The 54,252-nt window shown below is 64.9% G+C and carries 62 protein-coding genes (2 of these 62 running past the window's edge); 26 read left to right on the plus strand and 36 right to left on the minus strand.

Features of this window, described 5'->3' with window-relative positions:
- The 8 genes in view from ABFG95_RS11985 to ABFG95_RS12020 are tightly spaced (at most 14 nt apart) and all read right to left on the minus strand, a layout consistent with a single transcriptional unit that may run on beyond the window.
- Positions 1–525: the 5' portion of a hypothetical protein gene (locus ABFG95_RS11985; RefSeq protein ID WP_348995933.1), read on the minus strand. The gene continues 117 nt to the left of window position 1, outside the view; only the first 525 of its 642 coding nucleotides appear in the window; it begins with the start codon at positions 523–525; the stop codon falls past the left edge of the window.
- Positions 525–947 carry a hypothetical protein gene (locus tag ABFG95_RS11990; RefSeq protein WP_348995934.1) on the minus strand — a complete coding sequence of 141 codons (423 nt, stop codon included), beginning with the start codon at positions 945–947 and terminating at the stop codon, positions 525–527. The genes ABFG95_RS11985 and ABFG95_RS11990 overlap by 1 nt, the downstream gene beginning before the upstream one ends.
- Entirely contained in the window at positions 944–1,639 is a 696-nt protein-coding gene (locus ABFG95_RS11995) for a hypothetical protein (RefSeq protein ID WP_348995935.1), read from the minus strand. The genes ABFG95_RS11990 and ABFG95_RS11995 overlap by 4 nt, the downstream gene beginning before the upstream one ends.
- On the minus strand, positions 1,626–2,543 hold the full coding sequence (locus tag ABFG95_RS12000) for a helix-turn-helix domain-containing protein (protein WP_348995936.1): 918 nt from the start codon (positions 2,541–2,543) through the stop codon (positions 1,626–1,628). The genes ABFG95_RS11995 and ABFG95_RS12000 overlap by 14 nt, the downstream gene beginning before the upstream one ends.
- Positions 2,544–2,545: 2 nt before the next feature.
- Positions 2,546–3,013: a nuclease domain-containing protein gene (locus ABFG95_RS12005; protein WP_348995937.1), complete on the minus strand. Its 468-nt coding sequence runs from the start codon at positions 3,011–3,013 to the stop codon at positions 2,546–2,548.
- 14 nt (positions 3,014–3,027) lie between these two features.
- Positions 3,028–3,333 carry a hypothetical protein gene (locus ABFG95_RS12010; protein WP_348995938.1) on the minus strand — a complete coding sequence of 102 codons (306 nt, stop codon included), beginning with the start codon at positions 3,331–3,333 and terminating at the stop codon, positions 3,028–3,030.
- Positions 3,326–3,661 carry a hypothetical protein gene (locus ABFG95_RS12015; RefSeq protein ID WP_348995939.1) on the minus strand — a complete coding sequence of 112 codons (336 nt, stop codon included), beginning with the start codon at positions 3,659–3,661 and terminating at the stop codon, positions 3,326–3,328. The genes ABFG95_RS12010 and ABFG95_RS12015 overlap by 8 nt, the downstream gene beginning before the upstream one ends.
- Positions 3,662–3,672: 11 nt before the next feature.
- Positions 3,673–3,927, minus strand: coding sequence for a hypothetical protein (locus ABFG95_RS12020; RefSeq protein WP_348995940.1), 255 nt, complete (start codon positions 3,925–3,927; stop codon positions 3,673–3,675).
- A 314-nt stretch (positions 3,928–4,241) separates the two neighbouring features.
- Here ABFG95_RS12020 and ABFG95_RS12025 point away from each other — a divergent pair, with 314 nt between their 5' ends.
- Complete coding sequence (locus ABFG95_RS12025) at positions 4,242–4,934, plus strand: XRE family transcriptional regulator (RefSeq protein WP_348995941.1); 693 nt, start codon at positions 4,242–4,244, stop codon at positions 4,932–4,934.
- Between the two features lie 23 nt (positions 4,935–4,957).
- On the opposite strand, the gene ABFG95_RS12030 is transcribed toward ABFG95_RS12025, so the two are convergent.
- On the minus strand, positions 4,958–5,392 hold the full coding sequence (locus ABFG95_RS12030) for a hypothetical protein (RefSeq protein WP_348995942.1): 435 nt from the start codon (positions 5,390–5,392) through the stop codon (positions 4,958–4,960).
- Positions 5,393–6,687: 1,295 nt separating this feature from the next.
- Positions 6,688–7,044, minus strand: coding sequence for a hypothetical protein (locus ABFG95_RS12035; RefSeq protein ID WP_348995943.1), 357 nt, complete (start codon positions 7,042–7,044; stop codon positions 6,688–6,690).
- A 337-nt stretch (positions 7,045–7,381) separates the two neighbouring features.
- Here ABFG95_RS12035 and ABFG95_RS12040 point away from each other — a divergent pair, with 337 nt between their 5' ends.
- The 12 genes from ABFG95_RS12040 to ABFG95_RS12095 all read left to right on the plus strand — a co-directional run bounded on the left by ABFG95_RS12040 (position 7,382) and on the right by ABFG95_RS12095 (position 16,523).
- The gene (locus tag ABFG95_RS12040; RefSeq protein ID WP_348995944.1) at positions 7,382–7,513 is read left to right on the plus strand and encodes a hypothetical protein; all 132 of its coding nucleotides are present in this window, start codon (positions 7,382–7,384) and stop codon (positions 7,511–7,513) included.
- Entirely contained in the window at positions 7,510–7,746 is a 237-nt protein-coding gene (locus tag ABFG95_RS12045; RefSeq protein ID WP_348995945.1) for a hypothetical protein, read from the plus strand. The genes ABFG95_RS12040 and ABFG95_RS12045 overlap by 4 nt, the downstream gene beginning before the upstream one ends.
- Positions 7,743–8,027 (plus strand): hypothetical protein, encoded by a 285-nt coding sequence (locus ABFG95_RS12050; RefSeq protein WP_348995946.1) that lies wholly within the window; start codon positions 7,743–7,745, stop codon positions 8,025–8,027. Before ABFG95_RS12045 ends, ABFG95_RS12050 begins: the two co-directional genes overlap by 4 nt.
- A 35-nt stretch (positions 8,028–8,062) precedes the next feature.
- Positions 8,063–8,857, plus strand: coding sequence for a ParB/RepB/Spo0J family partition protein (locus tag ABFG95_RS12055; protein WP_348995947.1), 795 nt, complete (start codon positions 8,063–8,065; stop codon positions 8,855–8,857).
- Positions 8,854–9,162, plus strand: coding sequence for a hypothetical protein (locus ABFG95_RS12060; RefSeq protein WP_348995948.1), 309 nt, complete (start codon positions 8,854–8,856; stop codon positions 9,160–9,162). Before ABFG95_RS12055 ends, ABFG95_RS12060 begins: the two co-directional genes overlap by 4 nt.
- 118 nt (positions 9,163–9,280) lie before the next feature.
- On the plus strand, positions 9,281–10,699 hold the full coding sequence (locus ABFG95_RS12065) for a DNA cytosine methyltransferase (RefSeq protein ID WP_348995949.1): 1,419 nt from the start codon (positions 9,281–9,283) through the stop codon (positions 10,697–10,699).
- Positions 10,700–11,065: 366 nt separating this feature from the next.
- Entirely contained in the window at positions 11,066–11,782 is a 717-nt protein-coding gene (locus tag ABFG95_RS12070; RefSeq protein WP_348995950.1) for a BRO family protein, read from the plus strand.
- 72 nt (positions 11,783–11,854) lie between these two features.
- Positions 11,855–12,481, plus strand: coding sequence for a hypothetical protein (locus ABFG95_RS12075; protein ID WP_348995951.1), 627 nt, complete (start codon positions 11,855–11,857; stop codon positions 12,479–12,481).
- A gap of 219 nt (positions 12,482–12,700) precedes the next feature.
- Entirely contained in the window at positions 12,701–13,735 is a 1,035-nt protein-coding gene (locus ABFG95_RS12080; protein ID WP_348995952.1) for an integrase, read from the plus strand.
- 465 nt (positions 13,736–14,200) lie between these two features.
- Entirely contained in the window at positions 14,201–14,632 is a 432-nt protein-coding gene (locus tag ABFG95_RS12085) for a very short patch repair endonuclease (protein ID WP_269888850.1), read from the plus strand.
- On the plus strand, positions 14,632–15,852 hold the full coding sequence (locus tag ABFG95_RS12090; protein WP_238909474.1) for a DNA cytosine methyltransferase: 1,221 nt from the start codon (positions 14,632–14,634) through the stop codon (positions 15,850–15,852). Before ABFG95_RS12085 ends, ABFG95_RS12090 begins: the two co-directional genes overlap by 1 nt.
- Positions 15,849–16,523: an Eco29kI family restriction endonuclease gene (locus ABFG95_RS12095; RefSeq protein ID WP_238909429.1), complete on the plus strand. Its 675-nt coding sequence runs from the start codon at positions 15,849–15,851 to the stop codon at positions 16,521–16,523. Before ABFG95_RS12090 ends, ABFG95_RS12095 begins: the two co-directional genes overlap by 4 nt.
- A gap of 201 nt (positions 16,524–16,724) precedes the next feature.
- Here the strand turns inward: ABFG95_RS12095 and ABFG95_RS12100 are convergent, their stop codons facing one another.
- Positions 16,725–16,847, minus strand: coding sequence for a hypothetical protein (locus ABFG95_RS12100; RefSeq protein WP_348995953.1), 123 nt, complete (start codon positions 16,845–16,847; stop codon positions 16,725–16,727).
- A 59-nt stretch (positions 16,848–16,906) separates the two neighbouring features.
- A complete protein-coding gene (locus ABFG95_RS12105) occupies positions 16,907–17,230 on the minus strand; it encodes a YXWGXW repeat-containing protein (RefSeq protein ID WP_162876609.1) in 324 nt (107 codons plus the stop codon).
- 293 nt (positions 17,231–17,523) lie between these two features.
- Between ABFG95_RS12105 and ABFG95_RS12110 the strand changes: the two genes are divergently transcribed.
- From ABFG95_RS12110 to ABFG95_RS12130, 5 genes are all read left to right on the plus strand, one after another.
- Positions 17,524–18,540, plus strand: a complete 1,017-nt coding sequence (locus ABFG95_RS12110; RefSeq protein ID WP_064524989.1) for an amino acid ABC transporter substrate-binding protein — start codon at positions 17,524–17,526, stop codon at positions 18,538–18,540.
- A 193-nt stretch (positions 18,541–18,733) separates the two neighbouring features.
- Entirely contained in the window at positions 18,734–19,084 is a 351-nt protein-coding gene (locus tag ABFG95_RS12115; RefSeq protein ID WP_348996046.1) for a nucleotide pyrophosphohydrolase, read from the plus strand.
- A 3-nt stretch (positions 19,085–19,087) separates the two neighbouring features.
- Positions 19,088–20,083 (plus strand): HNH endonuclease signature motif containing protein, encoded by a 996-nt coding sequence (locus ABFG95_RS12120; RefSeq protein ID WP_348995954.1) that lies wholly within the window; start codon positions 19,088–19,090, stop codon positions 20,081–20,083.
- Positions 20,084–20,086: 3 nt separating this feature from the next.
- On the plus strand, positions 20,087–21,892 hold the full coding sequence (locus ABFG95_RS12125; RefSeq protein ID WP_348995955.1) for a DNA/RNA helicase domain-containing protein: 1,806 nt from the start codon (positions 20,087–20,089) through the stop codon (positions 21,890–21,892).
- A 148-nt stretch (positions 21,893–22,040) separates the two neighbouring features.
- Positions 22,041–22,322 (plus strand): peptidylprolyl isomerase, encoded by a 282-nt coding sequence (locus tag ABFG95_RS12130; protein WP_006385706.1) that lies wholly within the window; start codon positions 22,041–22,043, stop codon positions 22,320–22,322.
- A gap of 229 nt (positions 22,323–22,551) precedes the next feature.
- Here the strand turns inward: ABFG95_RS12130 and ABFG95_RS12135 are convergent, their stop codons facing one another.
- From ABFG95_RS12135 to ABFG95_RS12150, 4 genes are all read right to left on the minus strand, one after another.
- Positions 22,552–23,322: an ATP-binding cassette domain-containing protein gene (locus tag ABFG95_RS12135; RefSeq protein ID WP_348995956.1), complete on the minus strand. Its 771-nt coding sequence runs from the start codon at positions 23,320–23,322 to the stop codon at positions 22,552–22,554.
- Positions 23,323–23,367: 45 nt separating this feature from the next.
- Complete coding sequence (locus tag ABFG95_RS12140) at positions 23,368–24,327, minus strand: substrate-binding domain-containing protein (protein WP_348995957.1); 960 nt, start codon at positions 24,325–24,327, stop codon at positions 23,368–23,370.
- A gap of 14 nt (positions 24,328–24,341) precedes the next feature.
- The gene (locus tag ABFG95_RS12145) at positions 24,342–25,286 is read right to left on the minus strand and encodes an ABC transporter permease (protein WP_336728791.1); all 945 of its coding nucleotides are present in this window, start codon (positions 25,284–25,286) and stop codon (positions 24,342–24,344) included.
- Positions 25,287–25,433: 147 nt separating this feature from the next.
- Positions 25,434–27,005, minus strand: coding sequence for an FGGY-family carbohydrate kinase (locus ABFG95_RS12150; RefSeq protein WP_348995958.1), 1,572 nt, complete (start codon positions 27,003–27,005; stop codon positions 25,434–25,436).
- A gap of 338 nt (positions 27,006–27,343) precedes the next feature.
- Here ABFG95_RS12150 and ABFG95_RS12155 point away from each other — a divergent pair, with 338 nt between their 5' ends.
- Genes ABFG95_RS12155 through ABFG95_RS12165 form a run of 3 tightly spaced genes read left to right on the plus strand, consistent with a single transcriptional unit; the run spans position 27,344 to position 30,385 of the window.
- Entirely contained in the window at positions 27,344–28,279 is a 936-nt protein-coding gene (locus ABFG95_RS12155) for a 3-keto-5-aminohexanoate cleavage protein (RefSeq protein ID WP_068980726.1), read from the plus strand.
- A gap of 56 nt (positions 28,280–28,335) precedes the next feature.
- Positions 28,336–29,535, plus strand: a complete 1,200-nt coding sequence (locus ABFG95_RS12160) for an ABC transporter substrate-binding protein (RefSeq protein WP_348995959.1) — start codon at positions 28,336–28,338, stop codon at positions 29,533–29,535.
- Between the two features lie 31 nt (positions 29,536–29,566).
- Positions 29,567–30,385, plus strand: coding sequence for an SDR family oxidoreductase (locus ABFG95_RS12165; protein WP_348995960.1), 819 nt, complete (start codon positions 29,567–29,569; stop codon positions 30,383–30,385).
- Positions 30,386–30,440: 55 nt separating this feature from the next.
- Here the strand turns inward: ABFG95_RS12165 and ABFG95_RS12170 are convergent, their stop codons facing one another.
- The 14 genes from ABFG95_RS12170 to ABFG95_RS12235 form a co-directional block, all read right to left on the minus strand.
- Positions 30,441–31,370, minus strand: a complete 930-nt coding sequence (locus ABFG95_RS12170) for a LysR family transcriptional regulator (RefSeq protein WP_278990956.1) — start codon at positions 31,368–31,370, stop codon at positions 30,441–30,443.
- Between the two features lie 130 nt (positions 31,371–31,500).
- A complete protein-coding gene (locus ABFG95_RS12175; RefSeq protein WP_175144875.1) occupies positions 31,501–32,097 on the minus strand; it encodes a tail assembly protein in 597 nt (198 codons plus the stop codon).
- The gene (locus ABFG95_RS12180) at positions 32,094–32,327 is read right to left on the minus strand and encodes a hypothetical protein (protein WP_175144876.1); all 234 of its coding nucleotides are present in this window, start codon (positions 32,325–32,327) and stop codon (positions 32,094–32,096) included. The genes ABFG95_RS12175 and ABFG95_RS12180 overlap by 4 nt, the downstream gene beginning before the upstream one ends.
- Complete coding sequence (locus ABFG95_RS12185; RefSeq protein WP_269873549.1) at positions 32,308–32,673, minus strand: hypothetical protein; 366 nt, start codon at positions 32,671–32,673, stop codon at positions 32,308–32,310. The genes ABFG95_RS12180 and ABFG95_RS12185 overlap by 20 nt, the downstream gene beginning before the upstream one ends.
- 4 nt (positions 32,674–32,677) lie before the next feature.
- On the minus strand, positions 32,678–36,310 hold the full coding sequence (locus tag ABFG95_RS12190) for a host specificity protein J (RefSeq protein ID WP_348995961.1): 3,633 nt from the start codon (positions 36,308–36,310) through the stop codon (positions 32,678–32,680).
- Positions 36,307–36,912, minus strand: a complete 606-nt coding sequence (locus ABFG95_RS12195; RefSeq protein ID WP_238909439.1) for a tail assembly protein — start codon at positions 36,910–36,912, stop codon at positions 36,307–36,309. Before ABFG95_RS12195 ends, ABFG95_RS12190 begins: the two co-directional genes overlap by 4 nt.
- On the minus strand, positions 36,909–37,688 hold the full coding sequence (locus ABFG95_RS12200; protein WP_348995962.1) for a C40 family peptidase: 780 nt from the start codon (positions 37,686–37,688) through the stop codon (positions 36,909–36,911). The genes ABFG95_RS12195 and ABFG95_RS12200 overlap by 4 nt, the downstream gene beginning before the upstream one ends.
- A 2-nt stretch (positions 37,689–37,690) precedes the next feature.
- Positions 37,691–38,419, minus strand: coding sequence for a phage minor tail protein L (locus ABFG95_RS12205; RefSeq protein ID WP_059272692.1), 729 nt, complete (start codon positions 38,417–38,419; stop codon positions 37,691–37,693).
- Between the two features lie 184 nt (positions 38,420–38,603).
- Positions 38,604–38,942 carry a phage tail protein gene (locus ABFG95_RS12210; protein ID WP_059272693.1) on the minus strand — a complete coding sequence of 113 codons (339 nt, stop codon included), beginning with the start codon at positions 38,940–38,942 and terminating at the stop codon, positions 38,604–38,606.
- 2 nt (positions 38,943–38,944) lie between these two features.
- Positions 38,945–40,228 carry a phage tail tape measure protein gene (locus ABFG95_RS12215; protein ID WP_348995963.1) on the minus strand — a complete coding sequence of 428 codons (1,284 nt, stop codon included), beginning with the start codon at positions 40,226–40,228 and terminating at the stop codon, positions 38,945–38,947.
- Positions 40,229–40,285: 57 nt separating this feature from the next.
- The gene (locus tag ABFG95_RS12220) at positions 40,286–40,576 is read right to left on the minus strand and encodes a DUF4035 domain-containing protein (protein WP_049076506.1); all 291 of its coding nucleotides are present in this window, start codon (positions 40,574–40,576) and stop codon (positions 40,286–40,288) included.
- Positions 40,576–41,049 (minus strand): phage tail assembly chaperone, encoded by a 474-nt coding sequence (locus ABFG95_RS12225; protein WP_054414602.1) that lies wholly within the window; start codon positions 41,047–41,049, stop codon positions 40,576–40,578. The genes ABFG95_RS12220 and ABFG95_RS12225 overlap by 1 nt, the downstream gene beginning before the upstream one ends.
- A 5-nt stretch (positions 41,050–41,054) precedes the next feature.
- Positions 41,055–41,522, minus strand: coding sequence for a phage tail tube protein (locus ABFG95_RS12230; protein WP_049076510.1), 468 nt, complete (start codon positions 41,520–41,522; stop codon positions 41,055–41,057).
- Positions 41,523–41,773: 251 nt separating this feature from the next.
- Complete coding sequence (locus ABFG95_RS12235) at positions 41,774–42,367, minus strand: hypothetical protein (RefSeq protein ID WP_081330248.1); 594 nt, start codon at positions 42,365–42,367, stop codon at positions 41,774–41,776.
- Positions 42,368–42,640: 273 nt separating this feature from the next.
- Here ABFG95_RS12235 and ABFG95_RS12240 point away from each other — a divergent pair, with 273 nt between their 5' ends.
- Complete coding sequence (locus ABFG95_RS12240; protein ID WP_049076513.1) at positions 42,641–43,339, plus strand: S24 family peptidase; 699 nt, start codon at positions 42,641–42,643, stop codon at positions 43,337–43,339.
- A 106-nt stretch (positions 43,340–43,445) separates the two neighbouring features.
- Here the strand turns inward: ABFG95_RS12240 and ABFG95_RS12245 are convergent, their stop codons facing one another.
- The 4 genes from ABFG95_RS12245 to ABFG95_RS12260 form a co-directional block, all read right to left on the minus strand.
- The gene (locus tag ABFG95_RS12245) at positions 43,446–44,828 is read right to left on the minus strand and encodes a DUF1254 domain-containing protein (RefSeq protein WP_348995964.1); all 1,383 of its coding nucleotides are present in this window, start codon (positions 44,826–44,828) and stop codon (positions 43,446–43,448) included.
- 304 nt (positions 44,829–45,132) lie between these two features.
- Complete coding sequence (locus ABFG95_RS12250) at positions 45,133–45,681, minus strand: ureidoglycolate lyase (protein WP_054414595.1); 549 nt, start codon at positions 45,679–45,681, stop codon at positions 45,133–45,135.
- Positions 45,678–45,917 (minus strand): DUF3596 domain-containing protein, encoded by a 240-nt coding sequence (locus ABFG95_RS12255; RefSeq protein WP_054414593.1) that lies wholly within the window; start codon positions 45,915–45,917, stop codon positions 45,678–45,680. The genes ABFG95_RS12250 and ABFG95_RS12255 overlap by 4 nt, the downstream gene beginning before the upstream one ends.
- Positions 45,918–46,003: 86 nt before the next feature.
- Positions 46,004–46,486 (minus strand): hypothetical protein, encoded by a 483-nt coding sequence (locus ABFG95_RS12260; protein ID WP_059272696.1) that lies wholly within the window; start codon positions 46,484–46,486, stop codon positions 46,004–46,006.
- Positions 46,487–46,572: 86 nt separating this feature from the next.
- On the opposite strand from ABFG95_RS12260, the gene ABFG95_RS12265 reads away from it, so the two are divergent.
- Complete coding sequence (locus ABFG95_RS12265; RefSeq protein WP_348995965.1) at positions 46,573–46,953, plus strand: cupin domain-containing protein; 381 nt, start codon at positions 46,573–46,575, stop codon at positions 46,951–46,953.
- Between the two features lie 47 nt (positions 46,954–47,000).
- On the opposite strand, the gene ABFG95_RS12270 is transcribed toward ABFG95_RS12265, so the two are convergent.
- Together ABFG95_RS12270 and ABFG95_RS12275 are read right to left on the minus strand one after the other, a co-directional pair.
- Positions 47,001–48,191, minus strand: a complete 1,191-nt coding sequence (locus tag ABFG95_RS12270) for an MFS transporter (RefSeq protein WP_059273115.1) — start codon at positions 48,189–48,191, stop codon at positions 47,001–47,003.
- A gap of 153 nt (positions 48,192–48,344) precedes the next feature.
- Entirely contained in the window at positions 48,345–49,712 is a 1,368-nt protein-coding gene (locus tag ABFG95_RS12275) for a HAMP domain-containing sensor histidine kinase (RefSeq protein ID WP_348995966.1), read from the minus strand.
- Positions 49,713–49,832: 120 nt separating this feature from the next.
- On the opposite strand from ABFG95_RS12275, the gene ABFG95_RS12280 reads away from it, so the two are divergent.
- The 3 genes from ABFG95_RS12280 to ABFG95_RS12290 all read left to right on the plus strand — a co-directional run.
- Complete coding sequence (locus ABFG95_RS12280; protein WP_348995967.1) at positions 49,833–50,471, plus strand: response regulator transcription factor; 639 nt, start codon at positions 49,833–49,835, stop codon at positions 50,469–50,471.
- Between the two features lie 252 nt (positions 50,472–50,723).
- Positions 50,724–51,287, plus strand: coding sequence for an RNA polymerase sigma factor (locus ABFG95_RS12285; RefSeq protein WP_049076521.1), 564 nt, complete (start codon positions 50,724–50,726; stop codon positions 51,285–51,287).
- A gap of 194 nt (positions 51,288–51,481) precedes the next feature.
- A protein-coding gene (locus tag ABFG95_RS12290; protein ID WP_348995968.1) for a WG repeat-containing protein crosses the window boundary here: on the plus strand, positions 51,482–54,252 show its 5' portion. The gene runs 301 nt beyond the window's last position; 2,771 of the gene's 3,072 nt are visible here — the first part of the coding sequence; its start codon is at positions 51,482–51,484; its stop codon lies off the right edge, out of view.

Below are 54,252 nucleotides of genomic sequence, written 5' to 3' on the forward strand. Positions count from 1 at the left end.
CTTCGCATGGTGCGCGCTGACCGTGCGTTCGTCGACCTTGTGATCTTCCGCCAGCTGAGAAAGCGTGACCTTGGCACCGAAAAGCCTCTGGATGAGCATGGAACGCAACCGGCCATTGGACAAGCAGCCAGACAGCGCGCCGGCTGCTGCTGCCGTTGTCAGGTCGCGGATAGCATTGGCCCATTCCTGATTCAACTTCAGGCCCGAGCAGCACGAAACCTTGCATTCGCATGGCAGCTGCTGCGGCGCAACGCTCGCCACAAGAGCGGCCTGCTGAATCGGCGTCAACTTTGCCAGCTCGACCCGGACCATGCCCGCCTGCCCCGCGCCGTCCACGCCGCTGAGCCCCTTACCGGGGCCAGTCGCCGGGCCAGCCGCCTTACGGTTCATCAACGGCCGGTCGTACTGCTGCATGGAGTAGTTGAGCGCGAACACCAAGGCCGCGTGGGCGCTCTTGAAGAGAGGTTCAGCCTTCAGCGCCACGGCCGGCACCGTGGGTAGGCGGGAAATCGTCATCGTCGTCATCAGTAAATCTCCGGGGAATAAGGTACTTTCGCGGGAAGCTTCTCCCGCATCCATTGCATCGCTGCAGCCCAGTCGAGCGTGACGGTGTAGCGCCCCCGCACGGGAAAGGTGCGCGGGTTCAGGTCGTGGGCGTCCAGCATCACCAGGTCGCCGATCATCCCCGTGCGCTTGTAGACCAGCATGGGAATGCGGGTTTCGCCGGCCTGCGCCTGGGCCTGGCGCCACCAGGCCGGCAGGCAGAGCGTGGTCGCGTGCTTGCACTCCACGCTGATGCGATCAAAGGCGGGATCATCGGCCACCACGTCGCTGTCGCCCTTCTGGTTGCGGACCCGCCGGCGCCAGCGTGCGCCCGTCGCCTCGGTCAGCTGGCCGGCAATGCGACGCTCGTAGGCCGCGCCCTTGTTTCGAGAAAGCGCGCTCATGCTTGTACCTCCACATCAAGCGGTGCCGCGATAGCCGTCTCAGCCATCCGCAACACCTCAAGCGACGGCACTTTCCCGCCCTTGCGTTGCGCCTCCGTCAGAATGCGGCGCGCCCACCGGCGAGGATCGCGTCCAGCGGGGTTGACGATGCCCCCGGCCCCGATCTTCGCCAACGCCTGGGATGCATCCTCCGGCGTGGCGAGCGTGGCGCCCGGGGCGGGCAGCGCAGTGGCCGGCATAGGCACCGCCGGCCACTGGCCGCGCGCCAGCTCATCCCGGAACGCACGCTCCCAGCGCCCCCGCATGACGGCATAGCCGCAATTCAGCAAGTCATGCGTGCCAACGGCCACGGCCGCATGAAAAATCGCCGGGTGCGCCCATGTGCCCATTCCCCCGCGCCTACGGGCGGACATACCCGCAACCGCGTCATAAAACGCCACCTCCGGGTCCATCCACGGCAAGCACAGCTTGACGAACTCCGGCACCGTGGGAGGCCACTCCCGCGACAGGCAAGCGACCAGCCCCACGCGGATTTGCGCCTCGGTCATGCCTGCCAACTTCTGGTCCCACGATTCCTTGAGCGCTCGCGGCGTCAGACCTTCCCATGCCTGAGCGAACTTCGTCCCGTACATCAGGCGCAGTTCGTCCACCACAATCGCCCCCAGCGTCTTGTGCGTCTTAGCGGGTTGCATCGAGCGCCCCCATGTCAATCTCTGGCGGCTGCGCGCCCTCGGACAGAACTTCATCCAACTCCGCATTCCAGTCCGCCAGCTTCTGCGCCCGAGAACGCACCATCGGCTGGTCCTGCTGGGTCAGCAAGAAATCGCCCTTCGGCGGGAACAGGCCGCGCCAACCCCGGAACACGCTTTGCTCGATCACCACGACTGGGTCATGGCCCGCCGCCCGGAGTTTGCCGAGCTCCCGGATCGCAAGCGACCTGGCGTCATCCGTCCAGGCCTTGGCGTCCTTGCTCCGGCGGAATCGGTCGAACATGGCCCAGGCGTCAACGTCCAACCAGGCCGGCAGGGACGGGCCTGGGGGCGCTTGCGCTCCCTTGCCCGCCCCTTGGTGGTTCCTTGTAGGTTCTTCTTTAGATTCCTTTATGGTTCTGGGTGAAGCTGCTTCCGGTCTAAATTGAAGATTTTTCCGGTCAAGAATGCAGTTATTTTCCGGTCTGCCTGCGCCAATTTCGGGCGAAGATTTTTCGGGCGAACATTTTTCCCCCGAAGAATTTTCGGGTGAAGAATCTTCCGGCGAAGAATTTTCGGGTGAAGAATTTTCGGGTGAAGAATTTTCGGGCGAAGAATCTTCCGGCAAGGCTTCATCATGCCGCCAGGTCTGGTAGTTCTCTGGCGTGACCGTGTACACCGCGCTGCGCCGGTGCCGCTTCTGCCGGCTGATAACTCCGCGTTCTTCCAACCACTTCAGGCACTTCTGCACTGTCCGGTCGGTCAGGCAGGTACGCGCAACGATTTTGTCTATCGAAGGCCAGCACACCCCCTCATCGTTGGCGTTGTCTGCCAAGCTGATAAGGACGAACTTTTGTGACGTGGGCATTTGCAACGGCCAGCAGGCCGCCTGAATGATGGTGCTCATGGCTACACACCTCCGTACAACGATTGATACCCGCGCTCGGCTTCCTCGGGCCATTTGCCCATGGCGATGATCCGCAGCCGAGTCAGACGCAGGGCGGGCACGAAATAGGACAGCTTCAATTCGCCTGAAGCTTTGGATTGATCTAGGAAGAAGTGGCAACCGCCGCAGGCGTGGGCCGTGGCCCAGTCATGGGCCTTGATGCCCTTCCCCTTCCCGTCCCGGATCTGGTTGGAATGAGCGGCAACCGTCGAATCGGTGCCGCCCCAGCAGTACTTAGGAACCCGCACAAGGCACTCTTGGCCCTTGGCAAGCGCCAGCAGCGCCGGGTTGCGGTAAATCGTCTTGGGCTGCTTCTTGCCCTTCTTGCGGGCCTTCATCGCGGCCCTGGGCGGCGGCATAGGCTTGCCGCGCATCATCGGGGCCTTGGCCTTCAGCGGCGCGCTGCGCTTCATCGGCGTCTTCTGACGCAAGGAGGTCTTCCGGCTCAACGACATTCCGCCCCCTCCGACTTCCTCACGCGCCACCAGTGCGGAAACGTCCAGGCGTTCGAATGGCGCTTCACCAGGCCGGCGCGCACTGCGTCAAACAGGAACGATTCCACCGCGGCCACAGCCGCCTCTTCGCGCGAGACGCGCAGCCACGGGCTGACCGCCACCAGCGCCGGCACCACCATGGCACGCAACGCGACCACGTCGACCTGGCGCCGCGTGTCAATGATGGCCTGCCGCACCGCCTCGACCGTAGCCGGCGGCACGCGGTAGCCCTTGAACATGTGCAACGTGTTACGCATACAGGCCGCTCCACTTCAGGAACGGCTTGCGCACCTTCTCATGGAACAGGGTCGCGGCTGTTGCGTTGTGGTCCAACTGGGCGCGGCTGTCGATCCCGCAGGCGTTGCGCACGAAACGCGCCGCGTGCTGGTTGGGACTCACGCCCGGCGGGGCGGCGCCGATACGGGATTCAACCCACTTCTGGAATTTCGCATTGCCGCACATCATGGCCGCTACGCGAGACAGCGCCGCCCCCTTGCCCGCCGCTGGCGCGCGTACTGCGCGCACCGGACGCCCTGAATCGCTGCGCGTCAGCGTCCTACTTATTGCCGTTGTCGCGCTATGCATGCGCTCATTCCTCAAGAGGCTGCTTCAAGAGCAAATACAGTCGGCACTTGCGGTTTTGAAAACCGATGCGTCGGCAATGCCTCCAGGTCTCGCGCATTGACCTGAAACACGTTGCTGATTTCTTCTTTCGTGAAAGAACGCACGAGGACGAACTCCACCAATCCGCCTGGCATGGCGTGCAGAGGTACGGCGATAAGGTCACCTTCGGCCAGATATCGGTCGCCCTCCGTCAAGACGATTGGGGGTTGGGGTTTGAACTCATGCATGGGGGCGGCTCCCTTCGGGATGTTGTGCCTCGCTGGGCACGGACGTAGTCCGGCCTTCACCCGCAAACGGGGTCGGCCTGAACAGATCGGGCCGAAGCAACTTGAGAAACTGGCGGCGCGCCTTCGGTATGCCTGCCCTCCGCCAACGGGAAACAGCCTGCGGCTTGCACTCGCAGACCCTGGCGAGAGCGACGGTTCCGCCAAAGGCGTCGATGATTGCGTTGTCGGGATGAATGTGTTTCATGAGTCGAATAAAACCATACTTACAAAATATATGCAAGCATACTTGTCGATACCTATGAAAGAATCCTTACATGAACACATTTGGCGATCGTCTGAAATTTGCCCTCGCGCTGCGGGGCGTCACGGCTTCCGCGTTGGCCCGACACCTGGGCATCAAGCCGCAGGCCATCTACCAGGTACAGTCGGGTGCCTCCGGCGCGATGAACGCATCAAATGCGGCTGCAACTGCCGATTTCCTGCGTATACCTATCCGTTGGCTCACGGACGGCGAAGGCAAGCCACCCACCGCAGAAACAAGCGCTCCCGCCGCGCCGCTGACGTTCGATGCAAACGTCAAGCCAGCAGCGGTCGGCGTCCATCGGGTGCCCCTCATCAACTACGTGCAGGCCGGCGAGTTAACGGAGATTGGCTCGGCATTCTCGGGTGAGGCGATGGAATACCTCATGACTGACCTAGACCTATCCGCGCACGCCTTCGCGCTGGAAATAGTCGGCCAATCCATGGCGCCTATGTTCACGCCAGGGGATCGCATCATCGTGGATCAGGAAGTTTGCCCGCGGCCCGGGGATTTCGTGGTGGCGAGAAATGGCGGCTACGAGGCGACGTTCAAGAAATTTCGACCTCGCGGCATTGACACCAATGGCCGCGAAGTTTTTGAACTCGTTCCGCTCAACGATGACTACCCAACGCTCTACAGCGACCGGGAACCCCTACTCATCATTGGAACGATGGTCGAACTCCGGAAGTATTTCCGGCGGGGCTGAATTGCCCAGAGAATTCGAGCGGTTCAGCCCATGCGTTGAACCAGGGCGCCAACCGCTAGCAGGCCCAAGAAGGTCAAGACGGCGCCCAGCACAACAATCGATTCTCTTTCTTCCTTCTTGCGTATCCCTGCCTCAGTAGATGCTTGCGCCTCTGTAGCAAGGCTGCGCGGCATTGTCGCCCCAAGCGCTTCAGCACCGTCAGCTGCTCCCAGCCGCCTCAAAATGGTTCCGATGCCACTTAGCGCCAACCACATAATTGCAGACGCCAGGCCGGCGGCAATCCACGCAATCACAAGCGCCGCGTCTGGTGATTCATCCAGGCCCCATAGAGTCCTGCTTACCGTCTTGCCGAACTTGGCTGCGCAAATCACACCGCCAAACACTGACACCGCCGCCATCGTCCAGCAAGCTTTTTCGATGAGTTCACCGCGACGCAGATAATCTATTTTTTCCAGCATGTCTTTCTCCTGTTGTAGACAGGACCGAAAGCCACAGAACAGGCCGCGCATGCCGCCTAGGTCATACATCATTGCAGTTACTTCCCTTGCCCGCCTCGCCGTCCAAACATGAGGCACCATGACCAAAAAGCCTATCACGCTAGACGCTCGCGCCGCCCCCGGTAGCTGGCCCAATCGATGGGCAAAAAGCGCATTTTTTTGCCCATAACTGTAAGCTTACTTGACCTTGATGGGTTTTAATGTAATTATGCTTCCAACTCAGCACTTACACGTAGCACCGCTCTTTAACAACCGAGGCCGCCCGCCCCCACCGGGGAAGGGCGAAACAGGACTAGCCAGGCGCCAGCGCGCCCCCGGCCCCCTGTGTGTCTGGGCTTCTACAGCCAGACAACGCCCAGCCGGGCGTGGCGACGATAACCCCGGCATGAAATCCGAGTCCGCTGAAAAGCGGGTTTCGGCCAGCGCTGCGGGTCAGCGCTTACCGAAACCGGCCAATGTTTAGGGACGGCCCATTGTCCCTACGGAGACGGGGACTCATTCGTCGACAATTGCCATATTGAGCTACGGGCTCGGCGAAGCTCGACGGAGTATTTCTCGCACAACGAACGGACAGAAGCCTCGTCAAGCTCCTGATCCGTAGTGGAAATCGAACCGCCGCAGGTCAGGAACAGGTACAGCGCAGTCAGTTCTTCCAATCTCGATGACTCGGACTGCACATTGAATATTGCGCCATCTGCCTCGCTACCCTGGATCTCCACGCAGGGATCTTCGCTCTCACGATCTTTCACGTAGAGGTAGGTCCACGAGCGGCTGCTCACGGGGAACGAATCGCCGTCTGTATCTACATCCCGCCCAGGGCCATAAAGCAAATCCAGAAAACACCTGAAGTCGGGTCGGTCCCTGACAACGATCACTGTGTACATGAGTTCCTCACGATCTAGCCTGTTTGCCCGCTTAGTGTGGAAAGTGGACAGTCATCATCGCCAGCGAATGTCATCGCTAATTGAATAACTGCGCCCTACGGTGCCCGCCGACCTCCACTCATAGCCGCTCCAGAACGCAATTCTCTCATTCTCAACTGCCCGGCTCATGCCCCGCGTGCGGGGTATCGTCAGGCCCCATGTACAGACGTTAGGGGACGGTCCGCGTTGTTCATGAACGGCACAGAAAGCCGCATCGTCTGACGTGAGCGAATGGACCTCCGCCCGCGGTGAGGCGGTTTTGCTCACGATTCATCAGCAAGGCAGGGCTCCATCTGAGAAAAAGCCGGCAAAGCGCCGGCTTGATTTGCATGCTTAGCGCCAGCGCCAATTTTCAAAGATTTGCAGCCCAACTAGGCCCGTGATGGTTCCCGCCACGCATCCCCAAAAACGGAACTTCACCAATGACCAAAGTTGGTCTTTCGAGAAGAAAGGTTCAGTGGAAGTAAACCGGCTAACAAATCTCGATGGATCATCGGCGGTCCACCAGTCCCAGAGCGGCCCGCCAATGAAGAGGGCGGACAAGACTGCTACGGAGCCCCAGAAGACAGCCGCCGGCATTTCCCAAGTTTTGATTAACAGTCTGCCAAGGGCCGCCATCAAAGCCAAAACGACGAAAGCCGTAAGGAACGACGGGATTCCAACGCGGAATATTTCAAGGTTCGAAAACATAGATTTCTCCGGAGGCTACCCCTATACGACGGCACATTCTCGGAAAACTTAAGAGTGTCTCAGCGCCACCCGCAAGATTAGAAAAATCGGACGGAACTACCCATGGTTGCAATGATCATCCGCTTTATCGAAGAACTCATCGACGCCTTCAATTTCGGAAGCGGCATCAGCAAGTAGCACCGCAAGCCATGCCCCGCACGCCGGGGCGGCTTCGGAGAGCGGGCCGGCGCCGCTTCGTCACCGGCGCAAAAAGTGACTTTCATCCTGGAAGTGAACTGATCGGGCCTTCCGGCCTGCTCTCCGAAGCCCCACCACCGCGCACACCGCGCCCATCCCTATGCCCTCAACTATCCCCGCCATCTGGTGGGGCCTGGCGCTGCTCGCCCTGGTGGCGGTGGCTCTGGTCCCCATCGGCAACTACTGCATCCGCCGCTATGTCGCGGCCGACCCCTGGAGCGCCACCCAATGAACACCGTCAGCGCAAGCGCGCCCCCGGCACGCATCCGCCCCCTACGCATCGTCGCCAAGGCGGCTCGCAAGCTGGGCGACTTCATCGCACCCCGTGACCACGCCGGCAAAGGCAATTGGAGCCAGGACGCAGATATTCCGCCTTGGATCGGGTGGCCGGCTGGCATCGCCCTGGCGGCGTTCTGCCTTTTCGGCCGCCAGATTCTCGGATGGCTTCTGCACATCGCGCTATGAACGGAATTGAATTCATCGTGCGCGATCGGAATGGCTGGCTCCCACCTATCCCGCCCCCGGTGCCCTACCTGCACCCGGAATTCGAAATACCCCCACCGCCCGAGCCGGGCGCCCCCTTGGGCGATGAACAGATTGCCTACATCAACGACATGCGCGGCGTGGTGACGGTCTACGCGCTTGCCGAGCAATTCCACATATCTCGCGGCACGGTCTCGAACATCTGGCGAGGCGTCCCCAACGCTGGCCGGGCCATCCCCAACACACGCGTAGCCAACCGCTGACGCAACCGAAATTCCCCCACATCAATGGAAGCAACATGGCGAAAAAATCAAAGGACGTTTACGGCGCCGATGGGCAAAGCAATTTGCTCACCTTCGACCCTGACAAGCTCACTCTCGTTACCGACGAATCGAGCCCCCTCTATGATCCGCGAGTCCATCTACCCGTAGACGAAGCCCTGGCCCGCAACATCGACTTCCAGGGCGTTCTAGAACCCATCGGGGTCTCCAAAAATCCCGAGACGGGCGAAACCGAAGTCGTTTTCGGCCGGTCGCGGGTCAAGGCCGCACGACTCAGCAACCAATGGCGGCGCGAACGCGGCGTAGAGCCGAGACTCGTTCCCGCTATCGTGTGGCACGGCAAGCGCAAAGACGCCCTCGACGCCATCGTTAGCGAAAACGAAGCGCGCACAGCAGATACGCCACTCGGACGCGCCGAGAAGATGCGCCGCCACCTTGCCCTAGGCAAAGGTGAAGACCAAATCGCCATTATCTATAACTGCTCCGCCACCACCGTGCGCGACACCCTGGCGCTACTGGATAGCCCCCAGGCCGTACAAAACGCCGTCGAGGCCGGGCAAATCACCCTTACCCATGCCAAAGCCCTGGCGAAACTTAAGCCCGATGAGCAACGCGCCAAGGTGGCCGAACTGGTCGAAGCGGGCAAGGATGCCAAGCCGCATGAGCGCAGCCGCAAGCAAGCCGCCGTCATGGGCGACCGCCCCCGCATGAAATCCCGCAAACACATCTTGACCGCCCTGGAAACGTCCCAGGGCGAGTACGCCGCCGCCCTGCGCTGGGTTATCGGCGAGGAACAAGGAGAAAAAGCATGACCACGCAATCGTATTGGGAAGGCCACGCCCCCGGCTATAGCCTCGCAGTCGAGAGAGCCTTTATCGCATTCCGCGCAGCCGAGGCGGCATTGCTGGAATCCCTTAAACGTTCCTATCCCCTAGATGCCGAAGTGCGTGTCGTCCATCGCCGCGGCTCATTCCTCGGCGTAGTCACCGGTTGGGATGCGCGCGGAGTGCGAATTGTGGTGTGCAACAAAGCATCCGGGAAGTGCGCCAAGTGGTGGGCGGCGCATGTCGAGCTCGCCCCCGCCCAGGGGGGGCAGAACACCGGAGGCGCATCGTGAATTGGCTCCATTTCACTCTTGGCTTCGGAGCCGGCTGCGCGTACTGCTCGGTTGTCACGTTCATCCGCGCCTATCTCGACAAGCGCGAAAAGCTCCGCCAAAGCATGGGGAGGTGAGCATGCGGTTTCTTAGCGTGTGCAGCGGCATCGAGGCGGCCAGTGTTGCGTGGAACCCTCTCGGATGGAAGGCGGTCGCCTTCAGCGAAATTGAGCCGTTCCCCTGCGCTGTCCTCGCCCACCACTACCCCGATACGCCCAACTGGGGCGATATGACCAAATACAAGGAATGGCCTGATGCCTCTATTGACCTTCTTTGCGGCGGAACCCCATGCCAATCTTTCAGCGTCGCAGGACTCCGAAAAGGACTGGATGACCCGCGTGGCGACCTCATGCTTACCTTTGGTGCCATTGCTGCAAAGTACCGCCCCAAGTGGTTGGTATGGGAGAACGTCCCCGGTGTCTTGTCGAGCAACGAAGGCAGGGACTTTGGAACCTTCCTCGGGATGCTGGGCCAACTCGGGTATGGGTACGCCTACCGAGTTCTTGACGCTCAATACTTTGGAGTACCCCAGCGGCGCCGTCGTGTCTTCGTTGTCGGATATCTTGGAGACTGGCGAAGTGCCGCAGCGGTTCTATTTGAGCGCTACAGCTTGTCGGGGAATCCTGCGCCGAGCCGCGAGGCGGGGAAAGTCCCTTCCCCGACCCTTAGCGCACGCGCTCAAGGCGGTGGCGGACTCGGGACCGACTTCGACTGCGACGGCGGCCTCGTCGCCGGCACCCTGCAAGGCAACGCCCGAGCCGCAGGAAGCGCCACGCAGCAGGATGCGCACGCTGGCTTGCTCGTGGCGAAGTGCCTCACCACGGGCTCGTATGGCACTTCCCGGTTCGACCCATCATCGGAAACCTTGATCGCGCACAGCCTGCGTGGCGAAGGTTTCGACGCGAGCGAGGACGGCACCGGCCGGGGTACGCCGCTAGTACCCATAGGCTTTGCCCAGAACCAACGCGACGAAGTGCGACTCATGAATGTGGCAGGGGCGCTCGCTGCGGAACCCGGCGCCAAGCAACAAACCTATGTTGCGATGCCTCACGCTGGCGGCCAAGCCATCGGCCGCCACCAACAGGTGGTGGCGTTCCAGTCAAGCCAAAGTGGGGTACGCATTGACGACGTGCATGCGCCCCTGGACAGCAACAACGGGCCTCGGCGACACAATGGCGCGCTATTGGGCACGCAGGTACGCCGTCTAACGCCCGAGGAATGCGAAGCCCTCCAGGCTTTTCCAAGGGGCTACACGCGCATACCCGGCTGGGACGGATGGCGGCCCATGGACGCCACCGAAACGCCCGAACAGTGCGCAGCTGATGGCCTGCAAGTACGGCGCGCCAGAGGCAGCGGGAAATGGCGTGTACGGGATGCGGACGGCCCGCGCTACAAGGCGCTGGGCAATAGCTGGTGCGTTACCAACGTCCGTTGGATCGGCGAACGTATTGACCTGGTCAATGCACTACTAGAGGTAGCCCGGCTATCCAGGCCATAAGCAGCGCAATGTGCCATTTCCATAAGCCACCCGTCCTAGCATTTTGAGCGGCTGATATGCAAGATTACACCCGAATCAATCGGACGCTTTGACCTTCGCGTCCGCCTGCCACGGGTTTACCGTCTGCTCATCGCTGCATCAACAGCGAGACTGGGATTGGCGTCCCAGAGCAATGGCGGATGAACCGCCACAGAAGTTTTGTGGCGTCTTTTTTTCCGCAGCATGGCAAGCCCTCTTTGGGCGGGCCGTGCGGGGAGCCGCAAGGCTCGCCGGTTCCATTGCCCGGTACGCCAACCTGCACGGTTCCGCCCGCCCGATTGGCGTCGGGAAGGCGGTGTTACTACCGCTCGCAATGGAGGTCATCCCATGGCCGAACCTACCCGCGCACTCGCGCTCACACCCCCGGCCTTCACATTTGAAGCTCATCCCGTGCGCGTCGTCATGCGTGACGGCGAACCGTGGTTCGTCGCTGCTGATGTATGCCGGGCACTGAATCTTGAGACGACGGCAATCCGTAGACTTGATGCCGATGAAAAGGGTCTGCATTCAACGCAGACCCTTTCCAGTGACGCAAAAGGACGCGGCGGCGGCGATCAATCCGTCGCCATCATTTCCAGGCCCGGCCTAGACACCCTGGTTCTGCGTTGCCGGGATGCGATCAAGCCAGGAACACTGCCGCACCGTTTCCGCCGCTGGGTCACGCATGAAGTGCTCCCCAGCATCCGCAGGACGGGCATGTACGCCGCCCCTGCCCGCGCGGCCCTGGCTCAGACCATGGCCGCCGAGGTAGCCGCCATCGCCTACAGGACCGTCCTGCAAGCCGTGCTGGCCGGCGCAGAGGATATCCAGGGTAGCCGCTGGGCGTTCGGCCTGCGTCAAGCGCCATCGGGGCGCGATGAACAAGGATACGAGCCGTGGGCCTCTGCCCTGCCGCGGGGTGCCATCATCGGCACCCTCGACCGCTTGGCCGACATGATCGCCACCCCCGGCGGGTTGACGCCCACTGACGCCGACCTGGTGAAGCTCGGCCGCGCCTGCCTCGATCGGCTGGAAAAGAGCGTTTCTCACCGCCCCCAGCGGTAAACCCCACACCACCCATACCCTACCCGCCCAAACGGCGCGGGCGGGGATTCTATTGCCCAATACGAGGGAAATATGATCAACCAGAACAACGCCGCCCAGGCGGCCGAACAAGACGACATCACCCAGCGCGTGCTGACGGACCCCGAGATCCTGGCAATTGGCGCCATGCACGGGCGCCGCAGTGTGTCACTGCTGCCGATGTTTCGCGCCTTCGAGGGCGCCGTGCTGGCCAAGCTGCGCGCCCAGGTAGCCAATGTGCCGTTGACTCATCGCTGCGCCAACTGCGGTGCGGCGTTCCAGGGTGCCGGGTGTCCGTCGTGCCGGCTCGCCGCACCCCTGGCAAGCGCCCCTGTAGCCGGGGACGCGCAGCCGGCGGCCTACCTGACGCTGGACGAGGAAGGCTCCCCCTGCATGCTGTTCTTCGATGTGGTCGAGGCGCGCAGCTACTGCGCACTCGGCGAAGAGCCGGAGCCGCTATTCCTGCATGCCGCGCCCCAGCCCAGCGCCGAGGACGTGCGCAATGCGGCGCTGGAGGCCCTGGAGGCCGCACAGCGGTTCATCCGCAACGGCATCGAGTTTGGATACATCCGCATGCCGGAGGCTGACACGCCCGACCCTGCACACCGCACGCCTCGTCTGATCGACGCAGCTATCCGTGCCCTCAAGCAACAGGGCGTGCGCCGCCCCCTGGGCGGCTAATGACTCGGGAGGCGATATGGACCCAATCCTATCCGATACAGCGCTGCAACGCCTGACTGGGTACGCCCAGGCATCCGCCCAGCAAAGAGTGCTGGATGAATACCGCATCCCGTACAAGGTGGTGCGCAAACGAAATGTTGTGTTGGTTTCCCATGTCACGGCCTGGGTAGAAGGTCGGGAACTGCCTAGACATTCCGCCCCCAATTTATCTGCCGTGAAATGACCAACAAGTTTCAGAATTTGCGCACCCACACGCGCAAGCGAAAAAGTGGGCGCGTCGTCACGTACTACTTCTACGACCGTCGCCAGGACGGCGAAAAGGATATCCCGCTGGGTACGGACTATGACCAGGCCGTGGCAAAGTGGGAAGAAATCCGCAAGGGTGCCGCGCGCGTCGTCGGCACCCTTGAACAGGCGTTCTCAGCCTGGGAGGCCGACAAAGATACCGGCCTGCTTTCCTATAAAAACGACGAAACCCGGGACGGCTATTCGAAGTGTCTACGACAGCTGCGACCGGTCTTTGGTCCCGCTACCTGGGAATCGGTGGAGCTCATACACCTTACGGGCTACCTGCGCCGGCGGACTGCAAAGACGCGCGGAAACCGTGAGATGGCCCTGCTTCAAATCGTCTGGAACTGGGCGCGCAAAGAAGGCTACACGACAGTGCATTGGCCAGCGGCGGGCCTGGAAAGGTCACGTTGGAAGAACCCCGAGAACGCCCGCGAATTCGAGGTGACGGATGATCTATTCGACGCGGTATATCACGCCGGGGACCAGGTCTTGCAAGACGCGATGGATATCGCCACGGCCACGGGCATGCGAATCAAGGATGCAATCAACGTCCCGCTGCCGGACGGCGATTTGCTGCGCCTGAAGGCCAGCAAGACGGGGAAGAAGGCCGACTTCGACGTGTCCTTGTCTGAAGTGCTGCCGGCGCTTATCAGGCGGCGGCGAGCCGTACGTGCCCACCACCAAATGTTGCTCACGACAGCGACCGGCCGCCCGGTGACCTATACGATGCTGCGCAACCGCTGGGAATTCGCCCGCGAATGGGCTGCGGTGAACGCGGAGGCGGCCGGCGAAGCACAGCTTGCCGAGGAAATCCGCTCAATGATCTTGCGCGACATGCGCAAGCGCGCCGGCGACCTGTCGGAAAGCGACGAAGCCGCCAGCCAGTTGCTACAACACAGCAGCGTCAGCCTTACAAGGAAGCATTACAGAACAAGGGCCGCACTGCTGAAGCCGGTACGCTAAAATCCGTTCCGCTTTTTCCTTTCTCTCCAGGGAGACCAACCCCCAAAAATGCGGAACGAATCGGCTTGAAACCCGCGTATTTTCTAGCAACGCTAGCGGGACTCAAAATCCCCCGCCGCAAGGCGTGCCGGTTCGATTCCGGCCCCGGGCACCATCTCAGAAATCCCTAGTATTTCCAATAAGCCTAGCCGGATTTCAGTCCCATATCGCCAAGCTGGTACTAGCAGCCTCGTGTCGTAACCACGCAGCGATCAAGACTCACGACACATACGACTGTTCCGTCGACGCACCGCGAGCTCATGGATGCTATAGCCAAGTCCTCCATAACCTGTGACCGTTGCCATGCGCTAACATTCGATGCCACTCCACCGCGTGCCGCGAGCGCACAATGTTCGCCTTCTCCTGCTGAATGGCGAGCCGCCAGACACATCCGAGGATGGCGGGGAAGCACTGGACAAAATTACAGTGATTGATACACTCTCCCCCGAACAACGCTCTGAACGCATGGCACGCATACGGGGCCGTGACACGAAGCCCGAGCTGAGCATTCGCAAGGCACTCCACGCACGCGGATTTAGATATCGACTGCACGACAAACGTCTGCCGGGAAAGCCCGACCTGGTCTTTCCTAGCCGACGAAAGATCGTATTCGTGCACGGCTGTTTCTGGCACATGCATGGTGACGCGTGTGCGCTCGCGCGCATGCCAAAGTCGAATCTCGACTTCTGGCGGGCAAAGCTGGAAGGGAACCGCACTCGTGACGCAATGAAGCTCGAACAGCTAGGTGCGATGGGTTGGAAAGTATTGGTGGTATGGGAATGTGAGTTGCGTGATATGGAAAGTGTTCTGACTCGACTTATGACATTCCTGAATGAAGACGCAGGAGAAATGAAATGATGCGAGCGGTGGAGCTATTCGCTGGAGCTGGCGGTCTGGCGATGGGCGTGAGTCTGGCTGGATTTAGGTCCCTGGCAGTGGTGGAATGGGACAAATGGGCTTGCGACACAGTGCGCGAGAATCAGCGCCGCGGCTACCCGTTGGTTTGCAACTGGCCCTTGAGTGAAGGAGATGTGCGCGCAGTCGATTGGTCCGATATCCCGCAGGATATCGAGCTATTAGCGGGAGGCCCCCCATGCCAACCATTCTCGATGGGTGGCAAACACAGGGCTCATGACGACAAACGCGATATGTTCCCGGCCACGGTGCAAATCGTACGTACGCTCCGCCCCAAGACCTTCATTGTGGAAAATGTGAAGGGACTCACCCGATCAAGCTTTGCGAATTACTTCGAATACATCAAGCTGCAATTAGAGTTTCCGGAGGCTCCTCGCCACGAGGAAGAGTCCTGGTTTGACCATTTGATGCGCTTGCAGGCCGAGAAAACAAGTGGCCGCATGCATGAAACTGGACTTACCTACAATGTGACCGCTACCCTCGTGAATGCGGCGGACTATGGCGTGCCCCAAAAGCGGGAACGTGTTTTCATTGTGGGCACCCGCTCGGACCTTGACATCGACTGGCATTTTCCCGATGCAACACACAGCGAAGACGCTCTAATATATGCTCAATGGATAACCGGTGAGTACTGGGATCGTCACAAGATCGCGAGGAATAATCGCCCTATGCAGCCCGTCAAGTTGGCCAAGCGTATCCAAGCCCTGACGGCCAAGCCTCCCTCGACCTTGCCGTGGCGCACGGTGCGCGACGCTATTGCCGATCTGCCTAACCCTCGATCGCACGAAGCCGCCAGAATCCGTGACCATAAATTCCAGGATGGTGCGAAAATCTACCCTGGACATACTGGAAGCCCTTTGGATCAGCCTGCGAAGACCATTAAGGCCGGCGATCATGGCGTGCCCGGTGGCGAAAACATGATGGTACTAACCGATGGTAGTGTGCGTTACTTCACCGCGCGCGAAACGGCCCGCATTCAGACATTTCCCGACGGCTACGTTTTTCATGGATCATGGACGGAAACCATGCGCCAGCTGGGTAATGCTGTGCCCGTGGCGCTCGCACGCATTGTGGCGTCATCAGTAGCAGAAGCGCTAATCCACAGTGAACTGCACCAGATCCAAGTCAACCTAAACACAAACAAGAAGAAATCGGCTGCATGAATAATAAATCCCACACAGCAGAAATCGTTCCTTTCAATCCACTGGACAAGAAAAATCTAGGAGCCAGCGTTGCAGAGGCCTTGGTCAGCCAGCCAGCTCATCCTCTAGGCTCATTAAAGTCGTTTTTTGGTGCCGGTATCTACGCTATTTACTACCATGGCAAGCATGAAGCCTATGGTCCGATCTCCAAGCCAAATCAAATGGACTCAAGCAGTCCAAGCATTCCCATTTACGTCGGCAAGGCAGTACCGCAAGGAGCCCGCAAAGGCAAGGTACTGCCCGACCCGACCAAGTCGAGAGCGCTATTCTCACGCTTGCAGGAGCATGCCGAGTCTGTCGAAGCAACTAATACCCTTAGCATTGACGATTTCACGTGCCGTTATTTGGTGGTAGATGAGATTTGGATTCCACTGGGTGAGTCCCTGATGATTGCTAAATTTTCCCCACTATGGAACCTGATCGTGGAGGGATTTGGAAACCATGATCCTGGCTCGGGTCGCTACAACGGCCTTCGGCCGCGATGGGATACGCTGCACCCTGGACGCATGTGGGCCATGAAGTGCAAGGAACGCAGTGAATCCCAAGCAGAGATTGCGAGCGAGGTAAGGAATCACTTAGCTAACATTGTGTTGCCAGAAACACCGCACTTTGTTGGTCGTCATGACATTTAAAGAGCACTTTCGAGTTATGGAACGCACAACGCATGGATGCGTGATGCCTGGCCAAGCGCAAAGGTGCGGCCACAGCTAGGATGCAAGATTCAGCGACTCAAACACACCGACTCAAAATCCCGCCCGGTTCGATTCCGGCCCCGGGCACAAGATTGAAAAAGCCGCTCCTGCCACGCAGAGCGGCTTTTTGTTTGCGCGGCGCTATGCGTGCGCGGTGTCCTTGCCCTTGGCGACGGCCGTGAGCGATACGCCCAATGCATCCATGACCCGGCGCAGCGTCTGGTAGCTTGGGTTGGCGGCCGGCGCGCCGGCGCGAGAGATCACGATCCGCGTGCAACCCCTCTCCGCCTGAGCGTGATCATTGCTTCACGCCTGGCGCAATCTCAATACCGCCCCCAGCGCCCCTCGTAATACACCCAATGCCCATGCCGCTGGCGCCACTCAGGCCCGTGATACACATAGCCCGGCCGCGCCGGCAGCCAGGCGCCCTCGATCCAGGCATGGCGGCCGCCCACCCATTCCCAATGGCCCGGCGCCCACACATAGCCCACGCGCGGCGGCGGCACGACTTCCACCCGGGGCGGCGGCGGCGCCACGTCGATGCTGATGGCCACGCCGGCCTGCGCGACGCCGGGCACGGCGAGCGCCCCCAGGGACAGGACCGCCGCGGCACCCGCGGTCATGGCGGCTTTGACTAGACTCTTCATGATGCATCTCCCTCGCAATCGCGTCAGCCGATGCGGACGCGGTGAGGGCAGTGTGCGCGGAAGGAATTATCGAAATGGTTACGCGCCGGGGGCAGACGGTTTCAGTGGATTTCCGCAGTGGCGCTCCTCACGCCAGCGGTCCTCGCTGGCGCCATCCGGCCCCGTAAATTCCGCCCAGTGGATTTAACGGGAATTCCCTGATTCTCCGCCCCAGGCCCGGCCGATACCATTCGCCGCATTTCCGCCTGTCGGCGGACATAGACCCATAAGTTGCGCGCCCGCGCGGAGACACCATGAAAGCACTGACTACCGTCGCGGCAGGCGCCGCGCTTCTTCTCTCGTCGTGGGGCGCCAGCGCGGGCGCGACGTTCGAGAACGTCAAGAACAAAGGCTTCGTGCAGTGCGGCGTGTCCACCGGCGTGGCCGGCTTCTCGGTCAATGACAGCAAGGGCGGCTGGACGGGCCTGGACGTGGACCTGTGCCGCGCGCTGGCCGTGACCATGTTCGGCGATGCCTCCAAGTCCAAGATCATGGCCGTCAGCGCGGTGCAGCGCTTCACCGCCCTGCAGTCCGGCGAAGTCGACGTCCTGCCGCGCAACACCACCCTGGTCATGACGCGCGACACCACCCTGGGCCTGATCGGCGTGGGCGTGAACTACTACGACAGCCAGGGCATCATGGTGAACAAGTCGCTGAACGTGAAAAGCGCCAAGGAGCTGGACGGCGCCACCGTCTGCGTGCAGCCCGGCACCACCACCGAACTGAATCTGTCCGACTGGTTCCGCTCGCAGAACATCGCCTTCAAGCCGGTGGTGGTCGAGCGCATGGATGAAATCGTCCGCGCCTTCGCGGTGGGCCGCTGCGACGCCTTCACCGGCGACAAGTCGCAACTGGCCGCGGCCCGCACCAATCTCGAAAACCCCGAGAAATACGACATCCTGCCGGAGAACTTCTCCAAGGAACCGCTGGGTCCCATGGTGCGCCAGGGCGACGAGCAATGGTTCAACGTGGTCCGCTGGACCCTGTTCGCGATGCTGGAAGCCGAGGAATACGGCGTCACCTCGAAGAACGTGGACGAGATGCTCAAGAGCACCAACCCCAACGTGCAGCGTCTGCTGGGCGTGACGCCGGGCATGGGCAAGAACCTGGGCGTGGATGATAAGTGGGCCTACAACGTCATCAAGCAGATCGGCAATTACGGCGAGAGCTTCGAGAAGAATCTGGGGGCCGGCAGCCCGCTGAAGCTGTCGCGGGGGTTGAACGCGTCGTATCGGAATGGCGGGTTGATGTATGGGTGGCCGGTGCGGTGACGCGATCATGAGATAGAGAAAGGGCGCATCAGGCGCCCTTTTTTTGTATCCCGCATATAGGTAGGCGCCGTGTCGCAAAGCCCTCCGCACTACCCTCATCGTAAGACCGAGTAACATGCTTTCCTGAAACCAAGTATCGGACCAAAGGAAAGATGTGACGGACACCGACGACAAAACGCCGAGCGGACCTCTTATCGATATTGCACGCCTGACGGCCGCGCAAGACCAATTCGCCAAGGACCGCGACTGGGAACAATTCCACTCCCCGAAGAACCTCGTCATGGCTTTGACCGGGGAAGTAGGCGAGCTCTCCGAGATCTTTCAGTGGATGAGCGAGGCCGATTCCAAAAACGCGGGCACGAACCCCGCAACGGTCCAGGCCGTCAAGGATGAGCTCGCGGATGTCCTTCTTTATCTGGTACGGCTGTCATCCACCCTTGGTGTCGATCTGAATGAGGCCGTCACCCAGAAACTGCAAAAAAACGCACAGAAATACCCGGCGGACAAGGTAAAGGGCAAGTCCAAAAAATACTCGGACTACTGATCCATGCGCCAGATCTTCATTTTTACCGCGGGTGACAGACACGCGCGCGGGCATCTTAGGGACTCCATTCTCAACGCAGTCCCGATTGCGTGGCTGGGAGAGGAACTGCCGGATGATCAGGGTGCTTACTATCAATCCCTGATCCCCGATTCCGAAGGCTTCCATGCATGGGGTGCCGTACCCGGCCCTGTCAACAAGCGGACCTGGGAAGCGATGCAGGTCGGCGATTTGGTGCTTGCCGTATATGACAACGGGTACCAGTTCCTATCCTCGATCATCGCAAAATTCACCAACGCTCCGTTGGCCAACAGGATCTGGGGCAAGAACGACGCCGGTGAGACCTGGCAGTACATGTACCTGCTGAATCGCCCACAACCTGTTGCCGTCAACGTGATGAGCGAACCGGTGGTCAATTATCTCAACAAAGGCTATCGGGGCTTTACCCGCATTTCCGACGCCAAAGTGCAAGCGATTCTCGATGTCTACGGCAGTCTGGACGCCTTTGTCCAACAGGTCTTCAATCAAAAGATCCCCGCATCCCACGTGGAGCGCGAGCTGGGACAGGCTGAAGCAGAAGCCAGCGCCCACGAAGCCTTCAATCCTGAAGACATGGTTGATGGCCGCAGAAAAGTGATCCAGGAAATCGTTCGCCGGCAGGGACAGCCAGTGTTCCGGCGAAAGCTGCTCAAGGCCTATGACGGCCGATGCGTCGTGACGGACTGCGCGGTTGAGGCTGTCCTCGAAGCGGCTCACATTGCCCCGTACCTGGGCACGGATTCCAATGTGGTGCAAAACGGTCTCCTGCTACGTGCCGACATCCACACGCTATTTGATCTGGGATTCTTCAGGATCGCTCCCGACGGGAAGATACATCTGCACGAGAAATTGCTCGGCACCATCTATGAGCAGTATCGCGGCCAGACCATACGGGCTCCGATGGACCGGGTCAATCGGCCCAGTCCGGACGCGCTGGCGCTCAAGTACGACCTGGTGCTCTGAACAATGACGGCCCTGGCGATATTCTCCGTCGAGGAGTTCTGCCATCAAGCCCTTGATCCAGATCTTCCGGACAGGCTGGCACGTCGATTTGTCGAGACATTTGATCGAAACGGTGTTTCCGCACAGGAAAAGGCATCCTGGGCAAAATCACTGCCGGCCTTGGCGAATTTGCTCAGAACATTGCCCATGGATGGGCACATCCTGATCGAGTACCCCATGCCCCTGGGTAATCGGCGGGCCGACTGCGTCCTGATCGGAATGGATGCTGCCGCCCAGACGCATATTGTGATCATTGAACTGAAGCAATGGTCCCAGGGAAGCATCCGCCTGAACCACGAATTCGACATGGGGTGGCTAACGGTCAATGCGAGCGAACCATACAGCACCGACCACCCCTGTGAACAGGCGGACATCTACCGCGTCGCCCTTGGGCAACTTCTGGACCTGGGCGAAGAGTCCCCACAGATCCATGCCTTGGCCTACCTCCATGAATATGCCGAAATCGACAATGACCTGCTCAGGGAATCGCGGTTTCGGGATCATTTGAACCGCGCGCATCTGATGACGCGCAATCACGGAAGAACGGGCGCGCTTGCTCTTCTAGCGAACCTGCAACGCAAGAGCCCGATTCTCGAAAGGCTGATCTCACCAAGGCTTCGGTATTCCGACACCTTCATTGCCAATTTCAGCAACAAGCTCAACTGCAGCGCCCTGTTCGAACCATCTACAGGACAAACTGAAACGTTCAAGGAAATCGCGTCCGCCCTGAACGAGATAACGACGCCCACCTGCGTCATCGTCAAGGGGATTGTCGGCACGGGCAAGACCGTGCTCGCAATGCTGCTGGTTCGATACTTGATGGAGCGCGGAAAGAATCCGAAATACTACGTTCGCTCCGCCGCCATCAAGGACTGCATGGAACACCTGGATTTCTATTCCGAAGGGAGAGCGGCGACCGAATACCTGGTGGTCGACGAGGCTCATCGCCTGTCCGAGGGAGATCTGCCAAAACTGCTGCGCAACAGGCAGCTCACCATATTTTTCGTGGATGACAATCAGTGGCTCCATCCCGACGAAAACTGTCGAAGCCACCATATCCTGGATGCGGCATTGGACGCCGGCATGTGCGTAACGGAACGCACACTCACCGAACAATTGCGTTGCCGCGATGCAAACGCCTATTTGGCCTGGGTGGATGATTTCATGAATCACGGAAAGCTGGCCCCCCTGAAAGCCGATGAGGATTTCGAGGTGACGCTGGTCGACTCCCCCGACACCATGCAAAGGCTGCTCGCGGCACAAGCGAAAGACGGATCCACCTGTCGCATAGTCGCCGGATACTGTTGGCCCTGGAAGACGGCAAAGACACCTGGCAGGAACTACGATATCGACATCAATGGCTGGCAAGCTCGGTGGAATGCCCCGCGTTCCTATGCAGAATGGAACCGGGCTCCCGGCCTCCATGAGGAAGTTGGAGCCATATATACCGTGCAGGGATTCGAATATGACTATGTGGGTGTCCTGATAGGCGATGATCTCATCCACACCGAAAAGGGCCTGCGCATCCAGGCCTCTGCCCAGCAGTATGCACCGCTCACGAGCACCCGAACTCGGGGAAATATTCCGCAAGAGCAACGGGATAGCAACTTCTCCAGGGCCATTCGTAACATTTACTATGTGCTCATGACCAGGGCAAAGAAGGGTGTGCTTATCTACGCGGTGCACGCAGGCCTGCAAGACAAGCTCGCCCAGATGCTGGACAAAAGCACCACAGGGACGTTTCCAAAACCGGCCGCGGGGCGCACATAGCCAACCAAGGCGGGCCGCTTTTGGCAGACCATGGCGTTACACCCTTGAAACGCGCCAAGCTCCCCGCCCGTTTATGATGGCACCGCTGCGAGTCCGCCCAAATGCGTTACTCTCCCCACCCCAATCATTCCCCCGCAAGGAGCCCAACATGGCACAAGCCTCCGCCCGCCACATCCTGGTTTCGACCGAAGCCAAGGCCAACGAACTGAAGACCGCCATCGAAAACGGCGCCGACTTCGCCCAACTGGCCAAGGAAAACTCCAGCTGCCCGTCCAGCCGCGACGGCGGCAATCTGGGCACGTTCGGCCCGGGCCAGATGGTCAAGGAATTCGACACCGTGGTGTTCAGCGCCCCGGTCGGCGAAGTCCAGGGCCCGGTGAAGACCCAGTTCGGTTATCACCTGGTCGAAGTGACCAGCCGCAAGGACTGAGTCCTCGTCGCGTCAGGTCAAGGGACCGTCGCCGGCGCAACGCCGGTGGCGGTTTTTTTTCGTCCAGCATCATGGGCAAGGCGCGCGGCATCGGCAACGAGACACGCCGCTACCATGCGGAATCCGTGAGGCGGTCCACAAAGCTCTCGCCCGACCTTGTCCGTTCTCTGATCGCGGCCATGTCGCACTTCTGCCCGCTCGCGGCAGCACGCCGTGGGTACCCCGGCCCTCAGGCCTTGCCCGTCATCACCATATGCGCCAGCGCGTCGGCGTCCAGGCCCGCCACGTCGCGCTCCACGACCTTGACGCCGCTCTTGAGAATCGCAACGCGGTCGGCCAGCGCGACCACGTCGGCCATGTTGTGGCTGATCAGGATGACGGTGCGCCCTTCCTCGCGCAGCTTGCGCACCAGGTTCAGGACCAGCGCGGTTTCCTTGACCCCGAGCGCGGCGGTGGGCTCGTCCATGATGACGACGCGCGCATCCCAGCGCAGCGCCCGCGCGATGGCCACGGCCTGACGCTGGCCACCCGACATGCGTTCGACCGGGCGGTCCATGTCGTCGATCGGCACCGACAGGCGTTGCAGGTAACCGCGCGCCTGCTGCGCCATGCGGCGCTTGTCGAGCACGCGCAGCGGACCGATGCGGCGCACCAGTTCGGCGCCCATGAAGACGTTTTCCCAGATCGACAGGCGCGGCGCCAGCGCCAGGTCCTGGTAGATGGTGGCGATGCCCTGCGCCAGCGCGTCATGCGGCGAGCCGAACACCACCGCCTTGCCATCCAGGCTCAATTCGCCGCCCGTGGGCGCCTGGGCGCCCGAGATGATGCGGATCAGCGTGGACTTGCCCGCGCCGTTGTCGCCGCAGATGGCCATGACGCGGCCCGCCGGCACCTCCAGGTCGACGCCCTTCAGGGCCTCGACGGCACCGTAGGACTTGCGGACTTGGCGGAGCGATAGCGCGGCGGGCGGAGCGGCGGTCATGGTGGCGGAAGCGGACATGAAGGATGCGGCGGCGGGCGGCGCGGCACGCCGCCTGCCGTGGGCCTATTTGGCGGGGGTCAGGAATTGCTGCACGTTGCTGGCATCGACCAGCACCGAGTCCATGAACAGGTAGGGGCCGGACGCGATCTTGTCCTTGGGCTCTTTCTTGACGACGATGCGGTCAATCGCGTCGATGGCGGTGACGCCCAACTGCTCGAACGGAATCATCATGGTGGCGGTGATGAGACTGTTGGGATCGGCGATGCGGCGATAGGTCTCCGGACCGCCGTCGACCGACACCAGCGTGATGTCGCCCTTCTTCATGCCTTGTGCCTGCAGCAGGTCGTCAATCACGTAGGCCTGGCCGTCGAACGAGGCCCAGACGCCCTTGAACTGCCCCTGGTTGCGCAGGAACAGCGCCTGCATGCCGTTGCGCACGTCGTCGCGCCAGCTTTGCGTGCGCGCCATGCTGAACTTGGCCAGGTCCTTGACGGCGGTGTTTTCCGACAGCACCGCGTCGAGCATCTTGCCGCGGATGCGGGTGCCCGAATTGCCGTCGAAGCGGGCCGACAGGATGTTGCCCTGGTAGCCCATCTTGCCCAGCAGGTACAGCACCGATTGCGCGCCGGTGGCGTATTCATTGACCTCGACGTCGAACAGCATGTGCGGGCTGGCGCCGGACATGACGCCGACGACGGCGATGCCCTTTTCCTTGGCGGCCTGCAGCTGGGCGTCGGTCTCGACCGGCTTGCCCATGGCGATGACGATGGCGTCGACCTTCTTGTTGACCAGCGTGTCGAGTTGCTCGGCCAGCTTGGGCAGCGAGCCTTCGGCGTTCAACTGCGTCACGGTCCAGCCCTTGGCGCGCGCGGCCTCGGCGGCGGCGTTGGCGGCGCGCGCATGGGTTTCCGAGGACATCTGGAAGGCCACCACGCCGACGTCGAAGGCGTGCGCGGCGCTGGCCGCCAGCGCCTGCGCGGCAAACGCGCCCAGCAGCAACGTGCGCTTGATGAATCGGCTCATGCTGTTTCCCCTTCCTATCCGAATTTGAAGGCCGCTTTCTTGAGCACGGCCGATGACACCGCGACGGACGCGACGATGATGAAGCCCAGGACGATGTCCTGCACGTAATAGGCCGCGCCCATCAACACCAGGCCATTGCCCAGGACCTTGAGGATCAGCGCGGCGACCAGCGTGCCGGGAATGTTGGCATGGCCGGGATTGAACATGGTCATGCCCAGCAGCACGGCGGCGATGGCGTACAGGAAATAGTCGCCGGCCATGTTGGGCGCGGCAGAGGACAGGCTGGAAGTCAGCAGCACGGCGGCCAGGCCGGCGCACAGGCCCGACAGCGCCAGGCCGATGCTTTTCATGGCGCGGATGTTGATGCCCGCCAGGCGGGCGGACTCGCCGGCCTCGCCGGTGGCGGTCATGCGGGCGCCGGTGCGGGTCCACTTGACCAGGAAGAAGGCGAGCAGCACCGCGCCCGCCATCCACAGCACCAGCGCGGGGATGCCGAAAGGCTTGCCGCGCGCCAGGGCGGTGAAGGCGGTGGGCCAGCGGCCCACGTACGAGACGCCGTCCGTCAGCATGAAGGCGAAGCCGCGCGCCATGGCGGCCATGCCGAGCGTGGCGATCAGGGAGGGAACCCGCAGCCGGGTGACGGCAAAGCCATTGAAGAGGCCGCAGAACAGGCCGACGCCCAGGCCGGCGGCAATCGCCAGCAGCACGGGCTGGCCGGTATGCACCAGGGCGCCGGTGACCACGGCGGCCAGACTGGCCACGTCGGCCACGGACAGGTCCAGTTCCGCGGTCACCAGCGCCAGCGTGAAGCCGATGGCGATGATGGCCAGGAAGCTGGTTTCCTTGGCGATGTTCAGCAGGTTGCCGGGCGCGGCGAAATTCGGGGCGGCTATCGCGAAAAAGCCCACCAGGACCAATCCCGCAATTGCCGTGCCGTACTTTTCCAGGATGCCGCGCATCGCCTCGCCCTTGCTGCATGTGATTGATGGCGGGGCGTCCATCATGCCGCGCCCGCCGGCCGGATCGTGGTCCGGGCCTGTGGCGTCGTAGTGTATACCCGGCACACGCGCGCCGGCAGCGCGGCGCGCCGGATCACGCCTAGGGTTTTACCCCAGCCGCAGCGCCGTCAATGCATGCGACACGGGCGCCAGCGCGGCTTCGGCGGCGCGGAACTGGGCATATAGGGCCCGATAATCGGCGACCCGGTCGGCGCGCGGCGCGTAGCGCCGGGCGACGCGCGCCAGCGCATCCTGCGCCGCCGCGAAGCTGGCGTAACGCCCCACCCCGGTCCAGGCCGTGGCCGCCGCGCCAAGAATGCCGGGCTGGTCGGCCTGGCCGACGATGACGGGACGCTCGCAGATGTCGGCCTTGACCTGGCACCACCGCGCATTGGACGCGGCGCCGCCGCCGAAACGGATTTCGGCCACGGGCTGGCCCAGCGCCGCCTCGGCGCGCTCCAGCACGATGCGGTTCAGGAACGCCACGCCTTCCAGCACGGCCCAGGCCAGGTCGCCCGGGCCATGGCGCCGGTTCAGGCCGACAAAGGCGCCGCGCAGGTGCGGGTCCCAGTACGGCACGCGCTCGCCCTGCAGGTACGGCAGGAACAGGGCCGGCTGCGGATCGCGCGGCGCGCCAAGCAGGGTATCCATCGACGGGCCGACGCCGGCCATGCCTTCAGCGCCCAGACGGCCCAGCAAAGGCAACAGCCAGGCAATGGTGTCGGCGCCATTCTGGCCCGGCCCGCCGACCTGGTGATGGCCGCCGCCCCAATCCACGGTCATCAGGCCTTCGGCATGCACCGGCTCGGCGCCCACCGCGCCGAACACTTCGGTGGTGCCCGAGATGTTGTAGGCATACCCCGGGCGCAACGCGCCCAGGCCGGCGACGGCGGCCCAGGTGTCGTTGGCGCAGGCGATCACGGGACGGCCGGCCAGGCGGGCCAGCGCGCCCGGCAGCCCGGACCGCACCGGGCCGACGGTGTCCAGGGGATCGAGCAGGTCGGGCACCCAGGCGGGGTCGGCGCCGATGGCGGTGAGCAGGTCGCTGGCGGGCGCCGCCGAAGCAGGCACCTCCGCAACAGCCGGGGACGCCGCCCCGGCGTATATCGGAACAGGGGACGCCGCAGCCGCCAGGCGAGCCAGCGAAACCGTGTCGCTGGCCACCCGGCCGGTCAGGCGCAGATTGAGGTAATCCTTGGGATCCAGCACCGCCCGCACGCGGGCCGCGTGCGCCGGTTCCCTGCGCAACAACCAGGCGATGCGCGCCCAGGGATGAAAGGCGTTGATCTGTCCGATTTCCGGATGGCCGGCCGGCAGCGACGACAACCATTCGGGCAGGTCCGCGGCCGCCCGCGTATCGCGCCAGGTGATGGCGGGCCGGATGGCCGCGCCGTGCGCGTCCACGAACACCTGCGTGCGCGTGACACCGCAGATGGCAATGGCCTGGACCGCGTCGAAAGCCGCCGCGCCGGCCTGCGCCGCCAGGGTGTCCGCCAGCGCCCGCAGGCCGCGCCACCAGGCGTCGGCGTCGATCTCGTCCCAACCAGGCTGAGGCGCGACACCCGCCGGGCTGTCGATGAAGCAGGAATGAGCGATGCCGCCCTCCCCGTCGACCAGCGCCGCGCGAAAGCGCGTGCCGCCCAGGTCCACCGCGAGGACGTAGTTCACAAAAGCATTCATGACATCGATCGAAAAGGGCAAGGGGACGGGCGCGCCGGAACCGGCATATTACGAAAACGCCCCTTCCGGCGCATCAATGGAAGTGATGGCACGGCCCCCGCCCATACTTCGATATACGAGGATGGCACTCACTGAAAGGCCGCTTCGACGACCCGCACGGGCCCCTGCCCCCAATCCCGCACCTCCCCGTCGCCGGCCCTCCCTACGCTGCGCCGCAGCACCGGATTCCCTATCAATTGATAATTTCTGTTCAGGTGACAGCGGCCGGCGGCGTGCGACAGAATGGCCTGCGCCTGGCGGGAGACAGCCGGGCCTTCACATCCAAGAGGTCCAGGCCCATGAAGCCATCCAGGAACAAGGTCATCATCACCTGCGCCATCACCGGCTCGGTCCATACACCGTCGATGTCGCCGCACCTGCCCGTCACGCCCGACGAGATCGCCCGCTCCGCCATCGAGGCGGCCGAGGCGGGCGCGGCCATCGTGCACTTGCACGCGCGCCAGCCGGACACGGGCCAGCCGACGCAGGACCCGGCGCTGTATGCGCAGTTCCTGCCGCGCATCAAGGCCGCGTCCGATGTGGTGATCAACATCACCACGGGCGGTTCGCCGGTGCTGCCGCTGGCCGACCGAATGGCGCCGGCGCTGCGCTTCAAGCCGGAAGTCGCGTCACTGAACATGGGTTCGATGAACTTCGGCATGTACGAACTGCTGGAGCGCTTCAAGACGTTCTCGCACACCTGGGAACGCCCCTACCTGGAAGGCAGCAACGACCTGATCTTCAAGAACACCTTCAAGGACATCGAGCACATCCTGACATCCTGCGGCGACAACGGCACGCGCTTCGAGATCGAGTGCTACGACATCGGCCACCTGTACACCGCGGCCCATTTCGTCGACCGCAAGCTGCTCAAGCCGCCTTTCCTGATCCAGTCCGTGTTCGGCATCCGGGGCGGCATCGGCACGCACCCCGAGGACGTGATGATGATGAAGCGCACCGCCGACCGCCTGTTCGGCGCCGACTACACCTGGTCGGTTCTCGCGGCCGGACGCAAGCAGACACCGCTGGCCACCATGGCCGCGACGATGGGCGGCAACGTGCGAGTGGGACTGGAAGATTCGCTGTGGGACGGGCCAGGGGAACTGGCGCGGTCCAACGCCGACCAGGTGCGGCGCATCCGCCGCATCCTGGAAGACCTGTCGCTGCAGATCGCCACGCCCGATGAAGCGCGCGCGACCCTGCAACTGAAAGGCGGCCAGGACGTCGCCTTCTGAACCAAGGCGGCGGGGCCATCCACCACAACGAGATCCGCAGGATCGAGGAGACACACATGAAAAAGACACTGTGCGCGGCCGCGCTGGCCGCCGTGCTGGGATGGACGGGCGCGGCCCGGGCCGATGAGGGCGTGATCCGCATCGGCTTCATCACCGACATGTCGGGCCTTTCGGCGGACGCCGATGGCCCCGGCGGCGCCGAGGCCATCAAAATGGCGGTGGCGGACCTGGGCGGCGTGGTGGCGGGCAAGAAGGTCGAGGTGCTGGTGGCCGACCACCAGAACCGCGCCGACATCGCCTCGTCGCGGGCCCGTGAATGGCTCGACCAGAAAGGCGTGAACATGCTGATCGCCGGCGCCAACTCGGCGGCCGCGCTGGCCATGGCCAAGGTGGCCGAAGAGAAGAAGACGCCGTTCTTCGTGGTGAGCGCGGGCGCCTCGGAGCTGACCAATTCGCAATGCACGCCCTACACCGTCCATTACGTCTACGACACCGTGTCGCTGGCGCGCGGCACGGCGCGGGCGATGCTCAAGGAAGGCAACAAGGACTGGTTCTTCCTGACGGTGGACCACGCTTTCGGCCAGGCGCTCGAACGCGATGCCTCGACCGTGGTGCAGGCCGAGGGCGGAACGGTCAAGGGGCGCGTGCGCCATCCGCTGAACACGGCGGACTTCTCGTCCTTCATCCTGCAGGCGCAGGCGTCGGGCGCCTCGGTGCTGGGGCTGGCCAACTCCGCCAGCGACACCAGCAACGCGGTCAAGGCGGCGGCCGAATTCGGGTTGACGCCGAAGATGAAGATCGCCGGCCTGCTGGTGCTGATCACCGACATTCACGCGCTCGGCCTGCCGGCGGCGCAGGGCATGTACCTGACCACGGCCTGGTATTGGGACCAGGACGACGCGTCGCGCCAGTGGGCGGCGCGCTTCGAGGAGAAGATGAAGAAGAAGCCGTCGATGCTGCAGGCCGGCGACTACTCGGCCACCACCACCTACCTGAAGGCCGTGGCCGCCACCGGCAGCACCGATGGCGACACGGTCATGAAGTGGCTGAAAGCCAATCCGGTGAACGACTTCTTCGTGAAAGACGGCAGGATCCGCGCCGACGGCCTGATGGTGCACGACATGTTCCTGATGCAGGTGAAAGCGCCCGCGGAATCGAAGGGGCCTTGGGACTACTACAAGCTGGTGGCGCGCGCGCCGGGCGAGCAGATCTATACCTCGCCGGCCGAATCGACCTGCCGCCTGATGAAACCCTGACCCCGCGCGGGTCATCCCTGGAGGAACCAGCATGACTGTGAAGAACCCCGTCGCGGCGGACATCGGCGCCCTGCCCGTGGACCTGTCGGGCAAACGCGTCATCGTCACGGCGGGCGCGGCCGGCATCGGCGCCGCCATCGCCGGCGCTTTCGCGGCGCGCGGCGCGCGGGTGCATGTGTGCGATGTGGACGAACAAGCGCTGGCGGCGTGCCCGCATCCCCATTCGCGCGCCGACGTGAGCCGGCGCGATGAAATCGAGCGCTACATGGACGATGCGCTGTCGCGCCTGGGCGGACTCGACGTGCTGGTGAACAACGCCGGCATCGCCGGGCCGACCGCCGGCATCGGCGACATCGCCCCGCAGGACCTGGAGGCGACGCTGGACATCAACCTGGCCGCGCAGTTCCATACCGTGCGGCACGCGCTGCCCGCGCTGCGCGAGGCGGGCGGCGGCAGCATCATCAACATCAGCTCAGTCGCCGGCCGCATGGGCGTGCCGATGCGCACGCCCTACGCCGCCACCAAGTGGGGCGTGGTCGGCCTGACCCGCTCGCTGGCGGTGGAGCTGGGCGGCTACGGCATCCGCGTCAACGCGCTGCTGCCGGGCCTGGTGGCGGGGCCGCGCATCGACCGCGTGATCGCGGCCCGCGCCCGCAACATGGGCGTGACGGTGGCCGAGGAAACCCGACTCGAACTGGCTGGCGTCAGCCTGGGGCAGTTCGTGCGCGCGGCGGACATCGCCAACATCGCGCTGTTCCTGGCGAGCCCCTTCGGCGCGATGGTCAGCGGACAGGCCATCAGCATCGACGGCGACCTGCAATCGCTGCCGTGGCAACCGCCCGCGGATTGAGGATCGTTCCCAGCCGCACCGGGGCGCGCGGCCACCGGCATTCGGCGCCCGGCGCCTAAGCGAGCAGTTGGATCGCTTGCTCGTACACCCCGCGTTGCCGTTCGCGCGCGGCTGCGTGCAGCGCCTCGACCAGGCGCTCGGCCGGCTCCTGGCTGGCCGCCTCGTTGCGCGCGATCAGCACGAAATCGAACCACTGGCGCGAAGCCAACGGCAGCGCCACCAGTTCCGGATAGGCTGTCGCGATGTCGGCCGCCGACAGCGCGTTGACCATGCTGACACCGCGCACCGCGCATACGGTGCCCGCCAGCAGCGACATATGGGCCCGCATGCCGGAACGCAACTGCATCGACTCGGCGATGTCGCCCTGGGGCATGACGTAGTCGGACCACAAGGGCTGCACGTAGCTATCGGGGCGGATGTCGCCGACCCTCACGATATCGCCACGCGCAAGGCAATGCTCGCGATGCACGATGGCCATGACCTCGGTGCGCAGGAATGGCCGGAACGCCAGCCGCGCGCTCTGCTGCGACACCGCCCCCAGCCCGAAATCGGCGCGCATGGTGTCGACGGCGCTGATCGCCTGCACCGATGACTCCAGGTCGAGCGAGAACGGCCTCGTGCCATTGGCCTGCAGATAGCGGCGCACCGCGTCGGGCGCGTACGAAAGCGCCAGCGCGGGCGAGCAGGCAATGCGCAGGCCGCGGCCGCCGAACTGTTCGATGCTGTGCAGCGCCTCGTCGATGCGCACCAATTCATCCAGCACGAACTTGGCTTCGCCGTACAGGTACTGGCCGGCCTCGGTGGGCCGCAGCGTCTTGTGGGAGCGGTCGAACAACTGCACGCCGGTAGACTGTTCGAGCCGCGAGATGGCGTGGCTGACGGCCGGCTGCGTGAGGTGCATGGCCTGCGCGGCCTGGCGGGTGGATCCGGTCATGACCACGGTGTAGAAGATGCGCAGATCGTGGATGTTGAAATTGCGTTTCATGCGGTGTCGCGGCTCCCCGTCAGGGCGAAGCGCCGCTCCACCCGATGCCTGATTCTAGGTCGTCTTGCCGCTGAACGGCAGGCATACCGGACGGGAAACCCGTCCGGTATGCCTGGCCTTCCGGCTCGCCTCACACCTGGTCTTCGGAGTAGATACCCGCCGAGATGGTGGCGCTGCCCACGAACATCTCGCCGTACAGCACCGGCACGGGGTTGCCCTGCGCCGTGGTGTTGACCGGGCCGTTGAAGTTGTACGACGCGCCGTTATTGGGCCCGTCCTTGACGCTCAACGCGCGCTGTTGCGGCGTCAGCAACTGCACCACCCCGCCCAGCGTCATCGCCATGCCCATTGTCAACAGCGAGGTACTGGCGCTCGCCCACAGCGCCGCGTTGACCACCGGAATAAAGGATGCCACGATCATCGCCACGCCCACCACCACCTGCATCAGGCCGCCACGCTTGGCGCCGGTGGGCATGGGCGCGATGCGGATGTCTTCACGGCCCGCCGGCCGCGCCAGTTCGCTTTCCTCCAGGTTGCGGCGGCCGACGAAGCAGGCGTAGCGCACGCCCCGGGATTCGCTGTCGAGCAGGCGGGCCTCGAAGCCGGGCAGCAATACGCACAGTGCGCGTACCGCTTCGGCGGTGCTGGAGACGGCCAGCCGGTGCAGCCGGCCGAACTCCGCGCCCAGCCGGCCGTAGAGGCGGACGGTTGCGAGGGGTTGGGTCATGCCTTGCTCTCCGGCAGTCCTTGGGGCGCGGCCGCGGCGTCGGCCGGCTTCGGGTAGCGCTGTTTGACGTCATGACATTGCGACACCCAGCTCGCCACCTCGTCGGGCAGCGCCTGGCCCGACGCCTGCAGGTGCGCGGCGAACTTCATGATCGCGTCGAGCTGGTCGCCGATGGCGGGATAGGCACGGGCGCGCAGCGGCGCGTAGGGTTCATAGTGGCGGATTTTCAACGGTGAACTCCTTGTTCAGATAGGGCCAGGCTTCGACCGTGACGAGATAAGTCCCCGGCTGATCGAATGAAAGCTCGGCGGTGGTGTCGTTGCAGGGATATGAGCGGTCACCGATCCTGATGACGCAGGGCACAGGCAACTCCGAAAGCGTGTGCTCTCGCAGGACCACGGACGATGCAGGCCGCGAAACTATGGACCGATCCTGCACATACTGCACTTCGGGGTCTCCCTCACCCTCGACGAAGGGATGGCCAGTTACCTCGGACGTGGCCTGGACGCTCTCGCGCGGCCCCTGCATGACACCGATAATGCGCCCCAGGGGGTCGTAAAAGGATGCGATATACATGTTTCTACCTCTTCACCATCAGCGCGACGATTCGAATCATCGCGTCGCGACTGTCCGAACGGCTCGAATTGACCGTAATGACCGTGTTGCCGACGACGGCGTCGCCTACCGCTACCGCGGTGAGGGGCAGGCTGGTGTATTCCAGCGGCATGGTGCCCTCTCCGCTGCCGCTCTGCCAGACAGTATGCGATCCGGCAGCTTCTTCCTTCAATGCGCCGTTCACATAAATGCGCAGATTGGAGGCCATCCCCGGGTAGCCTGAACGGTAGGCAATGATGACAACCGGCCCTACAACATTGCTATTGATGACAACTGTTCCCTCACGCCTTCCCGACCAGGATGTGGGAATCGTCACCGCATTCCCGGCGATCGACAACGTATCCACCTGCGCATCGTGAATATTGGCGCGCTTGATATACGCCTGGCCCACGTTGGCAAGTTGCGCGGCAATCGTATTGACATCGATACGCTGCGCACTCATCACCCCGGCATTGATCTTCTCCGCGCTCAAGCTCCGGATCATCGCATTTGTGATCTTCGCCGAACCGATCAAGGCTTCGTTGATGAACGTCTGCCCGTTCTCGATCACGAACGGCGTGGTCGTCGCGCCGTTGGCCACGTTCAGCAGCGCCAGCCGGTCGGCCTGGAAGTACACCGAGGTCTGCATCTGGCCATCCGGCTGGGAGTAGGCGCCCAGCGACATGCCCGCTGCGTAGATCTTGTTGTCCTTCGTGACCTGGGCCTTGATGCTCCAAGTGGCCTTGAGCTGGCCGTCGACGTCCACCAGCGCATTGCGCGTTTCCTGCACGCCGGCGGCCGCGCCGTTGGCGGTCGCCATCACCGTGTCGACGCGCGAGGACAACGCCCCATCGGCATCGGCCCGCTTGGTCTCCTCCGCCGTGATCGCTGCGCGGGTCTCGTCCAGGCCGGTGGTCAGGCCATCGATGGTGCCGGTCAGCTCCTGGGCCAGTTCGTCGCGGCTGATCTTGCCGTTCAGGTATTCCAGGATCTCGCTGGCTTCCCAACTGGACTCGCCCATCACGCCCTGGTCGCCCGGATACCAGGCGCCGATCTCGCCGTTCAGGGCAACGATTCGGCCCCAGAAGTAGAAGCGCTTCCCGGCCGCCAGCCCCATCAGGGTATGAGCGCTTTGCGGGAAGGCGAAGTCGCCCAGCTTGACGGCGCTGGCGCGGTCGTCGGACGCGCTGTACCAGATCTCGGTGCGCTGGGCGGTGAAACGCCCTTCCGGAAAGGCCCAGCGCAGGTCGATGCCGAATACCAGCGGTTTGGCGGCCAGCAGCGCCAACGCCGGCGGCGGCGCGATGTCGCCTTCCAGCATTGTCTCGGTGGAGTTGACCCACACCGACGAGATGTCCGACACGTTGATCGCCCGCACCCGCGCCACGTAGGCGCCGGCGCGGATATCCGGCAATTCCAGCGTCAGCGCGCCGGTGCGACCCGCTTCGACCCAGTCGGAATTGTCGCGCCGCCACTGCACCTGGTACGCCACGGCCGACGGCGCCGCGTCCCAGCTAATGACGCCGACGTGCCGCGCCAGGCCCTGGTCGATCACCGAGCGCGAGGCCAGGCGGATGTTCACAGGGGCCGGTTGCACCGACGGTGGCACAACGGTGATCGGCTTGGGATCGAGTCGCGTGCCGAAATCGACGTTGTCGAACTTGCCGGGTTCGTGCTGCACGGCAGCGATCTCGGCCACCAGGCCTTCCTTGCGCTTGACGCTCAACACGCGGAACGTCTGCGCCGACAGGGCCTCGGACTCCAGCGTCCACACGCACTCAGCCTGCGGCGCCTGCGAGAACGGCGTGGTGACCGTGATGTGCAGCACCGTGCCGGGCAGGCCGACCAGGTCGGCGGTCAGCTCGGTCGAGTCCACCGTGAAGACGGTGTTGTCCACGGTCAGGCCGGTGCCCACCGCGGTCGCCACCACGCGGGTCTCCGACAGGCCGTTGGGCAGGTTGACGGTTAGCCGGTCGCCCGGCCGCACGCCGAGTTCGGCGTCAACCGTGACCTGCGTCGCCGAACCCTCGCGGATGCGGCCGCCGATGCGGCGGCCCGCCAGATGCTGGTCGGCCACGCGAATGACGCTGCCCGGCCGTACACGGCAGGCGTCCAGGCCCACCGAGAACGTGACCGAGCGCGTCTCCAGGTTGGAGGTCAGCAGCATCCACTTGCCGATCCGGTGCGCCTGGCCGCGCGAGGTGCAGCCGAACCCGGTCACTTCCACCTGCTGAATGCCGTAACGCGCAATGCCCTCGCGGTTCTCGACATACTCGACCTTCTGGCGGCCCATCTCGGACATGTCGTTCCAGGACACCAGCGCCACCGTATAGCGCGTGGTCAGCGCCGAGCCGACGTAGTTGAAGCGCCCATCGACCACGTTGGCCGACGAGAAGGTGTAGACCGGATCGCCCGGCATGTCGGCCGAGGCGAACACGGCGGCGTTTGCCCAATAGGCCATGCCGCGAAAGATCGAGGCGAAGTCCTGCACTACCCGGTAGGCATCGGCCGCTTGTTGCAGGTAGACGTTGCAGGTAAAGCGCGGCTCCTTGCCGCCGAAGCCGTCATCGACCATCTCGTCGCAGTAGCGGCCTATCTGGTACAGGCCCCACTTGTCGAGCCAGCCCGCCGGCACGCGCGTGCCCAGGCCGTAGCGGTCGTTGCTGATGAGGTCGTAGAACACCCACGCCGGGTTGTTGGTCCAGGCCAGCTTGAAGGTGCCGTCCCACACGCCGTCATAGCGGCGCAGGTCCGGGTGATAGTTGGACGGCACCCGGATGATGCGGCCGCGCACGTGATACGCGCGGGTGGGAATGCTCTGGAACTGCGAGGCGTCGATCTTGATGCCTACCAGCGCGGACATGGGATAGCGCAGCTTGGCATCGATGACCTCGGTGACCGTGTCCACCACTGTCCGGTCGGAAATCGTGTTGCTGTTGGCATTGGGCGTGATGCGGCGCACGCGCAGGGTCCAGCCCTGGCGCGCGCGCGGCAGGTCGATGCGATGCGAGCGCGCATAGCGCTGCGTGGTCTTGCCATCGAAGGCGCTGGACAGCACGGTCTGGTAGCCGGCGCCGTCCGTGTTCAGTTCGATCACGTATTCAACGCGATAGCCGTTGATGTCGCCGTTCTTGGTGTCCGCGCGGCTCAGGCCTTCGACCGCCAGCGTGACGCGCACGGCCGAGGCCTGCAGGTTGGTGAACAGACGCGTCCACGGCTGGCTCGACTTGAGCTCGGCGTTGATGCCGATGGTGTTTTCCGACGCGGGAAAGCCGGGCAGCGGCTCCTGCAACTGCGTGCCGGTACGAAAGTCGATCGACGCGCCGGTGAAGTTCAGCGAGCCGTCCTCGTTGGCCACGGGCGTGCCGTTCAGGTAGACATCGCGCAGCGCGTTGTCCATGCCGTGCACGGGGCCGTAGATCTCGCCTTCGCCCAGCAGGTCGATGACGCGCGCGTAGGCGGTGCTGTGCAGGCTGTCGGGCGATTCCACCGGCGTGCGGCCGCCGCCGCCGCCCTTGCCCTTGTGGCCGACCAGCGCCGCCTCCTCCGGCCGCCCCTTGCCGGCAAAAGAAAAGGCGCCCGCGGGCGCCTGGTTCCTGATTCGATGTCGTTGTTTCATACGTGGTCTTCCGAATAAATGCCCGCGGAGATCGTGGCGCTGCCGACGAACATTTCCCCGTACAGCAGGGGCACGGGATTGCCTTGGGCAGTGGTGTTCACCGGGCCGTTGAAGTTGTAGGACGCACCGTTTTCGGGGCGGTCCATGGCGCTGAGCTGCCGTTGCTGCGGCGACAGCATCTGGGCCACGCCGCTCAGCATCATCGACAGGCCCATGGAGGCCGTGGCCTGCAGCAGCCCGCCGGCCTGGAACGCCGCCGTCAAGCCGCCGCTGTAGATCGCGGCCGCGGCGATCAGCACCGCGCCCAGCACCGTCTGGAACAGTCCGCCGTTCTTGGCGCCCGCCAGCATCGGCGCGATGCGGATGGCGTCCGAACCCACCGGATGCCGCAGTTCGTCTTCCGACAGATTGCGACGGCCGGCGAAGCAGGCAAAGCGCACGCCGCGCCGCTCGCTATCCAGCAGCGCCCGCTCGAACCCCGGCAACAGGGCGCACAGCGCGCGCACCGCCTCGGCCGGGCTGGCCACCGCCAGGCGGTGTTCGCGGCCAAAGCGCTTGCCGAGCCAACCGTACAGCCGCACCAGACGCACCTTGTCGCTCATGTTTCTTCTCCATAACGCAATACCAACCGGGTCGCTTCGCGCCAGAACCCGCCGTAGACGACCCGCTCGGAGTCGCGTCCATACAGGTGATGCAACATTGCGTCGGGCAGCGGAAACAGGTCCGGCGCCTCGCGCAGCGGCTGCGCGCCCAGAAAGACGCCGGCGTGATTGGCGCGATCCGAGCGCACCTGCATCACAACCACGTCGCCCGGCCCCAGCGTCTCATGCGGCGCCAGGGGCCGGAAGCCGGCCTCGGCGTAGTGCTCCATGTAGAGGTCACCCGCTCGCCCGCGTTCCCACCAGCCATCTTCGCGCGCAAAATCCCGCAACGTGATGCCACGCTCGCGCGCATACCAATCGCGCACCAGTGAATAACAGTCCAGCACCCCATGCGCGAACTGGCGGCCCAGCAACGGCGCCCGGAAGCCCTCCGGCGTGAAGCCCCGGATTTCGCCCGCGCTCACGCGCCCATCGAAGTCCTTTTCGACGGCGACGATGTACCACGGCAGGCCGGACGCCTCGCATGCGACCCTGTCCGCCTCGCTGGGAATGGCCGGCGCATCCGGGTGGGAATGCACCACCGCCACGATCCGGCCGCTTTCCTCGGCCGCGGCATAGTCTTCGGCCGACATGACGAAATGTTCTTCGCTGGCGGCCGTATTGCGGCACGGCACATACCATTCGCGCCGGCCGGCCTTGACCACCAGCCCGCAGCATTCCTGCGGATACGTCGCCACGCCATGGTCGCGGATGGCCTGCATCGTGCGTTTGAGCATGACTATCCCCTGACCAGGTCGGCGGACGGGAAGCCGCCGAAGTTGATGATTTCGTATTCGCCGAAGCGCTTCTTGCAGTCGGACATCAGGCCCGAACAGCGGTCCAAGGTCGGATCGCTGACCGGCTTGCCATCGATGTCGAACATGCGGCTGCCGGTGTAGCCACAATAGGGGCCGCGATAACCGCCCTTGCGCAGCCACGCGCACACGCCGGCGATGATCGGACGATCGGGCAATTTCTGGCCATTGAAATCCAGCGCGCTGGACAGCGAGAATTCCACGACCTGCGCCGTTTCGACGGTTTTCTGTTGCACGATCCAGACCTCGGGCGGCAATTCCTCCTGGGGGTCGGCCGTCGGGTTCCCCTCGGGAAAGTTAGCGGCGTCCAGGTATTTGCCCAACGTGCGGCGAACCACCACGCGCGCGCCGACCAGGTCGTCAAGATGGATGCACAAAGCGGAGATCACGCCAACAACAGGCTTGCCTTTTTCATCCTGCCCGATATTGCCCACCGACAGCGTCGGTGAGGGCTGCTGCCCTTCTCCCACCTGTTCAAATCCTTCGGCCCGGATCGCCCAAGGGTCGTATTGCCGCCCTTGCCACCAGACAGGCCCCACCTGCGTGTAGCCGTGAAAGCGCAGGACCTGCCCGCCGATCTCGGTAGCGTCCAGCTCGAACAGCTCGACCAACGCGCCCACTTCAAGTTTTTGTACGTCTGCGTAAATGCCCATTTCTATTCCTCCGCGGCCTGCCGCGACGGTTGCCCGGATATGCCAGGCCTGCCCCCTGGCGCTCGACCTGGCCAGCCCATGCTTCGATACGACGGCTCATTTCTTGCATGCCGCACACGATGCGCGGCACCCGCCGGGAGCTGTCGACACCCCGCGGCTTCGCGCGCGCCGCGCCGCCATGGCGTCAAGGCCTGAAGACTTGTTGGAAAGTGACGGCCAGCGAGTACATCTCGCCGCCCATTGCGGTCAGGTCGTAATCCGTCGCGGTGTAGTAGCCTGGCTCGCCCAGCGGCGGCTGCCATTGGAAGCCCCGGTACCCTTGATGTCGATCCAGAAACGCCACGATCGGCTCGATCTGCCCGGCCGCCCCCGAGAACTGCAAGGGCCATGAAGCCACTTTGTTGTTGATGCCATCGGCTGCGACCTGGCTGTAGCCATCGCCGAACTGCGCGCTCAACACGCGGAATTTGGTCCGGCCTTGCGGATTGATGCGCGGCGACCAGGTGAAGGTTTCGACTGCCATGCTCATGCCCCTGCTAAACGGTTGTTGTTGGCTTGCCAGGCCAGGCCGCCCTGGCGATACGATTGCGTCATGCGGCGGTCCACAAGCTGCGTGACGTATTCGCCGATCTGCTGGCCGAACTGCTGCCAGCCGCCCTCGCCCGATTCGCTCGAGGAACTGACCTTGCCGTCCTGCACGTAGACATTCACGGCCACGCCGCCCGCGACCGGGTGGGTGTCGCCGCCCACATTCGGGAAGGCCGCGCGGATGCCGAGGGAGCCGTCGGCGCCGCGATGCAACGGCATGATGGCCTCGGGGCCGGCTTCGCCCATTACGCCCATGGGGAAGGCGACGGGGCTGGCGGTCATGCCGTTGGTGAAGGCGCCGCCTTTGGCGAACTGGACGGGAAACGCCTGGGCCACCGACGGCACGATGGCGCTGGCGGTACTTGCGCCACCCGAACCGAACAGCCCAGCAATGAAGCCGCCCGCCTGGCCGATCCAGCCCCCCAGGCCGCCCGAACCCGACATGAATTCCTTGCCCAGCAGCGTCTCCATGAGCTGGGCGGACGCTGCCGACGTCACCATCTTGGCCACGTTGTCCAGGAACGACAGCCCCATCTTGTCGAATTTCTCGGAGACGAAGTCATACATCTTGGTGCCCAGGATGTCCTGGATCTTGCTCGCGCTGCCGCGCGCGGATTCCACCAGTTTGTCGCTCACGCCCGCCATGAAGTCGCCGTCTTTCTCGACGACTCCGAGACTGCGTCTTTCCTTGTCGTACTTGTCCTGGCTCAGCCTGCCGTCACCCAACGCCTGATCGAGCGCCGCCTGCTTCTGGCGTTTCTCCTCATTGGCTGCCGCGTTGGGATTCACGAGGCTCTGGATATACGCGCTCATCTTCACGTCGTTGCGCTGCTTGTCCAGATCCAACGCGCCAACCATCAGGCTGATCTTGTCACCGATGCTCTCGCCCGAGAACCTGCCGATGCTGGCCTCGACCTCCATCTTCCCGACTTCGGTATCCACGCCCAGCATCGCGCCGGCCTTCTTCATTTCCGCCAGCGCCTGCTCGACCGCCTCGGACCGGATCGCCTGGGCATGCTTGTTCAGCGCGTCCGTCGACTTTTTCTTGCCGTCGGTGCCCTTGTTGGTGGCGTCGTTGCTCTTTCGGCACTCGGTCGCGGCCCTCGCAACGGCGCTCTCCCATGCCCGCCGGGCCGCCGCGTTGCGATTGAGCTCGACGGTGTTCTGTCTGAGCGCCCTGTTTTCCGCCTCGATGTTCGCGGCGTTGTTGTTGTCTGCCATGGTCCTATACCTCACATAGATCCGCCTCCGGCCCGCTTGCGCGGGCCGGACACGTCGTCAAGACCCCTTCCTGACCTTCGACATCAGGAACGCCTTCAACGCGTCCGCCCCCGCTTCGGCGGGAGGTTCCTCGTCTTGCGCGCCCCAGCGCACCAGCATGTCGGTGGCGCGCACCTTGGCGCCGGCCGCCTGCGCCACCGTGGCGGCCAGGCTGGCCGTGAGCACGTCGGCCCGGTCGTCTCCCAGCGGAGACGTGCGGTCCCACTCGCGCCATAGCGACACTTCATGGGTGTCGATGGTGTCCATCAACTCGCCCAGCGTGCGCCCCAGTCGAAGGGCCAGGACCATCAGGAAACGGAGGTCTGGCGTTTCCTGGAGGGCTTTTTTGCGCGCGCCTGCGCTCCCTCCCCGAGGTTGCCCAGCTCGATCGCCTTGGCCACCAGCGTGGCGTGCGCCGGGCCGTAGGCCGCGGCCACGACGTCGACGTCTTCGTCGTCGAAGACACGGCGCGGCCCCTGTTCGGTCTGCTCGAACAGCGTGCGCACCAGCAGACTGGCCGAGGCGCGGGTGTAGTCCACGCCCGGCGCGTCCAGCTTGGCGCGCACCACCTCGTTGTCCTCGCCCGGCAGCACGCCCGCCGCCGCCCAGATCGCGCGGATGTGGAACAGGTGATCGCCGGCGCTGGGCGCGCGCACGATGACGCGCGCATCCTGCCATTGCGGCACGGTCAGGGTTTCGTGGGCGAAGCCGGCCAGCGGATCGACCGCCAGGCCGCGCAGGCCAGCCGCGCGCGCGGAGGATTTGATCGACGTGTCCGTCATGGCGTTCAGCCCCCGTTGGCGGGCGCGTCGGTCAGCTTGACGGCGCCGGTGACGCGCACGTTGAACGTGGCGGACACGACGTTGTCCAGCTGGCCTTGCCACTGGTATTGCGTCACCAGGCCGAGGAATTCGAACTTGGCGCCGTCGGCGAAGGTCACGCGGAAGGCGCGGGTCTTCTTGTCGCTGCGCGCGGCCACCAGCGCCTTCTGGGCGGGATCGCCAGCCTTCCAGTTGCCGGCCATGCTGAAGGTGCCGCTGTCGTCCAGGCCCAGGGCGTATTCCTTGGCGGTGGACTTGAGCACGGTGACGTCGATCTCGGTGGTCTGGCCGCCCTGGAAGTTCGGGTCCTTGATGGTGATGGCCAGATCGGCATACGTCAGGCCGGCGGCGCCCAGGTCTTCGGTGGCCGTGGTCGACACTTCCAGTTGCGTGCCCTGGGTTTGAACGAATTGCGAAACGGTAGTACCTGCCATTGCAGACTCCAATAAAAAAGCCCGCCAGTGGCGGGCAGCGGTGACCGCCACGGCAAACCGGAGCAGCCACGAAAAAGCCCCGCGGCGAATGCCGCGGGGCTGGATCGGTGTAGCGAAAAAAGGGGAAGCAAGCCGCGCGGCCTGCGCACAGCGCGGCATCGGTTCAGACGGCTCTCATAAAAAAACCCGCGGGTGCAAGTGCAATCCCAGCGGGCCGATTTGGTGCGGGCGCAACTTGCCCGACGACTCAATTATGCGGACGCGCCGCGCGCATCGCAAGGCTTGGCGCGATCCGCGTGTCGCACCTGCGCGGTGGTCACCAGCGCGCGCCGCCGCAAGGCGGGCAGCAACGCCGCCTTGGCCTCCTGGTAGGCCGCATGCTGCTGCGCGGGCGTGAGGCGCGGATTGCTGAAGACGCGGGCGCCGGCGGCCTTGTTGCCCGCATGCACGCCGATGGCGGAGCGCTGCTGCCACGGCAGTTCGTCGATGCACAGCTCGGTCTGCTCGCCACGGGTGGCGGCCAGACGGGCGTCGACGTCCTCGTCATCGTAGGCCTCGTCGGAAGTCATGCCGCGCGCGAAAGCCGAGACCCTGCCCACGCCCAATTGCGGCCGGTAGCCGCGGCTCCAGTGGTACCACTCCATGATCAGTGCTTCGACCTGGTCAGATTCCTCTCGCGTCATGTCCTGCCCCTTCGGTTGCTGGCCGCGCGCGCCTTCCTGGCGGCCCGCCTGTGGCGCGGCCGGCCGCGCGGCCATCGAACGCGCGATCGCGGCGCCCGCCTGGGATGCCGCGGCGATCCAGTCCTGCGGCGCCCGCAGCGCCATGTTTCCTGCCTGATTCATTTGCCGCTCCTTGCTGTGCAATTCGATGGCGGCGCCCGCCGCCTGCGCGGGGTGCCGGGTGGGTGCCATGGAGGCACCGGAGGTGCGGACGGGCGTTGCCGCCGTCCGGTCGGGTTGCCGGGAGAAGCCCTTTGGTAGCGATACGCTACCCACGCTTCCGTCTGATAACAGCACACGTTTTGGGTAATCCATGTGTAGAATTCTACAAATGTATAATCGTGATTTCAACACTTGTTGTTGCACAATTTTCCACAACTGTTTAGCGTCCCCGCCATGGCTCTCGGAAAACAAATCAGGCGCTACCGCGCCGCCCTCGGTCTCACCCTGGAACAGCTGGAAGCGCGCACCGGCGTGGGGGTCGGCACCATCGCCGCCCTCGAAGGGCGCGACAGCGAACGCTCCAAGTACGCAGCCCGCCTGGCGGCGGGGCTGGGGCTGTCGCTGGAACAACTACTGGACGAGGCGGCGCAATATCCCCCCGATGTGGTGCTGGCCGAGCCCGGCGGCGATCTGGCGCGTGCCGCCGACGATGCGGCGGGCGACCTGCGCATTCCGCGCTTCGACACCGGCGGCGCCATGGGCGCGGGGGTCGAACTGCGTGACCAGCCCGGCGTGATCCAGAGCCTGCGCGTCAGCCAGGAATGGCTGCACAAGAACCTGCGGCACTACACCGCGGCCGCCAACCTGTGCGTGGTGACGGGTTTCGGCGACAGCATGCGGCCCATGTACAACCCGGGCGATCCGTTGCTGGTGGACCTGGGCGTGGTCAAGGCCGACGTCGATGGCGTGTTCTTCTTTCGCGTAGGCAACGAGGGCTTCATCAAGCGGCTGCAACGCATTCCCAGCGCGCAGGGGCTGCTGATCCGAGCCAAATCCGAGAACACCAAGTACGACGCCTGGGACATCACCGAAGACATGGACCTGCAGATCTTCGGCCGCGTGCTGAAGGTCTGGCGCAGCGAGGACCTGTAGCGGTCACCGCCACCTGGCCGCGCAGGGCGGTCGCGGTGTCGACCGCCACGTCGCCGTCAATCCAGCCGTCAATCCAGTCCTCAATCCACCATCGCCCGCAACGCCGCTACAGCCCCACGCGCTGCGCCTGCGGCGGCTGCCAGGAGCCGTCCAGCAAGGCCGGCTTGGGCCAGTAGTAGCGCAGCGTCAACATGAACGGCCCGGCCGGGGCGGGCAGCCAGTTGGCATCGCCGCCCTTGCCCGGCGCCTGGTGCTGGATGCGCAGCGTCAGCCCGCCGTCGCGGTCGCGCTTGAGCGTGGGCAGCATCACGGCATCGATCACGTGGCGCTTGATGGGATTGGGCGCCAATTGTTGTCCGGGCATGCGGTACAGCGTCACCGACCAGAACGCGTTGACCGGTGGCAGGCCGCGCGGCGCGAAGCGCAGGGTGTAGGCCTGGGCGCCATCCAGGGGCTGGCCCGCGGCATCGGTGGTCAGCACCGTGGCCATCGACTCCTCGCGGCTGTCGCCGCCCAGGCTGACCTGGGCGCCGGTGGCGCGCGCCAGATAGTCATGGCGCAGGGACTGGCGGTCGCCGAACAGCGTGTCGGTCTTGCCGGCCAGCGCCACGCGGTGCCTGTCGATGTCGTTCTGGCCATCGTGCATGCCTTCCTGCATGACCTGCCGCAGCCGCGGATTCATGGACTCGGTGACGACCGGCGCGTCCGGCCGGATGCGCAGGCTGTCCAGGCGCTTGCGCAGCGTGCGCTCGCCATGCTGGACCGGCGCGAATTGCAGCAGGAACCCCAGCTGGTTGTAGAACTCCAGCGAACTGCGCATCTGCGCGGGCGGCGCGGGCACGATCCAGGCCACCGGGGCCGGCGCCGGCGCCGGCTTTTTCCGCTGGTAGGCCGACAGTGGCTGGACCTGGTAGCCGGCCTGGATGCGCTTGAATTGGGCCTGGTCCGACGCCGCGAACCGCTGGGTGCGCACCGTCATGCTGACCAGTTCGGTCTCGGCCCGGATCACCTTGGTGAAACCCTTGGGCTCGGCGCCGTTCCAGCGCGGGCCGATCACCAGATACCTGCCTGCGCCATGGCCGCTGACACGGCTGCCGAGATAGGCGAAATTGAAACCATACAGGTCGCGCAGTTGCACCGAGAAATAGCGTCGGGCTTCCATCGCCGGCACGCTGATGACGACAGGTTCGGCCCGCAGGTCGAGCACGGCCGAGGATACCGGGGCGTCGACGCTGGGCGCCACGGCCGCGGCATCGTCGGGCATGGCATGACTGAGCGTGTTGAACGGGGCCTGGTAGTGCGGATTGCCCGCATCGATGCTGGCGGCGTGGATGGCCTGGTAGGTGGCGACCATCGGGTAGCCGTAGATGTAGGCCTCTTTGGCGATGCGTTGCGCCTCGGGCGCCGCGACACCGTCGATGCCGACGTACTGCGAGCCGGTCGCCGCGTCGGGCGAGGTGAAGCTGCAACCGCTGGCGCCGGCGATCAATGCCAGGACGGCGAGGCCTCGCAGACAAAGGGCGAGCCCGGGAAAAGGCCGGGGAGAAGATCCGACGCCGACGCGGCGTATGCGCATTCCATGCTCCAACTCGGGTAACGGTTGGCAACGCCCGAATGGCGGCAGCGTCGCGGACAGGACAGACAAGACAGTCGCTGAAATTCTGGCACATTTCCCCGAGGTAGTGAAACCGCACGGAGATGACAGCACTATCTTTTCGAGCGCGGCGGGCCTGACGATGCAACGCGCCAACACCATGTCGCACGGGCGCGGCGCGCCAGTACCCTGCCGGGATTCAATCCGGCAAGCGCAGGCCCTCGAGCTGCCGCGCCGGAATCGGCGTGATCGCGCTTTCGCTGGCGGCGGCGTCGGTGGTCAGGTGCTGGATCAGGTCCAGCGTGGTGGAGCGGCGCGTCAGCATCAGGCAGGTGACTTCCGCGTCGGCCACGCGCGTGGCATGCCAACAGCCCGGCCGCATGCACACGCCCTGCCCCGGCTCGACGCGGAACGCCGCCAGCGTCTCCAGGTCGGGGCTGCCGTCGGCGGCGCTGCGCGCCACCACCTGGATGATGGCGCCCGTCAACGGCACGATGGCCTGCTGCGTCAGCAGGTGCTTTTCCAGACTGGCGATCTCGCCCTTGGCGCTGCGGTAATTGACCCACAGCACTTCGGCGTCGCCGCCGGCGCCGGTGTTGAAGACATGCTCCTGCCAGAAGTCGGTGGCCTCGTTGCTGAACAGGGGCACGCCGTTGCCCAGCGGTATGGGCTTGCCCAGCATCCAGCCATAGGACGTGAAGGCATCGGCGGTCAGGTCGTGCACGGGCAAGGCGGCGGCGCGGGTCATGTCGGGTCCTTGGCGGGAAGAGAGGCAGCGGCACGCCGGGGAAATTCGGCGTCGTAATCGAAGTCGCCGCGCGCAATGGCCGCCAGGATGGCGGCGCGGCGGTCGGCGGCGCGTTTGAGGTTGGCGGCAGTGGGCTTGACGCGGATGCGCTCCACGCAATGGCGGCCCTGGTAGAAGAAACCGATCTCGATGGACGATTCGGATGCCGGCCTGACGCCGTCGAACCCTTTGCTCATGCCGCCCCCTCGCGCCACAGGCGCGCTGGCGCCTGCTCGAAAGTTCGGGATTATCGCAGTTTTTGCCCGATACGAAGCTCGCGGCTTCAGCGGTTTTCCGCGGCCTGGCTGGCCGCCGCCAGCCGTCGCCAATTGCGGCTGGCATAGGCGTGCGCCTGGCGCAGACCGGCCCACAGGCCCAGCCGCTTGGCCCAGCGCAGGGCGCCCGCGGCCTCGAACTGCGTGACGCGCCGCACCTCGGTGCCCTGCCCCGGCACCGGCCGCAACTCGAAGGTATCGACCAGGGAACCGACCCAGTCCGCGCACCACACCGTGCTGCGCTGCATCTGGTAGCGCAGACGTTGGTCGGGCTGCAGGATCAGGATGCGCTGGTCGATGGTGCCACGGTCGGTGGTGCACTGGCGCGTGTGGCCCACGGCGGGGACGCCTTCGAGCACCTTGCAACTGATCGGCTTGGGCACGCCCAGGCGAAACAGCAACGGCCGGGTGTCGTCCATGCGCGCGTGGAGGAAATGCGGCCAGATATGGCGAGGCTCGTATGGGAACAACCAGCGGGATTCGATCTGCATGCGGGATTCCTTGCCGCGATGGCACGCCGTGGACGCGGCCGACGACCCTGTTATAACGCGTATAGGCCGCCCCCTGGAGAAGCCCCATGCCCACGGACCTGTCGTCGCATTACATTTTTCTGGATGCCAACGGCCATGCCGCCACGGTCAAGGGCGGCGACGCCTTCTGGTCCCTGCCGCGCGACGCGCTGGAACCCTACGGCCATGGCTGGCTGCTGTCGGAGTACAGCTTCAGCGCCGACTGGCCGCAGTGGGAAATGCATCCGCAGGCCGACGAAATCGTGCGCCTCATGTCCGGCACGGCCGAGCTGCAGCTGGAATGGCCCACCGGCATCCAGTCCGTGCGACTGGAAGCCGGAAACGCCTATGTGATCCCCAAGGGCGCCTGGCATACCCTCAAGGTGATCGAGCCCTGTCGCATGCTGCACGTCACGCTGGGCGCGGGAACGCAGCACCGGCCGCTGTAGGCTCGCTTGCGCCGCGCGCGGGCCGCCGGCCTTCCCGGACGGCCGCTTCAGGTGGCCACGGCAGCGCGCACGCGCGGCAGCTCGCGGTCGTCGATGGGCCAGTGCAGCGCCGCCGACAACACGCCCAGCGCCATCGCGCCCAGCCAGATCAGGTCGTACGAGTGGGTCGCCTCGAACACGACGCCGCCCAGCCAGACGCCGAGGAACGAGCCGAGCTGGTGGCCGAAAAAGACGAAGCCGAACAACGTCGTGATGTAGCGCACGCCGAACACCTGCGCGATCAGGCCGTTGGTCAGCGGCACCGTGCCGAGCCAGACGAAGCCCATGACCGCGGCGAACACATAGACCGACCACGGCGACAGCGGCAGCAGGAAGAACAGCGCCATGGCGGCGGTGCGCAGCAGGTAGATGCCGGCCAGCAGATACTTGCGGCGATGGTGCGCGCCGAGGATGCCGCAGACGTAGGTGCCGGCCACATTGGCGAGCGCGATGATGGCCAGCGCGGCGACGGCATCCGCCGCCCGCATGCCCTTGTCCATCAGGTAGGCCGGCAGGTGCGTGCCGATAAAGGCCAGCTGGAAGCCGCAGGCCAGGAACCCCAGGTTCAACAGCCAGAAGCCGCGTTGGGAAAAGGCCTCGCGGATCGCCGCGCCGAGCGGCTGGTCGGGCTGCGCGGGGCCGGCCTTCGATGCCGCGCGCTCCGTTTCCTTCAGCGGCCAGGCCAGCGGCGTCAGCACGGCCAGCACCACCGCGAAAACCAGCAATGCGCTCACCCAGCCCGCGCCGCCGATCAGCCACTGCGCCGCCGGCACCATGGTGAACTGTCCCAGCCCGCCGACCGCGCCCGCCACGCCCAGGGCCCAGCCGCGCCGCTCGGGCGGCACCAGCCGGCTGAGCGCGCCGTAGATCACCGCGAACGCGGTGCCCGACAGGGCCACGCCGATACAGATGCCGGCGCTCCACATGAAGGCGGCCGCGCTGGTGGCGTGCGCCATCCCGGCCAGCCCCAACGCGTAGAACACCAGCCCGCCCAGGATCACCTTGGCCGAGCCGTAGCGGTCGGCGATCATGCCGGTAAACGGCTGCACCACGCCCCAGGTCAGGTTCTGTACCGCCAGGGCCATGGCGAAGGTCTCGCGCGACCAGCCGCGGTCCATGGTGATGGGCAGCAGGAACAGGCCCTGCACGTGCCGCACGCCCAGCGCCAGGCCCATGACGATGCCGCCGGCCAGCACCATCAGCCACAGGTTGCGCGACGGCGTGGCGGGACCGGATGAAGCAGCGACGGACGGAATGGCGGCGGACATGGCGACCCTCTGGCGTGATACCTCGAACCCGCGCGCGGGCGACTAACCGCTATTACAGGGTCGCGGCGGCGGCCCTTCAACTGATTATTTTTCGCCGGCGGCATGCGCGGCGGGAATGCCAGCGGGCACCCACAACGAGAACACCGACCCCTTGCCCGGCACCGAGCGCAGCGAGATCTCTCCATGCAGCAGCCCGGCCAGCCGCCGCACGATGGCCAGGCCCAGGCCCAGCCCCTCTTCGCTCCCCGGCGCGGCGGGCGCGCCGGCGCCGCGCATGAACTCGGTGAAGACGGCTTCCTGCAGCTCGGGCGCGATGCCCACGCCCGTGTCCCACACCTGGATCACGACGCCCCCGCGCCGCCGCCGCGCCGACAGCAGCACCCGCCCCTGGGGCGTGTACGACAGCGCGTTGCGCAGCAGGTTGTCCAGGATGCGGCGCAGCAGGGCCGGGTCGGTGTCCAGCGCCAGCCGGGTGGGCGCCACCGACAGGCGCAGGCCGCGCGCGTGCGCCTGCGGCTCGAAGTCCAGCCGGATGTCGTCGAACAGCGCATCCAGGTGGACCGTGCGGCGTTCGATCCGCAACAGGTGCGCGTCCATGCGCGATACGTCCAGCAGGCCGTCGAGCAGGCGGTTCAGGCTGTCGAGCACGGCCTGCTGGCGGCGTGCGACGTGCAGCGCGTCCCGCGCCGAGACGCTGCCTTCCTCGGCGCGGCTGGCCAGGATGTCGGTGAACATGCCAAGCGCGTGTACCGGCTGGCGCAGGTCATGCCCGGCCGCGGCCAGGAAGCGGGTCTTGGCGCGATCGGCGGCGGCGACACGGTCACGCTCGCGCTCCAGGCCGCGGATCAGGGCGGTGTTCTCGAAGCGCAGCGCCACCGTGGTCTTCAGGCTGCGATAGGTGACGGCGCTGAAATACAGGTTGACCGCCAGCAGGCAGACGCCGAAGGCGGCGTAGACCAGGTGCAGGCCGTCCGCCGCCGCCAGGCAGGCCAGGATGAACGGCGCCACCATGCCAAGCGCCGATCCGGCATAGGCCGGCGGATAGGCCGACAACGATGGCACCGCGCCGCTGCACATGCCGGCCAGTATCACGCAGCCGAACGCCAGCATCATTTCCTGCCCCGACAGCACCGCGGCCAGCCCAGCCAGCCCCCACAGCAGGCCGGAACTCCAGGACAGCGCGCAGAACCCCGTGATCCAGGGCCGCAGCGGGCCCGCGCCGCGCCGCAGGAAGCGACGACAGACGACCACGCGCCCCAGCGTCAGCAGGTAGACCGCGCCGAGCCACGCCAGCAGCGGCCCGCCAGGCACGATCTCGCGCATGACGTAGGCGACCGGGACCGCCACCGCGAAATTGGCGAACAGCACGCCATAGGATTGTCGGTAGAGCAGGGTCGCCAGTTCGGCCGCGACGGCCTCGGCAACTGGCGCCACCCCCGGCGCGCCGGTCATGGCAACAGGATGCCCGGCGGGCGGGGCGTGGGTAGCGCGGCGGGGGCGGTCATGCGCCTGGATCGGTCCCTATAATGGTGCATCATTCTGACACATACTCTGGCGTCGCCGCCGCTCTCGATGCCCCTTTCCTCCCCGCCTCCCCTCCTGCGCGTGCTGCTGGCCGATGACCATGCCATCGTGCGCGAGGGCCTGACGATGGTGCTGCGCCAGGCGGTCGCCATGGTCGGCTCGGTCGACGAGGCCGCCACGGGCGAGCAGGTGCTGGCCCTGCTGGCCGCGCACGGCGCCGATGTCCTGGTGCTGGACCTGGGCATGCCCGGGGTGGCCGGTTCGGCCTGGGTGCGAACGCTGCGGGAACGCCATCCCGCGCTCCACATCCTGGTGCTCACCGCCAATACCGACGCGCGCAGCCGCCAGGCCATCCTGGAGGCCGGCGCCGACGACTACCTGGCCAAGACGGGCAGCTCGCGCGAGTTGATGGCGGCGATCCGGCGGCTGCACGATGGCCACGCCGGCGGGCCGGCGCGCGTCCGCCCGACCCACACGCCGGCCCCCGCCGAAACACTGACGCGGCGCGAACACCAGGTGCTGGCGCTGGCCGCGCAGGGCAGCACCGCCGCGCAGATCGGCGCGGCCCTGCACATCAGTCCGCTGACCGCGCGCAAGCATCGCGAGAACCTGATGCGCAAGCTCGGCCTGCACAGCACCGCCGAACTGGTGGCCTACGCGGTGCGCCTGGGCCTGCCGGGCGCCTGAAACCGCGCCGGGCGCGCCCGCGCCCGCCAAAAAAATACGGCACGCGTCGTATTTGCTACGGAATCTTCCAAACGTAGACTGGTTTTGCTGGGCCGGGCGCTCCCTCCACCAGAGCCCAGGAAGACCGCGGCCCCGCATCGGACCTCCCGACCCCTTTCCCCCTTCCTGGCGCGGATCGCCCCAGCCCGCGCGCAGAAGCCGTGCGCCCGCGCCGCCGCGCCGAGCATCCCGTCCATGACATGCAGCCCCACCATGCGCCCTGCTCCCCGATCCGCCGCCGTCGCCCCGTCCTCCCGCCGGCCCGATCCGGTCAGCCAGCTGGTGCGCGAGGAATCCGAGCGCCTGCGGCGCTTCGTGCTGCGCCACGTGGGCAACGGCCCCGACGCCGACGACATCACCCAGCAGGCCTTTGTCGAGATGTCGGTCTCCTACGACAGCTTTCGCGGCGATAGCAAGCCATCGACCTGGCTGTTCGGCATCGCCCGCAACCTGATCCGCAATCACCTCTCGCGCGCTCCCGAACGGCGCTACGCGTTTGTCGGCGAGGAAGAGTTGGCGGGCGAACATGACTGCCGTTCGGATCCTGCCGCGCGCCTGGAACTGGTACAGGCGATCCGCCTGCTGGACCATTCGCTGGCCGCCTTGCCGGTGGACCTGGCCGAAGTGCTACGGATGATCTGCGCCGAAGAGCTGTCGTACGAAGAAGCCGCCGCGCAGTTGAATCTGCCGATCGGGACGGTGCGCAGCCGGCTGTCGCGCGCCCGCTCCCAGCTGCGCGCCCGGGCGCGCCAGCAAGGCGGTTGGCTCGACGCCTGACCCCGCGCGGCACGATGTTAACGGTTCGTTTTCTATCGTTACATTTGCCGTTTTTTTGAGTGCTACTGCTGGTTACAGTGCTGCCCTCGTCCCTTTTTTCAGACAGGCACTTCGACCATGCGGCACGTCCGGCTTCGCTCGTTCCCCTCCGCCGCGCCCACGCGCGCCCTGGCGCAACCCGGGGGCGCCGCATCATGAGCGCCGCTTTGCGTTTGCGAACAGGCTTGCGGCCGCTGGCGCTGGCCGTGGCGCTGGCCGCGCTGGGCAGCGCGCCGGCCAGCGCCGACGAATACGCCGACTGGCAGCACGACTGCGTCGGCCGCACCTACGCCATCACCCCTGACGTCAGCTGCCAACGCGCCTATGCCGAAGGGCTGGCCGCGGTGATCACCGGCAAGGCCAGCGACTCGGCCGGTACCTGGGGCTACGTCGACAAGCAAGGCCAGATGGTCATCAAGCCGGCGTTCCAGGAAGCGGAGTCGTTCCAGAACGGCCTGGCCGCGGTGCGCCAGGAGGGTCTGTGGGGCTATATCGACAAGCGCGGCAACTGGGCCGTCAAGCCTCGCTATGCGCGCGCCTCGGGCTTCAATGCGGAAGGCACCGCGCTGGTCGAACTGGACGAACGCGACGTGCTGATCAATCGCCAGGGGCAGGTGGTCAAGACGTTCGAATTGGGCACGCGCTCGTGGGGTTTCGAACGCGGCCAGAAGCTGGCCGAGATGGAAGTGCCGCAGCCGCCGCGGCTATTCAACACCGCGACCGGCCGCGCACTGACGCTGCCCGCCGATGTGATGATGCTGGCGTCCTCCGACGACGCCGGCTCCCTGCCGGCGCAGCGGCGCAGTTCGCGCTATGGCGGCTGGTGGGGCCTGCTGGATGCCGACGGCCGCTGGGCCATCGCGCCCGACGTGCTGCGCTCGCAGCAACCGCCGCTGCGCGACGGCGACACGCTGGCCGTGCAGCGCGAAGACATCTGGCGGTTCGTGCGGCCCGACGGCTCGGCGTTGAACGGCGACGGCTATGAAAACGTGACGCGCGTGGCGTCCGGCCTGTGGCTGGTGAAGCCCAAGGGCGACGGTCCCTACGCACTGCTGGACGCCCAGCTCAAGCCGCTGCGCAGCTTCACCAATCAGTATGTCGGCGTCGAGGCGACCGATGGCTGGAAGGTGCTGACCGACGTCGACGCGGTGATCCTGATCCCGCCCGACGGCAAACCGCGGGTTGTCCCCGCGGCCTTCGGCCGCGTCACCATCCAAAACGGCATGGCCTGGATCAACGCCCAACAGCCGGCCGGTGCGGGGGCGGCGCCGTCCGCCGCGCAGGCCGACGTTGCCGCCAGCGTGGCGGCGCCCCCGGCAGCGTCCCTCGACCCCTCGCCGCCGCTGGCCGCGGATGTCGCAACCGCCGCGCCGCAGGCGGTCGACGCCGCCACTGCCACGCCGCAAGCCGTCGAGGCCGCGGCGGCGGCAGACGCCGCTGCGGATGCGGCGGCCGATGCCGCCACGGCGGCCAGCGACGCCGCCGTCAGCGCCGATGCGGGCGGCTACGAATCCGAAGCGACCCTGGCGCAGATCTATCGCCCCGACGGCACGCCGCTGCTGGACGCCGACACCGTCGCGCGCCTGGGCCAATACCGCGTCATGCCGTTCAGCGCCAAGCGCGCCGCCGGCAAGGCGCGCGACGGCCGGGCGGACGCCGACGCGCTGCCGCTGGCGCTGCTGCGGCCCAACGACTACAACCAGCCGACCGGCATCCTGACGCGTTCGGGCAAGATCGTCACCAATGCGGAATGGGACGACATGAGCAGCTACGACGCCACCGCGCCGCTGCTGGTGCAGACCCGCGAGCGCACCGTCGGCGCCATCGACGCCGAGGGCAACTGGATCCTGGCGCCGAAATACGCCGGCATCGGCGGCTTCAACGGCCCCTATTCCTGGGCCCGCACGCCCGACATGGACCGCAACGCCGCCGTGCTAATCGACACCCGCGGCAATCCGCAGAAATTGCCGGCGCGCATCGAGGTCAATGGCGAAAAACTCGACGGCGACCTGCTCTACTTCTATGCGCTGGACGAACGCCGCAACCGTCGCTGGGGCCTGTGGAACGTCCGCGCAGGCAGCGAGACCGTGAAACCGACGCTCGACCGCATCGAGGACTTCACCGACGATTGGGCCAAGGCGCAGGACCACGATCGCTGGGGCGTCATCGACCGCCAGGGCAAATGGGTGGTGCCCGCCACCTACTCCGGCAGCTATGAACTCGATTACCTGGGCAACGGCTATCTGCTGGCGCGCGAACCCAAAGGAGAAGACAGCTCCGGCTATCGCGACGACTATCGCCTGATCAATCTACGCACCGGCAAGCGCAGCGTGGTGCTGCACGACCGGCCGCAGGATCTCAAGCAGGGCCGCTACCTGGCGCAAGGCAAGGACGGCGCCACGCTGCTGTTCGACGCCCAGGGCGGCATGACGCGGCTGTTCGAAGGCGAGCCCGAGCGCAAGGAGCAGTTCGGCGACTGGATCTACGTGCAGTACCGCTCACGCAATGGCGCCATCGACGCCCGCGGCAACTTCAAGGTGCCCCCCACCCATGGCGAGTTCAACCCATTCTTCGTGCAGCCCGAGGGCCTGGCGCGCGTCTCCGACGGCCAACGCTACCGGCTGATGGACGAGAACGGCAAGACGCTGCTGCAAGCGCGTGGCGATGGCACGCCGCTGGCGTCGATGAAGCGCGCGGTGTTCCGCGACAGCAAGAATTCGCAAAGCGTGATGACCGATCTGCAGGGCCGCGAAATCACTCGATTCAAGGGCGAATTCACGCTGGACGAACGCAGCGCCAGCGAGGGCGTGGTGGTCTATCGCGGCCAGGGCGACCGCTATGGCTTCGTCAACGCCGACGGCAAGCGCGTGGTCGGACCGTACTTCGATAAGCTGGGCCCGCTGCGCGACGGCCTGGCGCTGGCGCG

The organism is Achromobacter sp. HNDS-1, from assembly GCF_040084795.1.
Taxonomy (GTDB): domain Bacteria; phylum Pseudomonadota; class Gammaproteobacteria; order Burkholderiales; family Burkholderiaceae_B; genus Achromobacter; species Achromobacter ruhlandii.

What these genes read in the sequence shown, in the direction of transcription:
- ABFG95_RS11990 (WP_348995934.1), bottom strand. Translation starts at nt 947, where the DNA reads ATGAGCGCGCTTTCTCGAAACAAGGGCGCGGCCTACGAGCGTCGCATT.
- ABFG95_RS11995 (WP_348995935.1), bottom strand. Translation starts at nt 1,639, where the DNA reads ATGCAACCCGCTAAGACGCACAAGACGCTGGGGGCGATTGTGGTGGAC.
- ABFG95_RS12000 (WP_348995936.1), bottom strand. Translation starts at nt 2,543, where the DNA reads ATGAGCACCATCATTCAGGCGGCCTGCTGGCCGTTGCAAATGCCCACG.
- ABFG95_RS12010 (WP_348995938.1), bottom strand. Translation starts at nt 3,333, where the DNA reads ATGCGTAACACGTTGCACATGTTCAAGGGCTACCGCGTGCCGCCGGCT.
- ABFG95_RS12015 (WP_348995939.1), bottom strand. Translation starts at nt 3,661, where the DNA reads ATGCATAGCGCGACAACGGCAATAAGTAGGACGCTGACGCGCAGCGAT.
- ABFG95_RS12020 (WP_348995940.1), bottom strand. Translation starts at nt 3,927, where the DNA reads ATGCATGAGTTCAAACCCCAACCCCCAATCGTCTTGACGGAGGGCGAC.
- ABFG95_RS12025 (WP_348995941.1), top strand. Translation starts at nt 4,242, where the DNA reads ATGAACACATTTGGCGATCGTCTGAAATTTGCCCTCGCGCTGCGGGGC.
- ABFG95_RS12030 (WP_348995942.1), bottom strand. Translation starts at nt 5,392, where the DNA reads ATGCTGGAAAAAATAGATTATCTGCGTCGCGGTGAACTCATCGAAAAA.
- ABFG95_RS12035 (WP_348995943.1), bottom strand. Translation starts at nt 7,044, where the DNA reads ATGTTTTCGAACCTTGAAATATTCCGCGTTGGAATCCCGTCGTTCCTT.
- ABFG95_RS12040 (WP_348995944.1), top strand. Translation starts at nt 7,382, where the DNA reads ATGCCCTCAACTATCCCCGCCATCTGGTGGGGCCTGGCGCTGCTCGCC.
- ABFG95_RS12045 (WP_348995945.1), top strand. Translation starts at nt 7,510, where the DNA reads ATGAACACCGTCAGCGCAAGCGCGCCCCCGGCACGCATCCGCCCCCTA.
- ABFG95_RS12050 (WP_348995946.1), top strand. Translation starts at nt 7,743, where the DNA reads ATGAACGGAATTGAATTCATCGTGCGCGATCGGAATGGCTGGCTCCCA.
- ABFG95_RS12055 (WP_348995947.1), top strand. Translation starts at nt 8,063, where the DNA reads ATGGCGAAAAAATCAAAGGACGTTTACGGCGCCGATGGGCAAAGCAAT.
- ABFG95_RS12060 (WP_348995948.1), top strand. Translation starts at nt 8,854, where the DNA reads ATGACCACGCAATCGTATTGGGAAGGCCACGCCCCCGGCTATAGCCTC.
- ABFG95_RS12065 (WP_348995949.1), top strand. Translation starts at nt 9,281, where the DNA reads ATGCGGTTTCTTAGCGTGTGCAGCGGCATCGAGGCGGCCAGTGTTGCG.
- ABFG95_RS12070 (WP_348995950.1), top strand. Translation starts at nt 11,066, where the DNA reads ATGGCCGAACCTACCCGCGCACTCGCGCTCACACCCCCGGCCTTCACA.
- ABFG95_RS12075 (WP_348995951.1), top strand. Translation starts at nt 11,855, where the DNA reads ATGATCAACCAGAACAACGCCGCCCAGGCGGCCGAACAAGACGACATC.
- ABFG95_RS12080 (WP_348995952.1), top strand. Translation starts at nt 12,701, where the DNA reads ATGACCAACAAGTTTCAGAATTTGCGCACCCACACGCGCAAGCGAAAA.
- ABFG95_RS12090 (WP_238909474.1), top strand. Translation starts at nt 14,632, where the DNA reads ATGCGAGCGGTGGAGCTATTCGCTGGAGCTGGCGGTCTGGCGATGGGC.
- ABFG95_RS12095 (WP_238909429.1), top strand. Translation starts at nt 15,849, where the DNA reads ATGAATAATAAATCCCACACAGCAGAAATCGTTCCTTTCAATCCACTG.
- ABFG95_RS12105 (WP_162876609.1), bottom strand. Translation starts at nt 17,230, where the DNA reads ATGAAGAGTCTAGTCAAAGCCGCCATGACCGCGGGTGCCGCGGCGGTC.
- ABFG95_RS12110 (WP_064524989.1), top strand. Translation starts at nt 17,524, where the DNA reads ATGAAAGCACTGACTACCGTCGCGGCAGGCGCCGCGCTTCTTCTCTCG.
- ABFG95_RS12120 (WP_348995954.1), top strand. Translation starts at nt 19,088, where the DNA reads ATGCGCCAGATCTTCATTTTTACCGCGGGTGACAGACACGCGCGCGGG.
- ABFG95_RS12125 (WP_348995955.1), top strand. Translation starts at nt 20,087, where the DNA reads ATGACGGCCCTGGCGATATTCTCCGTCGAGGAGTTCTGCCATCAAGCC.
- ABFG95_RS12130 (WP_006385706.1), top strand. Translation starts at nt 22,041, where the DNA reads ATGGCACAAGCCTCCGCCCGCCACATCCTGGTTTCGACCGAAGCCAAG.
- ABFG95_RS12135 (WP_348995956.1), bottom strand. Translation starts at nt 23,322, where the DNA reads ATGTCCGCTTCCGCCACCATGACCGCCGCTCCGCCCGCCGCGCTATCG.
- ABFG95_RS12140 (WP_348995957.1), bottom strand. Translation starts at nt 24,327, where the DNA reads ATGAGCCGATTCATCAAGCGCACGTTGCTGCTGGGCGCGTTTGCCGCG.
- ABFG95_RS12145 (WP_336728791.1), bottom strand. Translation starts at nt 25,286, where the DNA reads ATGCGCGGCATCCTGGAAAAGTACGGCACGGCAATTGCGGGATTGGTC.
- ABFG95_RS12150 (WP_348995958.1), bottom strand. Translation starts at nt 27,005, where the DNA reads ATGAATGCTTTTGTGAACTACGTCCTCGCGGTGGACCTGGGCGGCACG.
- ABFG95_RS12155 (WP_068980726.1), top strand. Translation starts at nt 27,344, where the DNA reads ATGAAGCCATCCAGGAACAAGGTCATCATCACCTGCGCCATCACCGGC.
- ABFG95_RS12160 (WP_348995959.1), top strand. Translation starts at nt 28,336, where the DNA reads ATGAAAAAGACACTGTGCGCGGCCGCGCTGGCCGCCGTGCTGGGATGG.
- ABFG95_RS12165 (WP_348995960.1), top strand. Translation starts at nt 29,567, where the DNA reads ATGACTGTGAAGAACCCCGTCGCGGCGGACATCGGCGCCCTGCCCGTG.
- ABFG95_RS12170 (WP_278990956.1), bottom strand. Translation starts at nt 31,370, where the DNA reads ATGAAACGCAATTTCAACATCCACGATCTGCGCATCTTCTACACCGTG.
- ABFG95_RS12175 (WP_175144875.1), bottom strand. Translation starts at nt 32,097, where the DNA reads ATGACCCAACCCCTCGCAACCGTCCGCCTCTACGGCCGGCTGGGCGCG.
- ABFG95_RS12185 (WP_269873549.1), bottom strand. Translation starts at nt 32,673, where the DNA reads ATGTATATCGCATCCTTTTACGACCCCCTGGGGCGCATTATCGGTGTC.
- ABFG95_RS12190 (WP_348995961.1), bottom strand. Translation starts at nt 36,310, where the DNA reads ATGAAACAACGACATCGAATCAGGAACCAGGCGCCCGCGGGCGCCTTT.
- ABFG95_RS12195 (WP_238909439.1), bottom strand. Translation starts at nt 36,912, where the DNA reads ATGAGCGACAAGGTGCGTCTGGTGCGGCTGTACGGTTGGCTCGGCAAG.
- ABFG95_RS12200 (WP_348995962.1), bottom strand. Translation starts at nt 37,688, where the DNA reads ATGCTCAAACGCACGATGCAGGCCATCCGCGACCATGGCGTGGCGACG.
- ABFG95_RS12205 (WP_059272692.1), bottom strand. Translation starts at nt 38,419, where the DNA reads ATGGGCATTTACGCAGACGTACAAAAACTTGAAGTGGGCGCGTTGGTC.
- ABFG95_RS12210 (WP_059272693.1), bottom strand. Translation starts at nt 38,942, where the DNA reads ATGGCAGTCGAAACCTTCACCTGGTCGCCGCGCATCAATCCGCAAGGC.
- ABFG95_RS12215 (WP_348995963.1), bottom strand. Translation starts at nt 40,228, where the DNA reads ATGGCAGACAACAACAACGCCGCGAACATCGAGGCGGAAAACAGGGCG.
- ABFG95_RS12220 (WP_049076506.1), bottom strand. Translation starts at nt 40,576, where the DNA reads ATGGTCCTGGCCCTTCGACTGGGGCGCACGCTGGGCGAGTTGATGGAC.
- ABFG95_RS12225 (WP_054414602.1), bottom strand. Translation starts at nt 41,049, where the DNA reads ATGACGGACACGTCGATCAAATCCTCCGCGCGCGCGGCTGGCCTGCGC.
- ABFG95_RS12230 (WP_049076510.1), bottom strand. Translation starts at nt 41,522, where the DNA reads ATGGCAGGTACTACCGTTTCGCAATTCGTTCAAACCCAGGGCACGCAA.
- ABFG95_RS12235 (WP_081330248.1), bottom strand. Translation starts at nt 42,367, where the DNA reads ATGAATCAGGCAGGAAACATGGCGCTGCGGGCGCCGCAGGACTGGATC.
- ABFG95_RS12240 (WP_049076513.1), top strand. Translation starts at nt 42,641, where the DNA reads ATGGCTCTCGGAAAACAAATCAGGCGCTACCGCGCCGCCCTCGGTCTC.
- ABFG95_RS12250 (WP_054414595.1), bottom strand. Translation starts at nt 45,681, where the DNA reads ATGACCCGCGCCGCCGCCTTGCCCGTGCACGACCTGACCGCCGATGCC.
- ABFG95_RS12255 (WP_054414593.1), bottom strand. Translation starts at nt 45,917, where the DNA reads ATGAGCAAAGGGTTCGACGGCGTCAGGCCGGCATCCGAATCGTCCATC.
- ABFG95_RS12260 (WP_059272696.1), bottom strand. Translation starts at nt 46,486, where the DNA reads ATGCAGATCGAATCCCGCTGGTTGTTCCCATACGAGCCTCGCCATATC.
- ABFG95_RS12265 (WP_348995965.1), top strand. Translation starts at nt 46,573, where the DNA reads ATGCCCACGGACCTGTCGTCGCATTACATTTTTCTGGATGCCAACGGC.
- ABFG95_RS12270 (WP_059273115.1), bottom strand. Translation starts at nt 48,191, where the DNA reads ATGGTGCTGGCCGGCGGCATCGTCATGGGCCTGGCGCTGGGCGTGCGG.
- ABFG95_RS12275 (WP_348995966.1), bottom strand. Translation starts at nt 49,712, where the DNA reads ATGACCGGCGCGCCGGGGGTGGCGCCAGTTGCCGAGGCCGTCGCGGCC.
- ABFG95_RS12280 (WP_348995967.1), top strand. Translation starts at nt 49,833, where the DNA reads ATGCCCCTTTCCTCCCCGCCTCCCCTCCTGCGCGTGCTGCTGGCCGAT.
- ABFG95_RS12285 (WP_049076521.1), top strand. Translation starts at nt 50,724, where the DNA reads ATGCGCCCTGCTCCCCGATCCGCCGCCGTCGCCCCGTCCTCCCGCCGG.